We start from the raw sequence: 48,155 nt of genomic DNA on the forward strand, positions 1-48,155 counted from the left end.
ACAAGCTCGACCGCACACTGCAGAATCAACCCGCGCTGGTCCGGCTGGACGGCGACACCTTGCGCATCGAGGCACTGAAGGCGTAAGCCAACACCCCTGGGTGCGCACGCCTTGAGAGCAGGCGGCGCGGCGGAGCCGTGCACAAATCTCAACACATCCTGTAAGAAGCCTTACACGGGCTTTTTGCTTTACGATAACGCGATTTATTCGAACATAAGGGTTTGATCGTCATGACACGCATTGTTGTGGTGACTTCCGGCAAAGGCGGCGTGGGTAAAACCACGACGAGCGCCAGTTTTTCCGCGGGCCTCGCGATGCGGGGCCACAAAACCGCTGTCATCGACTTCGACGTCGGCCTGCGCAATCTCGACCTCATCATGGGCTGCGAGCGTCGCGTGGTGTACGACTTCGTCAATGTGATCCAGGGCGAAGCCACCCTCAACCAGGCGCTGATCAAGGACAAGCAGCTTGAAAACCTGTTCATCCTGCCCGCCTCGCAAACGCGCGACAAAGACGCGCTGACGCAGGATGGCGTGGAAAAGGTCATCAATGACCTGAAGGACATGGGTTTCGACTACATCGTCTGCGACTCGCCCGCCGGCATCGAGACGGGCGCGTTGATGGCCGCGTACTTCGCGGACGACGCGCTGGTGGTGACCAACCCCGAAGTCTCGTCGGTGCGCGACTCCGACCGCATCCTGGGCATTCTGGCCGCGAAATCCAAGCGCGCGGTCGACGGCGGCGAGCCGGTCAAGGAATTCCTGCTCCTGACCCGCTACAACCCCAAGCGCGTTTCCGACGGCGAAATGCTGTCGCTGGGCGACATCGAAGACATCCTGCGCATCAAGCTGATCGGCGTCATCCCCGAATCGGAAGCCGTGCTGCAAGCGTCGAACCAGGGTCTGCCCGCCATCCACCTGAAAGAGACCGACGTCTCCGAAGCCTACAAGGACGTCGTCAGCCGCTACCTTGGCGAAGACAAGGCCCTGCGCTTTACCGACTACGAAAAGCCCAATTTCCTGAAACGCCTGTTCGGAGGCAAGTAAGCAATGTCCTTCCTGTCGTTTCTGCTCGGTCAAAAGAAATCTTCCGCTTCCGTCGCCAAAGAACGGTTGCAGATCATCCTGGCCCACGAGCGGGGCCGCGGCGACTCGCCCGACTACCTGCCGCAGTTGCAGCAGGAACTTATCGCGGTCATCTCCAAGTACGTGAAGATCAACCCAGAAGACATCAAGGTGCACCTGGAACGCCAGGACACGCTGGAGGTGTTGGAGGTGAAGATCGAGATGCCGCAGAACGAGCCCTGACGCCTCTTGCACGCCGGCCCGCCGGCGTGCCTGCGCATAAAAAAACGCCCGGCATATGCCGGGCGTTCCGCATTGGGACAGACGTTCAGCGCTTGCCGACCTGATCGCCGATCACGCCGCCGATTGCCGCTCCCCCCACTGTGCCAAGTACGCCGCCGTTGGTGATCACGGCGCCTGCCACGCCGCCCAGCGCGGCGCCACCGACGGTGCTCTTTTGACGATGGCTCATGCCATCCCAGGAAGAGCAGCCAGCCATGGTGGCGGTGATGGCCAGTGCGGCACAGATTTTGGAAAGCGATGCGATTTTCATGATGAAGCTCCTATTCTTGTACCCAGGGGCCGCACCGATGAACCTGACGCGAGCGCGCGGTCCCTTTTTGGGTTTAGAGCTTTCAGGATCGCAAAATATCGGAAGCCGGGGTGTTAGGTTTGCCGAGGAATTGTGTCAAAGGGCGAGAAGATCTTTGCGCTCCCCGGGCGCATTGTTGCAGGCGCCGACGGCTATTTGACCAGACGTAACGCGTCACGGAAGCGCGGGTGTTCGCAGGTCTCCAGCCATTCGAAAATCGCCATCTCCGAGGTGACGATTTCCGCGCCGTGCGCACGCGCGCGGCGCAACGCGGCGTGGTGGTCGGAGGACTTGCGCGATCCCGCGGCATCGGCCACGAGCACGGCCTTGTAGCCCAGGTCGACCAAGCCGATCACGGTCTGCAAGACGCAGATATGCGCCTCGCAACCCGCGACCAGCACCGTCCTGCGCGAAGCCGGCAGCCAGCCATCGAAGCCGGGTTCGCGCGCGGCCGAGAAATGCATCTTCTGGAACGTGCCTTGCACCAGCTCGCGCAGCGGATCAACCGTGACACCCAGCATCTTGCTGTGATGCTCGGTGGCGACCACCGGCACATCCAGCAGGCGCGCGGCCTGCGCGAGCTTGTGCGCGGCGTTGAGCACCGCGTCGCCGTCATGGATGACGGGCATCAGGCGGCCCTGCATGTCGACGATCAGCAGGGTGGAATCGGAGGCGGACAGCAGCATGGCGGAATCTCCGGAAATCTTGTGGATAGGACCCATGAGCGGCTGATGGCACCCAACGCCCAAACGAGTCCGTGCAGGCTCAATGATATAGCGGCGGTTCCGCAGACAGATTCAGCGCAGCGGCGATCGCCCGAAGCCGTTTGTCCTTGGTCCACAGCGCTGCCCCAGGGGTTAAACGCGTAGACGCCAGGAGATGCAAATCGACGTACCCAATACCTCTGCCAAACAATTTTTCAGCATGAAGGAAATGCAGGGCTTCGTCGTGGGTCGCGCTTACGGCCCGAGGCAATAAGGTCAAGGCTCCAAGCACCATTTCACGACGCCCGAGAGACCCGAGGGCGAGCTCTCCAACAATGAACGGGTGCGTCAATACATATTCCTTGTTCAGCAACTGGATAAGCCGAGGCTCCCCGGCCGCTCCCAGATGGTCTATCCAGATGGAAGTATCAACCAGGATCATCGGACGTCCGCGTCTGGCGCCGAGGAACCGGTGTGAGCTTCGGTGCGCTTCCGCCGAGTTTGGCGAGGCGCTTCGCCGCCTCTTTCTGCACAAGATTGACCAATGCTTGCTGCATCAGCGCCGATGTTTCCTGAATGCCCGTGTACAAACGAGCCTGCTCGAGCAATTCGTCATCGAGCGTCACGGTCGTGCGCATGCCCGCCCCCTTATGAAGTGGATGAATCACCAAACGCATCATTTGATGCGATTTTTTATTCTATCACCGCAAAAAAAACCCCGGCGCTTTGACCGGGGATTTCAGACTGCTTTACTGTTTGGCCTTACTTCAAGGCCTTGTAGCGCAGGCGCTTGGGCTTGGCGCCCTCTTCGCCCAGGCGGCGCTTCTTGTCGGCTTCGTACTCTTGGTAGTTGCCGTCAAAGAACACCACTTGCGAATCGCCTTCGAAGGCCATGATGTGCGTGGCGATACGGTCCAGGAACCAGCGGTCATGGCTGATCACCATGACGCTGCCGGGGAACTCCAGCAGCCCGTCTTCCAGGGCGCGCAAGGTTTCCACGTCGAGATCGTTGGACGGTTCGTCAAGCAGCAGCACGTTGCCGCCGGCAATCAGCGTCTTGGCCATGTGCAGGCGGCCGCGTTCGCCGCCCGACAGCTGACCCACGACCTTGTTCTGGTCGCCGCCCTTGAAGTTGAAGCGGCCCAGATAGGCGCGCGACGACATTTCGAACTTGCCCACCGTCAGGATGTCGGCGCCGTCGGCCACCGCATCGAACACCGTCTTCTTGTCTTCCAGCGCATCGCGCGACTGGTCGACGTAGGCCAGCTTCACGGTCTGGCCGATGGTCACTTCGCCCGAGTCCGGCTGCTCGCGGCCCGCGATCATGCGAAACAGCGTCGACTTACCGGCCCCGTTGGCGCCGATGATGCCCACGATGGCGCCCGGCGGCACCTTGAAGCTGAGGTTGTCGATCAGCAGGCGGTCACCATAGGCCTTGCTGACATTGTTGAATTCGATGACCTCGTTGCCCAGGCGCTCGCCCACGGGAATGAAGATTTCCTGGGTTTCGTTGCGCTTCTGGTATTCGTAGGACGACAGTTCCTCGAAACGGGCCAGGCGCGCCTTGGCCTTGGCCTGGCGTCCCTTCGGGTTCTGGCGCACCCATTCCAGTTCCTTCTTGATGGTCTTCTGGCGGGCGGATTCCGAGGACTCTTCCTGCTTGAGGCGATCTTCCTTCTGTTCCAGCCACGAGCTGTAGTTGCCCTTCCAGGGAATCCCGTAGCCCCGGTCCAGCTCAAGAATCCACTCGGCCGCGTTGTCCAGGAAGTAGCGATCGTGGGTCACGCCCACGACGGTGCCCGGAAACTTGTGCAGGAACTGCTCAAGCCACTCCACGCTTTCGGCGTCCAAGTGGTTGGTGGGCTCGTCCAGCAATAGCATGTCGGGCTTGGACAGCAGCAGGCGGCACAAAGCCACGCGGCGCTTTTCCCCGCCGGACAGGTTGCCGACGATGGCATCCCAGGGCGGCAGGCGCAGCGCGTCGGCGGCGATTTCCATCTGGTGTTCGATGTCGTCCGAGCCGCTGGAGGCGGCCGCGGCGATGATGGCTTCCAGGTCAGCCTGCTCGGCGGCCAGCGCGTCGAAATCGGCATCCGGCTCGGCGTAAGCGGCGTAGACCTCGTCCAGGCGCTTCTTGGCGGTCACCACCGCGCCCAGGCCTTCTTCAACCGACTGGCGCACCGTGTGCTCGGGGTTGAGCTGCGGTTCCTGCGGCAGATAGCCGATGTTCAGGCCCGGCATGGGAATGGCTTCGCCTTCGATCTCGCGGTCGACGCCCGCCATGATCTTCAGCAGCGTCGACTTGCCCGAGCCGTTCAGGCCCAGCACGCCGATCTTGGCGCCAGGAAAAAACGAAAGCGAGATATCGCGCAGGATCTGCCGCTTGGGCGGCACGATCTTGCCGACGCGGTTCATGGTGTAGACGTATTGGGCCATGGGCTCGTATAGGAGATATAGCTGAGAAACCGTTGATTGTAGGCCGGAACCCTGACCGGCGTGCGGCCGCCGCGATCCAGCCCCGATTCCCGCTCAGGGGGCCTTGCCCCCGCGCGCGCCAAGACGCGGCGTGCGCAGCTGCGCCAGCATCACGCCGGCCAGCGCCAGCGCCCCGCCCACGATGTGGAACATGTGCGGCTTTTCGTCCAGGAACACCGCGGCGATCGCCACCGTGCCCACCGGCATCAGGTTCAGGAACACACTGGCTCGATTGGGCCCCAGATGCTTCACGCCCTGCATCCACAGGAACGGCGCGAACAGCGACGGAAAGATCGCCGCATACAGCACCAGCGGCACATTGGCGGCATTGAGCGGCGACGGCGCCGCCAGCAGGAAGGCCGGCAACTGGAACAGCACGCCGAACCCGACCTGCACGTACAGCGACTGCCACGGCCCCACCGGCAGCCCCCAGCGGCGCAGCAGCACGCCGTACAGCGCGTAGGCCAGCGCCGCCAGCCCCATCAGCAGGTCTCCCGGGTTCGCACCCACCGACAGCAGCCGCGCCGGATCGCCCTCGCCGATCAGCAGCGCCAGGCCCGCCAGCGAGATCAGGCCTCCCAGCATCGCCATCAGGGTGGGACTCTGGCGCAGCACCACCGTCCCCACCGCGATGGTCAACAGCGGAATCATCGCCGTGATGATGCCCATATTGGTCGCCGTGGTGCTCGATGCCGCCACATAGGCCAGCCCCTGGTACAGCGCCATCCCCAGCCCGCCCAGCACCGCGAACTTGGGCAGGTACGGCACGATGAGCCGGCGCTGCGCCCACACGCCCGGCAGCGCGAAAGGCGTCAGCAAGACGCCGGCCAGCGCCCAGCGGTAAAAACCAATGACCGCCGGCGCGATCACGCCGGCGGCCATCTTGGTCACGATCATGTTGACCGACCAGATCAGGGCCGCCAGCAGCGGAAACAGCAGATAGCGGAGGGGAATGGTCGAAGAATCAGCGCGCGTCATAAAACAGGTAATACCGGACGAAGACAGGCGGCAAGTGTAAGGGCGCGTCCGCCGTCATGGAAACCGGCGTCCCTGAAGGGGCCCGCCCATCGCGCCGCAGTACGCCATCCGGATACCTCCGCCCGGGGACCACCGCCGCCCGCGCCATCCGCGCCGCTCCGTCCCCCTCGTCATCCAAGCGTCCGATGCACTGCAACGCGGATCGCGCGACAATAGCGCCTGACTTTACGTATCCGCCGTGCCGTCGCGGCTTCATCGCGCCCTGGAACCCCTCATGTCCGCCTCTGCTACTCCCCCTGCGTCCTTGACCCATTTCAGTGCCCCCGAACTGGACATGCTGGCCAAGACCGCGGACGCCCTCAGCGCCTACCTGGGCAAACCCGTGCTGGCCGAAGTGGTGCTGGGCGACGAGGGCACCGAATGGGTGACCTATGGTGTCCCCATGGACGAAAACGCCAAGGTCGACGAAGAACAGATCCACGTCCAGCTCGGCGGCCCCGGCGCTCGCATCCTCGGCAACCGCGGCGGCCTGCCCCAGTCCGACGACGACACCTATGACTGCCTCTACCTCTGGGCCGTCCAGATCTCGCTGAACGACGGCGAACGCTTCATCAAGCTGGACCAGGACGGCGAAGAATCCGCCTGGTCCGACAACCTGGAAGACGTGCTGCCCTTCGCCCTGTCGGAAGAACCGCAAGCGAATCCGGACGAGGAAGAGGAAGAAGAGGATGACGGCGACGACGAAGACGACGACACGCCGTACGACGACGTCCACGATCACCGTCATTGAACCCGGGCACTACCCGCTCCCACCGAGATGACCGGCACCCCAGCGCCGCCCCGGTGACGGGTGACGGGTGATTGGCGACGCATGCCACATAGCGCATAGCGCATAGCGCACAACAAACCGCACACAGCAACCCGCAACCACCGCTCCGACGTCCCACCATCCCGACGCCAAACAAGGCCGCCCCCGCGGCCGTTTTGGCAGCCCCGCAACCCCTTCCCCCGCGCTCCATCCTCGGCCAAAACGCCAAGCACCCCGCCCTCCCCCGCGGCCGGGGCGATGCGTGCATCGGAGCCTGGGGCGGTGGCGGGCCGGGGTGCGCGGGGAGTCGATGCGCCCGACGGAATCCGAAGGCAGCCGCCGCAGGCGGCAACGAGGATGAGGCAGGGGCAGTCCGGAGCGAAGGCTCCGGACCGCAATCGTTGACCCGCGCACCCCGGCCCGCCGCCGCCCCAGGCGCCTCAAGAACCAGCACCCTGCGCAAGAATCAGCACCCTGCGCAAGAACCAGCACCCTGCGCAAGAACCAGGATCACGCCGAGATCCGCCCCTCCTGCACCGCATGGCAAGCCACCACCGAAACGCCCGCCAGCATCGCCACCGGCGCCTCGGCCCGGCAGCGGTCATTGGCATGCGGGCAACGCGGATGAAACGTACACCCCGGCGGCGGATTCAGCGGATTGGGCACCTCCCCCGCCACCGCCGTGCGCGGCTTGCCCGCGCCATTGAGATCCGGGATCGCCTCCAGCAGCATCCGCGTATACGGATGCCGCGGCCGCGCGAACAGCTCGTCGCGCGGCGCCACTTCCACCATGCGCCCCAGATACATCACGCCCACCCGGTCGGCCACGTGATGCACCACCGCAAGATTGTGGGAAATGAACAGATAGGTCAGCCCCAGCTTGCGCTGCAGATCCTTCATCAGGTTCAGCACCTGCGCCTGCACCGACACATCCAGCGCCGAGGTCGGCTCATCGCAGACCAGGAACTCGGGATTCACCGCCAACGCCCGCGCAATCGAAATGCGCTGCCGCTGCCCGCCCGAAAACTGATGCGGATAGCGCCCCTGATCCGCCGGATCCAGCCCCACCTGCCGGAGCAGATCCCCGACCCGCGCCACGCGCTCCTCGGCGGTCATCCGCGTATGCGTCAGCATCGGCTCAGCAATGATCCGGCCCACCCGCCAACGCGGATTCAGACTGGCATAAGGATCCTGAAAAATCATCTGCAGACGCTTGCGCAAGGCGCGCCCGCCCGGTTCCGACATGCGCGCCAGCGGCTGCCCGTCGAAGCGGATATCCCCGCGGGTCAGGCCATACAGCCCCACCAGCATCCGCGCCACCGTGGATTTTCCGCAGCCCGATTCGCCCACCAGCGCCAGCGTCTCGCCGCGCGCGATCTCGAACGACACCCCGTCCACCGCCCGCAGCATCACCTTCGGCTTGCCCGCCAGCTTGCGTTCCAGCCATGGCGGCGACACATCGAACCAACGCGCCGCATCCTTTACTTCCACCAATGGCGTGCTCATGCGGCCACCTTGTTATTGTCGTCATGCAACCAACAGGCCGCCCGCGACGTACCCGCGGGCAGCAACTCCGGACGATCGTGCGCGCAACGCGGCAAACGCTGGCCGCAGCGCGGATTGAACGCACAGCCCGGCGGAATCGCATTCAACCGCGGCATGCTGCCATCGATCTGCACCAGCCGCTCCGAGTGGCCCTCCAGCGTCGGGATCGATCCCATCAGCCCCGCCGTATAAGGATGGCACGGCTTGTGGATCACATCCGCCACCGGACCGATCTCGGCCACGCGGCCCGCATACATCACCGCCACCCGGTCGGCGGTCTCCGCGATCACGCCCATATCGTGCGTGATCAGCATCACCGCCGTGCCGTTCTCGCGGCACAGGCGCTTGAGCAGCTCGATGATCTGCGCCTGAATGGACACATCCAGCGCGGTCGTGGGCTCGTCGGCCACCACCAGCTTCGGCTCGGCGGCCAGCGCCAGCGCGATCACCACGCGCTGCCGCATGCCGCCCGAGAACTGGTGCGGGAAATGATCAATGCGTTCCCGCGCGGCCGGAATGCCAGTCGACGCCAGCAGCTCCACCGCGCGGTTGCGCGCCTGCGACCACGTCATGTCCAGGTGGGTCACGATGGTCTCCGCCAACTGCCGGCCCACCGTGTACAGCGGATTCAGCGACGTCAGCGGATCCTGGAACACCGCCCCGATCTCGCGGCCGCGCACGCGGCGCATCTGCTCGTCGGGAAGATTGTCGATACGGCGGCCCGCCAGCAGGATTTCGCCAGCGGCAATGCGGCCGGGAGGCTCGAGCAGGCCGATGATGGACGCGCCGGTCAGCGATTTGCCGGCGCCGGATTCGCCCACCACGCCCAGGACTTCGCCCGCCTGGATGGAAAACGACACGTCGTCCAGGGCGCGCAGCGTGCCGCGGCGCGTCGGAAACTCCACGCGCAGATTGCGGACCTCTAGTAATGCGCTCATGTGCGATACCTCAATTCAAATACCTGTTGCACAGGCGCTTCGGGGATGGACCACATCACATCAGCCGCGGGTTGAGCGCATCGCGCAGCCAGTCGCCCAGCAGGTTGACCGACAACACCAGCAGCACCAGCGCCGCGCCCGGGAAAATCGTGATCCACCACTCTCCGGAGAACAGGAAATCGTTGCCGATGCGGATCAGCGTGCCCAGCGACGGCGCCGTCGGCGGCACCCCCACCCCCAGGAACGACAGCGTCGCCTCGGTGATGATGGCCGTCGCCAGATGCACCGTGGCCAGCACCAGCACCGGACCCAGCACATTCGGCAGCACATGGCGGAACATGATGACGGGCGAGGACACGCCGATCACGCGCGCCGCCTGCACATATTCGCGGTTCTTCTCCACCAGCGTGGAGCCGCGCACCGTACGGGCGTACTGCGGCCAGCCGGCAAGCGCGATCGCGCCGATCAGGACCGGGAACGCGATCAGCTCGTGCATCTCGCGCGGCACCGCCGCCCGGGCCACGCCGTCGATCAGCAGCGCGATCAGGATCGCCGGAAACGAGAGCTGCACATCCGCGACGCGCATGATGAAGGCATCGATGCGGCCGCCGGCATAGCCTGAAATCAGGCCCAGCACGATGCCGATCAGCATCGACAGCACCACGGACGCAAGCCCGATCAGCAGCGACACGCGTGTCCCGTACAGGATCGCCGAATACAGGTCGCGGCCCTGGCTGTCCGTGCCCAGCAGATAGGTCTGCTGGCCATTGGCCTCCCAGGCGGGCGGCAGCAGCGCGTCCAACAGTTCGACCTTGGTCAGGTCGAACGGATTGTGCGGCGCCACCCAGCCCGCCCCGAAGGAGCCGATCAACAGGGTCGCCAGCAACAGGGTCGCCACGATGGCCACGGGCGCCCGGCGCCAGGCCCAGGCGATGTCGCTGTCCCACCAGCGTTTGAGTACGGCGCGCATCAGTGAGCCCCCCCGCCGCGAGTCAGCCCGGAACGCAGCCGCGGATCCACGACGAAATACAGAAGATCGACGATCAGGTTGATCACCACGAACACCAGCGCGATCAGGCACAGGTACGCGGCCATGACCGGCACGTCGGCGAATTGAACGGCCTGGATGAACAGCAGCCCCATGCCCGGCCACTGGAACACCGTTTCCGTGACGATGGCGAAGGCGATGATGCCGCCCAGTTGCAGCCCGGTGATGGTGATGACAGGCACCATCGTGTTCTTCAGGGCATGCCCGAAGTGGATGGCGCGGCGCTTCAGGCCGCGGGCGCGCGCGAACTTGATGTAGTCGGAACGCAGGACTTCCAGCATTTCCGAACGCACCAGCCGCAGCACCAGCGTCATCTGGAACAGCGACAAGGTGATGGCCGGCAGGATCAGGTGCTTCCAGCCCGTGGCGGTGAACAGGCCCGACGTCCACCAGCCCACGCTGACCGTGTCGCCCCGTCCGTAGCTGGGCAGCCATCCCAGTTGCACCGAGAACACCAGGATCAGCAGGATGCCGATCAGGAACGTGGGCAGCGAAACCCCAAGCAGGGAACCCGCCAGCAGCATCTGGGACACCAGGCTGTTGCGCTTGAGCGCCGTATACACGCCCAGCGGCACGCCCACGACCAGCGCCAGCAGCGCCGCCACCATGGACAGCTCCAAGGTGGCCGGCAGACGGGACTTCAGCAGCGTGGAGACCGGTTCGCTCTGGCGCAGGGAAATGCCGAAATTGCCTTGTACGGCATTGGCCACGAAATGGCCGAATTGAACGACCGCGGGCTCGTTCAGCCCCAGGCGTTCACGCAACTCGATGCGCTCGGCATCGGTGGCGTCCTGCCCCAGCATGATGGTGACAGGGTCGCCGACGTATTGGAAAAGCACAAAGGCCAGTAGCGCGACGGTGAGCATCACCGCTACGGCCTGCAACAGGCGACGCAGTATGAAAGCGAACATAGGCGAGAAAATGCAAGACGGCGGGAGTCGGATAGACCCCGCCGTCTGGTTAGCCTGGATCAGTCAATCTTGACCCAATCGGCAACGAGGCGATTGTCGGCACGGTGGATGACCGTGACGTTCTTGCGCATGGCCCAGGGGATGACCTGGTCATGCAGCGGAATGTGCCCGAAGTCCTTGGCGTGCCCTTGCAGCACGGTGATGATGTCGGCGTCACGCTTGGCCGGATCGGTTTCCGTCTTGATCCGGTCGATGATGACGTCCAGTTCCTTGTTGCTGTAATTGCCCAGGTTGTACATGCCGTCCGCGCCCTCGCCTTTGGTGCGGATCAGGTTCTGCAGCGTGTACATGGCGTCGAACGTGGGCACGCCCCAGCCGAACAGGTAGGCGCTGGTGTCGAACGACTGCACCTTGGGGAAGTACGTGGAACGCGGCATGGCGTTCATGGTGGCCTTGACGCCCACCTTGGCCCACATGCCCACCACGGCCTGGCAGATGGCTTCGTCGTTGATGTAGCGGTTGTTGGGACAGTCCAGCGTGAAGTTCAGCGTGCCGTCGTAGCCGGCTTCCTTCAGCAGGGCGCGGGCCTTTTCGGGATCGTAGGGCACGCGCTTGTGCACGGATTCCGCCCAGCCATGCACCTGCGGCGCGATCATCGTGCCGGTGGGCGCGGACAGGCCGCGCATCACGGCGCGCTTGATCGCGTCCACGTCGATGGCGCGGTACAGCGCTTCACGCACGCGGATGTCCTGGAACGGATTCTTGCCCTTGATGTTCGAGTACTGCAGCTCGGGGCGCTTCTGGTCCAGGCCCAGGTAGATGGTGCGGTATTCGTTGCCTTCCACGACCTTCTGCGACTGGCGCAGGCGCTCCAGATCCTGCGCGGCGGGGTCCAGCACGAAGTCGATCTCGCCCGACAGCAGCGCCGCGGTGCGCGTGGCGTTCTGCTTGATCGGCGTGAACACGACTTCGGTCACGTTGCCGATCTTGCCTGCCTTGTTCCACCAGTCCTTGTTTTCTTCGAAGACGGTGCGCACGTCCACTTCGCGGCTCTTCAGCTTGTAGGGGCCGGTGCCGTTGGTGTTGCGCGCGCCGTAGGTTTCTTCCTTGTTGACGAAATCCTGCGGCTTGGGGATGTTGTTCTTTTCCGACCAGGCCTTGTTCATGATGAACACGTTGGTCAGCTGGCGCAGCAACACGGGATTGGGCGCCGTGGTCTCGATCTCGACCGTCAGGTCGTCGATCTTGCGCGCTTCCTTGATGCCGGTCGTGTACGCCTTGTAGTTCGACGTCGGCGCCATGGCGCGATGGATCGAAAACACGACGTCTTCCGCGGTGAAGGCGGCGCCGTCATGGAACTTCACGCCGGGACGCAGCTTGAAGCGGTACAGCGTGGGCGACACCTGCTCCCATTCGGTGGCCAGGCGCGGCGAGACCTTGAAGGACTTGTCGTAGTCGACCAGCGGTTCGTAGATGTAGCTGTTGGCGGCGATCGTCATGCCCTCGTTCTGCGAGTGCGGATCGAAGGTGAGGATGTCGCCCTGGGCGGCCCAGCGGAAGGACTTGGCTTGCCCGATCGAGGGCACGGCCACGGCGGCGGCGATCGCGATAGCAATCAAAGTGCGGCGCATAAGTGTCAACTCCTGACAGTAGTCTGAATACCGGCGCGAGTGTGCCTACCCGCAAGACCCGCGTCAATCCAGGGTTTATGCGTACCGGAGACGCTTTTCACAGAGGAACAACAATCGGGGACGCATAAGCTTGTAACAAAATAATCGAAGCGAACAATGTTCGAGTGCGTCGGCGCAACGCCGCTACGCGTCGGACTCAAATGGCAGCTCCAGCGGAACGTGCTCGGTCATCAGGACGCCCAGCATCTCGATCAGGATCGCGGCCTTCTCTTCACCGAACGGGGCCAGAACCGCCTTCTGGTGCTGCAGGGCTTGCTCGCATAACGCCGCGATCAGATTCGTGCCCTTGGCTGTGATGCAGACCCGCGTCTGCCGCCGGTCCGCGCGCACGCCGGTGCGGGCCACCAGGCCGTCGGCCTCCATCCGCTGGACCACCTTGCTCAGCGTGGGCTGCTTGGTGATGGCCAGCACTGCCAGGCTGCCGATGGTTTCGCCGGCGCTGCCTTCAAGACTGGCCAGCACCCGCCATTCGGTCACCGACAGGCCGGCGGCCTTTACCTCGAGGTGGAACTCCGCCGATATGCGCTGGCTGGCTTGCGCCAGCAGATAGGCCAGATAGCCGTCTACAAACCGGGGGCCGCGCGCGCCTGCGCGTCCGCTGCGCTGCTTATCCAACCGCATGTTGCTTTGCTCCCACGCACCGGTATCCAAGATCGCGGCCTCCGCCGAAAAACGCATTGCACCACGGCGGCGCAACCATGCGCCATGAGGTATCGCAATGCTGTTGCGCAGCAAAGGGTATACCCCGAATCTGAAGCGGTTATGCACCACCACGGCGCCGAAAAATAGGACTCCAACCTACAGGACAACCAGTATATACGCCCTTGTTTTAGCGTGATATTTTTCGATTTCCATGAAATTTCATCTTTTTTGTTGACAGCTAAAACATTGACTCCTAAAGTATTTTTCAGGCGATGATTTCGTGACATGACGATGCTGCGCGGCAGCAAGGCTTGAGGACCGGCGTGCCGGTCCGCGAAAGGGATCCAGATGGCGGAAAGGTCTTTCAAGAAAGAAGTCCAGCAATTGCGCATCGGCGCGGGCGAAGAGTTCCGCGGTGAAGGGATTCTGGCCGTCACAAAGGCCCTGCTGCAATCCGGCGTGGGCTATGTCGCCGGCTACCAGGGATCGCCGATCTCGCATCTGATGGACGTGCTGGCCGACGCCAACGACATCCTGCAGGAACTGGGCGTGCATTTCGAGGCCAGCGCCTCGGAAGCCACCGCCGCCGCCACGCTGGCGGCCTCCGTCATGTACCCCATCCGCGGCGCCGTCACCTGGAAGTCCACGGTCGGCACCAACGTCGCATCGGACGCGCTGGCGAACCTTGCTTCGGGCGGCGTGACGGGCGGCGCGCTGGTCATCGTGGGCGAGGACTACGGCGAAGGCTCCTCCATCATGCAGGAACGCTCGCACGCGTTCGCCATGAAGTCCCAGATCTGGCTGCTGGACCCGCGCCCCAACCTTGAAAGCATGGTCAAGGCGGTGGAAGACGGTTTCGAACTGTCCGAAGCCAGCAAGACGCCCGTGATGCTGCAACTGCGCATCCGCGGCTGCCACGTGCACGGCCGCTTCACCGCCAAGGAGAACAAGCGTCCCGCGTTCTCGCTGGCCCAGGCGCTGGAAAGCCCGGCGCGCGACACCAGCCGCATCGTGCTGCCGCCCGCGTCCTTCCTGCATGAACAGGAAAAGATCAAGGAGCGCTGGCCCGCCGCCATCCGCTACATCAAGGAACACCAGCTCAACGAGCACTTCGCCGGTGACCACGACGACATCGGCCTGATCCTGCAGGGCGGCCTGTACAACGGGGTCATCCGTTCGCTGCAACTGCTGGGCCTGGCGGACAACTTTGGCAACAGCCGCATCCCGCTGTACGTCATGAATGTGACCTATCCGGTCATCGAAGACGAGGTCATCGGTTTCTGCCGCGGCAAGCGCGCGGTGCTGCTGCTTGAAGAAGGCCAGCCTGACTACATCGAACAGAACCTGCACGCCGTGCTGCGCAAGGCGGGCATCGACACCCACCTGTCGGGCAAGGACGTCCTGCCCATGGCAGGCGAATACACCACGCAGGTCATGCGCGACGGCCTGCGGGAATTCCTGAAGCGCCACCGGCCCGAATCGCTGCTGACCCACCCCGCCGTCATGGCGGACTCGGCGGCTGAAACACGCCTGCTGCAAAGCACCGAGGTATCGCGGCCCAAGCCGGCGCGCCCGGCGGAACAGCCCATCACCTTCCACAAGCAGGTCGAAGGCCTGGCCGCCGTGGTGCCGCCCCGTCCGGCCGGATTCTGTACGGGCTGCCCCGAGCGCCCCATCTTCTCGGCGCTGACGCTGGCACAGGAAACGCTGGGCCAGCACCACATTTCCTGCGACATCGGCTGCCACCTGTTCTCTATCCTGCCGCCCTTCAACCTGGGCGCCACGACCATGGGCTACGGCCTGGGCGCATCCAGCGCGGCGGCCTTCAACGTGCCCGCCGCCAAGCGCCCCATCTCCATCATGGGCGACGGCGGCTTCTGGCATAACGGGCTGTCGTCCGGCATCGGCAACGCGGTGTTCAACAAGTACGACGGCGTCATCGTCATCGTCGACAACTTCTACGCATCGGCCACCGGCGGGCAGGACATCCTGTCGTCGCGCGCCGACAACCCCGATCGTTCCACCAACAACCCGATCGATCAGGCCGTGCGCGGCGTCGGCGTGAAGTGGGTGCGCACGCTGGACCGCACCTATGACGTCGCCCGCGTCCGCGCCACCCTCGAAGAAGCGCTGACCACCGACGTCCAGGGCCCCAAGGTCATCATCGCGCAGTCCGAATGCATGCTGAACAAGCAGCGGCGCATCAAGCCGCTGTTCAACAAGGCAGTCAAGGAAGGCCGCCGCGTCGTGAAGGAACGCTTTGGCGTGGATCCCGACGTCTGTACGGGCGATCACGCCTGTATCCGCTTGTCGGGCTGTCCATCGCTCACCGTCAAGGACAGCGGCGACCCCCTCAAGGAAGATCCCGTGGCGCACGTGGACAGCAGTTGCGTGGGCTGCGGCAACTGCGGCGAAGTCGCCCATGCCGCCGTGCTGTGCCCGTCCTTCTACCGCGCCGACGTCGTCCACAACCCGACCGGCGGCGACCGCATCCTGGCGCGCGTGCGCGGCGCGGTCATCGGCTTCCTGCAGCGCCGCCGCGCGGCGCGCCTGTCCCAACACGCCCTTTAAGGACACCTGCCTCATGAACCCGGCGGCTATGCAGCAAGGCAACCCGATCAAGATCGCCATCCTGGCCATGGGCGGACAGGGCGGCGGCGTGCTGGCGGACTGGATCGTCGACATGGCCGAGCACGCCGGCTGGTGGGCGCAGACCACGTCGGTGCCGGGCGTCGCCCAGCGCACCGGCGCCACGATCTACTACCTGGAACTGCTGCCCGAAGCCGACGTCAAGCGCGCCGGCTGCCAGCCCGCGCTGGCGCTGATGCCCACGCCCGGCGACGTCGACCTGGTGGTGGCGGCCGAACTGATGGAAGGCGGCCGCGCCATTCAGCGTGGCCTGGTCACGCCGGAACGCACGGTGCTGATCGCGTCCTCGCACCGCGCCTATGCGGTCAGCGAAAAGTCGACGCCCGGCAACGGCATCGCCGATCCCAACAAGGTGCTGGAAGCCGGCCGCGCCGCGGCCAGGCGCTTCCTGTGCTTTGACCTGCAGGACCTGGCGGACCGCGCCGGCAGCGTCATCAGCGCCAGCCTGTTCGGCGCGGTGGCCGGCAGCGGCGCCCTGCCCTTCGCGCGCGCAGACTACGAGGCCACCGTGCGCCGCGCCGGCCTTGGCGTGGACGCCAGCCTGCGCGCCTTTGCGCTGGGCTTCGAAGCGGCCGACCAGGCGCCCGCGCAACCCGCCGCCATCGACCTGTCGCGGCCGGTGCCGGCCTTGCCCGAACGGGCCGCGCATCCGCGTACCCAATCCCTGCTGGACCAGATCAAGCGCGACTTCCCCGCCTGTGCGCAGCCCATGCTGGCCGCAGGCGTGCGCCGCCAGATCGAGTTCCAGGACCTGGCCTACGCCCAGGACTACCTGCGCCGCATGAAGGCGATCCGCGACCTCGACGCGCAACATGGCGGCGACGCCCGGCAATGGGCGCTGACCTGCGCCGCCGCGCGCTACGTGGCCACGGCCATGGCCTATGACGACGTCATCCGCGTGGCGGACCTGAAAACGCGCGGCACGCGCTTTGACCGCGTCCGCCAGGAAGTCGGCGCCCTGCCGGACCAGTTGGTCTACCTGACCGAATTCATGCATCCCCGTCTGGAAGAGATCTGCGGCACCCTGCCCTCGCGGCTGGGCCGCTGGCTGGAAGCATCCAAGGCGTTCGGCGGCTTTGTCGAACGCCGCCTGGGCAAGGGGCGGCGCATGCAGAGCGGCACCCTGGGCGGATTCCTCATGCTGTACACGCTGGCCGGCATGCGGCGTTTCCGCCGCCGCACGCTGCGCCACCAGATCGAAACCGAGAGCCTGGAACAGTGGCTGGCCTTGATCGCCACCCTGGCGCCCCAGGACTATTCCCTGGCCATCGAAACCGTCAACTGCCGCCGCCTGGTCAAGGGCTACAGCGACACGCACGTGCGCGGCGGCGGCAAGTACCGCCAGCTGATCGCCGCGGCGGCCCAACTGGCGGGCCGGCCCGGCGCCGCCGACTCGCTGCGCGCGCTGCGCGACACCGCGCTCGCCCATGAAAAGTGCGGCCCCATGGAACGCCAGATCGCGGAAGAACTGGCCGTTCGCGCCAACGCCTGAAAGAGACAGACATCGTGCAGACACTCAAACTGATCGTCCAGGAAGTCCGGCAGGAATCGCCGCTGATCCGTTCGTTTCGCCTGGCGCGCGCGGACGCCGGTCCGCTGCCCGCCTTCGGACCGGGCGCGCACCTGAAGGTCTCGATACCCGGCCTGCGCGATCCGCGCTGCTATTCGCTGATCCAGCTTGCGCCCGAGGCCCGGCGGTTCGCCGAGCCCTCCGAATACCGGCTGGGCGTGCGGCTCGAGGAAACCAGCCAGGGCGGATCCCGTCACATGCATGCGTTGGCCGAAGGCGACACCCTGACGGTCGAAGGCCCCAAGAACGACTTTCCGCTGCACGAATCGCCCGCCGGTGACGAGCCCGTCGTGCTGATCGCGGGCGGCATCGGCATCACGCCCATCGCGTCCATGGCCGCCGCGCTGAAGGCCGCCGGCCGCGCCTTCCACCTGCATTACTGCAGCCGCAGCAAGGACCAGCTTGCCTTCCTGCCCGAGCTGCAGGCCCTGGCGGACGGCGCCCTGACGCTGCACGCCGACGACGACCCGCCCAGCCGCTTCGACCTCCAGGCGCTGCTGGCCTCCGCGACGCCGCGCCAGCACCTGTATGTATGCGGCCCCAAGGGCCTGATCGACGCCGTCATCCAGGGCGCCCGCGCGCGCCATTGGCCCGATGCCCACATCCATTTCGAACTCTTCGTCGCCGCCGCCGCGCAGGCTGGCGACCAGCCCTTCGAAGTCGAACTGCGCCAGTCCGGGCGCGTGCTGGCCATTCCGGCGGACAAGACCATCGTCGACGTGATGGAAGAAGAAGGCTGCGACCCGATGTACGACTGCAAGCGCGGCGAATGCGGCGTCTGCCAGGCCACGGTGCTGGAAGGCGAGCCCGACCATCGCGACTACTACCTGTCCGACACCGAGAAGGCCAGCGGAAAAATCATCCAGATCTGCATCTCGCGCGCCAAGTCCGCGCGGCTGGTGCTGGACCTGTAGCGCCTAGACAAGGAAGCGGCCATGGCCAACTATCGCGACAATCCTGACGCCATCCGCGCCCTGCTGCGCGACACCGAGGTGCACAAGGACCTGTTCATCGACCAGGAACTGTTCGACCTGGAAATGGAGCGGCTGTACGCCAACACCTGGGTCTATGTCGGCCACGACAGCCAGGTGCCCAATCCCGGCGATTACGTCACCACCACGGTCGGCAACCAGCCCGTGGTGATGGTGCGCCACAGCGACAAGACCGTGCGCGTTTTGCACAACCGCTGCCCGCACAAGGGCACCATGGTGGCCGGTGACGCCTGCGGCAACACGGGCAAATTCTTCCGCTGCCCCTATCACGCCTGGACGTTCAAGACGGACGGCAGCCTGCTGTCGATACCCCTGAAGAAGGGCTACGAGAACACCGGCCTGGAAAACTGCGAAGCCAGCCAGGGCATGGCGGCCGTGAAAGACGTGAAGAACCATCGCGGCTTCGTCTTCTGCCGCCTGAATCCCGACGGCCAGTCCTTCGAGGATTTCTTCGGCGAATCGCTGTCCACGCTGGACAACATGGTGGACCGTTCTCCGGAAGGCCGCCTCGAAGTCGCGGGCGGCGTGTTGCGCTACATGCACCGCTGCAACTGGAAAATGCTGGTCGACAACCAGACCGACACCTGCCACCCGATGGTGGCCCACGAATCGTCCGCCGGCACGGCCGTCAAGGTCTGGGAACAAGCCCCGGAAGGCACGCCCAAGCCCATGGCGGTGGAGCTGTTCGCGCCGTTCATCTCGCCCTACGAGTTCTTCGAGAACATGGGCATCCGTGTCTGGGAAAACGGCCACGGGCACACCGGGGTGTCGGATTCCATCCACGCATCCTATTCCGGCGTGCCGGGATACTGGGAGTCGATGGTTGAGTCCTATGGCGAGGAACGCGCCAAACAGATCCTGGGCGACGTGCGCCACAACACGGTGTACTTCCCCAACATCATGGTCAAGGGCCCCATCCAGACGCTGCGGATCTTCAAGCCCATCGCCGCCGACCGCACGCTGGTGGAGTCCTGGACCTTCCGCCTGGTGGGCGCGCCCGATCTGCTGCTGGAACGCACCCTCATGTACAACCGCCTGATCAACGCGCCGACGTCCGTCGTGGGCCACGACGACCTCGAAATGTACGAGCGCGCGCAGGACGGCCTGCATTCCCGCGCCCGCGACTGGGTCAATGTGGGGCGGCTGTACTCGCCGGAAGAAGCGGGCCAGAAGAACGTCAACACCAATGGCACCAACGAATGGCAGATGCGCAACCAGTACCGCGCATGGGGCCGCTACATGACGGGACCGGAATCCGTATGAGCACAAGCGACCGCGACTTGATCGATTTCGTCTACGCCGAGGCGCGCATGCTGGACGAGCTGCGCTTCGAGGACTGGCTCGGCCTGTACACCGACGATGGCCATTACTGGATGCCGCTGGCGCACGGCCAGACGGATGCGAAGCTGCACGCGTCGCTCATGTACGAAGACAAGCTGCTGCTGCGCGTGCGCGTGGAGCGGCTGGCGGGCCAACGCACCTTTTCGCAGCAGCCCAAGAGCCGCTGCCATCATCTGCTGCAGGCGCCCACCGTGGAACACGGCCATCCGGACGCCGCGCCCGCGGAAGGCCGTCACGTCGTGCGCACCGCCTTCCACTACGTCGAGACCCGGCAGGACGCGCAAACCCTGTACGCGGGCTGGACCACGCACCACCTCGTGGAGCAGGATGGCGCCCTGCGCATCCGCCTGAAGCGCGTTGACCTCGTCAACTGCGACGCCGCCTTCGGCAATATCCAATTGTTCATGTAGGAGCGGCTTGTGAGCACCACCGTCCACCAGGCTTTCCTCGACACCGCGTCCTGCCATGACGCCCGGCCATTCCTGTGCATCCTGCCCGAGACGGCCCGCGCCTACGGCATCGAAGCCGGCGAGCTTTCCTACGCACAGGCCGCCGACGCCATCGAAACCCTGCGCGCCGCCTATGCCCGGGCCGGCTACGGCCACGGCCACCGCGCCGGCCTGCTGCTGGAGAACCGCCCCGCCTTCTTCCTGCACTGGTTCGCGCTGAACGCGCTAGGGGTCTCGGTCGTGCCGATCAACCCCGACCTGCGCGCCGCCGAACTTGAATACCTGACGGGACACTCCGAGATCGCGCTGGCCGTGGCCCTGCCCGAACGACACGCCGGCCTGCTGGCCGCCGCCGAACGCGCCGGCCGAACGCTGCGCGCCATGGGGCCGGACGACGCACCGCCGGCCGCGCCGTTTCCCCCGCCGCTGCACGGCACGCCCCCCGGCGAAACGAGCGAATGTGCGCTGCTCTACACGTCTGGCACCACCGGCCGTCCGAAGGGCTGCATCCTGCCCAACCGGTATTTTCTGCATGCGGGCGGCTGGTACGCGCGCATCGGCGGCCTGGCTGCCCTGCGAGCAGGCCAGGAACGCATGCTGACGCCGCTGCCGCTGGTGCACATGAACGCCATGGCGTATTCCGCCATGGCCATGGTGCTGACCGGCGGCTGCCTGATTCCGCTGGACCGCTTCCACCCCCGGAGCTGGTGGGACAGCGTGCGCGAGTCCCGCGCCACCGTGCTGCACTACCTGGGCGTCATGCCCGCCATCCTGATGAAGGCCGAGCCGTCCGAACACGACCGCCAGCCCGCCATCCGCTTCGGTTTCGGCGCCGGCGTGGACCGCAAGCTGCACGCCCCCTTCGAGGCGCGCTTCGGCTTCCCGCTGCTCGAAGCCTGGGCCATGACCGAAACCGGCGCGGGCGCCGTCATCATCGCCAATCAAGAGCCGCGCCACGTCGGCACCAGCAGCTTCGGCCGCGAAGAGGACGATGTGCAGGTCCGCATCGTCACGGACGCCGGCGGGCCCGCCGCTGTCGGCGAACACGGCGAACTGCTCGTGCGCCATGCCGGAGACGATCCGCGCTACGGCTTCTTTGCCGGCTACCTGAAGGACCAGGCCGCCACCGATGAAGCCTGGCAGGACGGCTGGTTCCATACCGGCGACATCGTGCGCCGCGAGGCCGACGGCGCGCTGCGCTTCGTCGACCGCAAGAAGAACGTCATCCGCCGCAGCGGCGAAAACATCTCGGCCGTGGAAGTGGAAAGCGTGCTGATGCAGCACCCGCTGGTGAAGGCCGTGGCGGTGGCCGCCGTGCCCGACCCGGTGCGCGGCGACGAGGTCCTGGCCTGCGTGGTGCCGGAAACGCCGCCCGCCGATGCGGCCGCCCTGGCAGAGGCCGCGCGCAGCATCGTGCAATGGAGCCTGGAGCAATTGGCCTATTACAAGGCGCCGGGCTATGTCGCATTCGTGGACAGCCTGCCGCTCACCACCACCAACAAGATCCAGCGCGGCGAAATGAAGGCGCTGGCGCCGGCCCTGCCCGGCACGGCGCGCTGCGTCGACACGACCGCAATGAAGAAACGCCCCCACGCCGCGCCCGCTGACGCGGGCTTTCTGCCCCCCGCCGCGCCCTCCCAGGAGCCCGCCCAATGAGCCGCCTGGGCTATGACGGCGTCGTGGCGGCCCTGCCGGTCACGATTCCGTACGAGCGCTATTCGACGCATGCCGCGCACTGGTGGTTGGGACGCGCGCTGGGCGCGCTGATCCGGCAGTCCGGCGTGGCCAAGACCGATGTCGATGGCCTCTGCGTGTCCAGCTTCACGCTGGCGCCCGACACGGCGGTCGGTCTGGTCCAGCATCTGGGCATGACCCCGCGCTGGCTGGACCACATCCCCATGGGCGGCGCCAGCGGCGTGGCCGCGCTGCGCCGCGCCGCGCGGGCCGTGCAGGCGGGCGACGCCAGCATCGTGGCCTGCCTCGCGGGTGACACCAACCATGTGGACTCGTTCCGCAACACGGTCAGCCAGTTCTCGCGCTTTGCGCAGGACGCCGTCTACCCCTATGGCGCGGGCGGCCCGAACGCCAGCTTCGCGCTCCTGACCGCCAACTACATGCGCGCCACGGGCGCCACCCGCGCAGACTTTGGCAAGCTCTGCGTGGCGCAGCGCGACAACGCCCTGCGCTATCCCCACGCCCTGATGAAAAAGCCGCTGACGCTGGCGCAGTACCTGGACGCCCGCGTCATCACGGATCCGATCCACCTGTTCGACTGCGTCATGCCTTGCGCGGGGGCCGACGCCTTCCTGGTCATGAGCGAAGACCGGGCGCGGGCGCTGAAGCTGCCCTACGCGCGCATCCTGTCCACCATAGAACGCCACAACGCCTGGATCGAAGACCCCATCCAGACGCGCGGCGGCTGGACCATGGACGTGGACGAACTCTACGGCCAGGCCAACGCCTCCCCCGGCGACATGGACTTCCTGCAGGCCTACGACGACTATCCCGTCATCAACCTGATGCAGATGGAAGACCTGGGCTTCTGCGGAAAAGGCGCGGCGCCGGCGTTCGTGCGCGGCAACACCTTCACCGTGGACGGCAGCTTTCCCTTCAACACCAACGGCGGCCAGTTGTCCGTGGGCCAGGCCGGCGCCGCCGGCGGCTATCTCGGCATGGTCGAAGCGCTGCGCCAGTTGACGGGCGCGGCCGGCGGCACCCAGGTGGCCAATGCCCGCATGGGGCTGGTCAGCGGCTTCGGCATGATCAATTACGACCGCGGACTGTGCACCGCCGCGGCCATCCTGGCAAGGAGCGACGCATGACCGAGCCGCTGGCCAAGCCTCCCCGCAAGAATCCGGTTGCGCGCACCCGGCAGCCCACGCTGCCGCCCGGCTCGCGCAGCCGAGCGGCCCTGGGGCTGACGGCCGCCGCCGCCGAAGGACGTTTCGACCTGCAGACCTGCGCCGACTGCGGCGCGGTGCAATACCCCCCGCGCGAAGTCTGCGGCCACTGCCTGTCCGAGCATCTGCCCTGGCGCTCCGCCGATCCCAACGGCGTGCTGCTGGTCAGCACCATCCTGCACCACAGCAACGACCTGTACTTCCGCGAACGCCTGCCCTGGCGCGTGGGCACGGTGCGGATGGACGCCGGTCCATCCGTTGTCGCGCATGTCCACCAGGACTGCACCGATGGCGGCCGCGTGCGCCTGGCGCTCAAGCTGGACCGCAGCGGCCAGGCCGTGATGATCGCTCTGCCTGAAAGGAATACCCCGAACATGGAAGACGACAAGACCCTGCGCGAAACCTCGTGCGACCCAAAGTTCCGCCGCGCACTCGTGACGGACGGCAAGTCCGCCGTCGGCCAGGCGGTGGCGCGCGCCCTGTTGGACGCGGGCTGCCCCACGGTGTTCCTGGGCGATCCCCAGGCCTGGAAGCGCGATGCCGCCTTCGAGGCGTTGGCGTCGGACCCGCGCGTGCAGACCGTGACGCTGGACGTGACCGACACCGATTCCGTCGAACGCGTGGCCGCGTCCATTGGCGGCAAGGTCGAGATCCTGGTGAACACCGCCGACCTCGAACGCGAAGGCGGCCTGCTGAACCGCAAGGACGTCAACACGGCGCGCGACGCCATGGACGTGAACGTGCTGGGCCTGATGCGGCTGGCGCAGTGCTTTGGCCCCGCCCTGTGCGGACGCGCCGCCGACGGCGTGAACAGCGCCGCGGCCTGGGTCAACGTGCTGTCCATCTACGCGCACATGAACCTGCCGTCGCGCGGCATGTGGTCGGCGTCCAAGGCCGCCGCGTTGTCGCTGGCGCAATGTCTGCGCGCGGAAATGCGCGGCGCGGGCGTGCGCGTGGTGAACGTATTTCCCGGCCCGGTCGACCACGAATGGGAACAACGCACCCCGCCGCCGCGGGTGGCGCCCGCGGCGATTGCCGCCGCCATCGTGCGCGCGCTGAAGGACGGTTTGGAAGACGTGTACGTCGGCGACGTGGCGCAGGAATTCCGCGCCCGGCTGGCCGAGAACCCCAAGGGACTGGAACGGGAGCTGGGCGCGTAGCCGCGCGCCCCCCTAACAAACCAACAGGAGACAGCACCGTGAGTCAAAACATTCTTGCCCAATTCATGGCCGAACTGCTGGCCGGACGCATCCGCCTGGTGGACCTGACCGAAACCCTGACGCCGGAATTTCCCACCATCGTGCTGCCGCCGGAGTTCGGCCAGGCATGGCCGTTCCGCATCGAGGAAATCTCGCGCTACGACGAGCGCGGCCCGGCCTGGTACTGGAACAACTTCTCGTGCTCCGAGCACACCGGCACGCACTTCGATGCGCCGGCGCATTGGGTCACGGGCAAGGATCAGCCCGACAACACCGTGGACACCATTCCCGTCGACGCCTTCATCGCCAGCGCCTGCGTGATCGACTGTTCCGCCGAATCGCTCGGCAACCCGGACTTTCTCCTGACCATCGACTTCGTGAAGAAGTGGGAGGAGCGGCACGGCCGCATTCCCGCGCGGTCGTGGGTGCTGATGCGCACCGACTGGTCCAAGCGCGCCAAGCCCGCCGAATACCTGAACATGCAGGAAGACGGCGCGCATTCGCCCGGCCCCGACGCCGAGGTCGTGCCCTGGCTGATCAAGGAACGCGACGTGCACGGCTTCGGCACCGAGTCGGTGGGCACCGACGCCGGCCAGGCCCAGCACCTGGACCCGCCCTACCCCTGCCACTACTACATGCACGGCAACAACCGCTACGGCCTGCAATGCCTGACCAACCTGGACCAGCTTCCGGCCACGGGCACCGTGATCTTCTCGGCGCCGCTAAAAATCCGCAGCGGCTCAGGCAGCCCCTTGCGCGTGCTGGCGCTGGCGCCCAGGAACTGATCCGGCACTGCCGATACCAACAACACTGGGGAAACCATGACGCAAAAAAATGTTGCCATCGTCACGGGCGGCAGCGCCGGCATCGGCGCCGAGATCTGCCGCAGCATGCTGGACGCGGGCTATGAAGTGATCTCGATGGCGCGCCGCGCCGCCGACTTCTCCCACCCGCGCCTGCACAACGTGCAGGTCGATCTGCTGGACGCCGACGCCACGGCGCAGGCCGGCGCCGAGGCCGCGGCGCAATTTCCGGTCAGCCACGTTATCCACAATGCCGGCGTGATCTGGCCGAACCTCCTGCCGCAGGTCACGCAGGAAGAGTTGCACGGCCTGACGCAGATCCACCTGGGCGCGGCCATCAGCCTGGTGCAGGCGGCGCTGCCCGGCATGCAGGAACGCAAGTTCGGACGCATCGTCATGATGTCCTCGCGCGGCGCGCTGGGCCTGCCCACCCGCACCGCGTATTCGGCGACCAAGGCGGGCATGGTCGGCATGGCGCGTACCTGGTCGCTGGAACTGGCGCCCTACGGCATCACGGTCAACGTGGTGGCGCCTGGCCCGATCCAGACCGACATGTTCTACGAAGTGATCCCGCCCGGCAGCGAACGCGAACGGCAGTTGGCCGACGGCATTCCGGTCAAGCGCCTGGGCCGTTCGGACGACGTGGCGCGCGCCGTGATGTTCTTTGCGGACCCGGCCAACAGCTTCGTCACCGGGCAGACCTTGTTCGTCTGCGGCGGCGCCAGCGTCAGTTCCATCACCATCTGATCGCCTTTTCCAATCGCCCGCTTCGGGTTTTGACGGATAGGTAAGCACGGGGACCGGGTCTACAGTGCTGATCCTTGCCTCTTGGAAATTTTAAGCAACAAGTAATTCCCGCTGTTCCTGTTCTCTCCGTTTTCCAGCCGCACTCCCACTCTGCTCCCTATCCGGAGGATTTGCCATGCTGTCGAAGAAACTCCCCCTGGCCGCTGCCGCCGCCGTCGCCGCCCTGTTCGCCCTGCCCGCCCTGGCGCAGGTCAAGGTCGGTGTCGTCACCTCATCCACCGGCCCTACCGCGCTGGTCGGGATCCCGCAGAAGAATACGGTGCCGCTGCTTCCCAAGAAGATCGGCGACCTGACGGTGGAATACATCGCGCTGGATGACGCCAGCGACTCCACCAACTCTGTCACGGCCTTCAAGAAGCTGATCTCGGAACAGAATGTGGACGCGCTCATCGGGCCGTCGGGCTCGCCCAACGCCATGGGCGTGATCCAGTTCGCGGCCGAGGCCGGCGTGCCGATGCTGGCGCCGGTGGGCACCGCCGCGGTGGTGCTGCCGATGAACGACCAGAAGAAGTGGGTCTTCAAGACCACGCAAAACGACGACATCATCGCGCGCGCGCTGGTGGATCACATGGCCAAGACCGGCATCAAGACGGTCGGCTTCATCGGCCTGAACGATCCCTATGGCGAGAACTGGTACAAGGTCTTCTCCGGCCTGGCTACGGAAAAAGGCATCAAGGTCGCCGCCAACGAACGCTATCTGCGCTTTGACAGCTCGGTGACGGGACAGGCCCTGAAGATCCTGGCCGCCAAGCCGGACGCCGTCCTGGTGGCCGCTCCCGGCGCCGCCAGCGTGCTGCCGCAAACCACGCTGTTCGATCAAGGCTACAAGGGCAAGTTCTACCAGACCCACGGCGCCGCGCTGCCCGACTTCCTGAAGCTCGGCGGCAAGAAGGTCGAAGGCACCATCCTGGCCGCCAGCCTGATGCTGGTGCTGCCCGAAATGCCGGACAGCAACCCGTCCAAGAAGGTGGCGACCGACTACATCGCCGCCTACGAGAAGCTCAACGGGTCCAAGCCCGCCACCTTCGGCGCCAATGTGTACGACGCCGGACTGCTGCTGGAAAAGGCCGTGCCGCTGGCCGAGAAGGCCGGCAAGCCCGGCACCAAGGAGTTCCGCAACGCCTTGCGCGACGCGTTGGAGCAGACCAAGGATCTGGTGGGCACACAGGGCGTCTACAACATGAGCGCCGCCGACCACAGCGGCTTTGACGACCGCGGCCGCGAGCTCATCACCGTGAAGGACGGCAACTGGACCCTGGTCAAGTAAAAGGTTGGGTCCCCCCCGAAGCGCTGCGCGCTTCCCCCCAGGGGGCATGCCTGCGGACCGGCTGAGCCCGGATCCGCGGCATCCCGATGGGGTGCGCAGAGCCTGCTTCTTGGCGACGCCCGCGGCGCATGTGAGAGTGGCGTGCCTGTCGTGCTTGTCTGTCTAGCCGGAAATTCGCATGAATGCTCAGATTGCCTTGATACTCGGGCAGGACGGCATCACCAATGGCGCCATCTACGCGCTCTTGGCGTTGTCCATCCTGCTGGTCTTTACCGTTACCCGCGTGCTGTTCATCCCGCAGGGCGAGTTCGTCGCCTTCGGCGCGCTGACGATGGCGGCCATCCAGGCCGGCAAGCCGGTGCTGCTGGTGTGGCTGCTGCTTGCCTTCGCGGTGGCCGAAGCCGCCGCCGACCTGCTGGCCAGGCGCAAGCGGCCGGGCCGCAACCCTGCCGTGTGGCGCTTGGCCGCCAAGGTGATCTATCCGCTGGTGCTGGCCGGGCTGTTCTACCGCCTGCCGCTGGCCCAGTTGCCCATGGCCGCGCAGGCGCTGCTGACGCTGCTGCTGGTCGTGCCGATGGGGCCGCAGCTGTACCGCCTGTTCTACCAGCCCATCGCCTCGGCCTCGACGCTGGTGCTCCTGATCGTCTCCATCGCGGTCCACCTGGCGCTGGTCGGCCTGGGCCTGCTGGCCTTTGGCGCGGAGGGCGCGCGCACCGCGCCGTTCAGCGACGCCAGCCTCGCGCTGGGCCCCATCAACGTCAACAGCCAGGCGCTGTGGGTGGTGGCCGTGTCGGCGCTGCTCATCATCGTGCTCTACCAGTTCTTCGAACGCTCGATGTACGGCAAGGCCTTGCGCGCCGCCGCCTTCAACCGGCTGGGCGCGCGGCTGATGGGCATTTCCCCCATCTTCGCGGGCAAGGCGACTTTCTTCCTGGCCGCGCTGATCGGCACGGTGTCCGGCATTCTGGTCGCGCCCATCACCACCATGTATTTCGATTCCGGTTTCATGGTCAGCCTGAAGGGCTTCGTAGGCGCCATCATCGGCGGCCTGGTGAGCTATCCATTGGCTGCGGCAGGCGCCGTGCTGGTCGGCCTGATCGAGGCCTTCTCCTCATTCTGGGCCAGCGCCTACAAAGAAATCATCGTGTTCACGCTGATCATCCCCGTGCTGCTCTGGCGTTCCCTGAAAAGCCATCACGTCGAGGAAGAAGACGAATGACCCCGCGCCACATCCTCCTCGCGTTCCTGGCCCTGCTGGCGCTGGGGCCCCTGGTCTTGCCGCCGTTCTATGTGACGCTGCTGAACTACATCGGCTTGTACGCCCTGGTGGCCCTGGGCCTGGTGCTGCTGACCGGGGTCGGCGGCCTCACCAGCTTCGGACAGGCCGCCTTCGTGGGCGTGGGCGCCTACACCACGGCGCTGCTCACCACCCGCGCCGATGTCCTGCCGTCCTGGCTGGCCTGGCTGGGCGCATCGCCCTGGCTTGCCTTGCTGGCCGGCCTGGCGCTGACGCTGGCGCTTGCCTACCTGCTGGGCGCCATCACACTGAAGCTGTCCGGCCACTTCCTGCCGCTGGGCACCATCGCGTGGGGCCTGTCGCTGTACTTCGCCTTCGGCTCCGTCGAAGGCCTGGGCGGCCACACCGGCATACCCGACATCCCGGCCATCAATCTGTTCGGCTGGTCGCTCAACCAGGGCGGCAACATCTATTACCTGATCTGGGCATTCCTGCTGATCGCCGTCTGGTCCACCCAGAACCTCCTGGACTCGCGCGAAGGCCGCGCCATCCGCGCGCTCAAGGGCGGCCGCGTGATGGCCGAATCCATGGGCGTGGACACGGCCCGTTCGCGCATGGTGATCTTCGTCATCGCCGCCTTGCAGGCCTGCGCGTCCGGCTGGCTGTACGCGCACATGCAGCGCTTCGTGAATCCGCACCCCTTCGGCCTGCAGATGGGCATCGAGTACCTGTTCATGACCGTGATCGGCGGCGCCGGGCAGGTCTGGGGCGCGCTGGTGGGCGCGGGGGTCTTCACGGTGCTCAAGCAGTGGCTGCAGGACCTCTTGCCCAGGGTGCTGGGGCAGACCGGCAACTTCGAGGTCATTGTGTTCGGCTTCGGCATGGTGCTGCTGCTGCACCGCGCGCGCAGCGGCCTGTGGCCGGTGCTGACGCGCTGGATTCCCGTACGCAAGCCGCCGCGCAAGCTGGACCTGTCGGCCGAACCGCTACCCAGAAAGCCCATGCCGCCGCGCGGCGAGGTGGTGTTGAAGGCCGTGGACGTAACCCGCAAGTTCGGCGGGCTGGTCGCCAACAACGCCATGAACCTGGAAATCCGCGCCGGCGAGATCCTGGCGCTGATCGGTCCCAATGGCGCCGGCAAGAGCACGATGTTCAACCAGATATCCGGCGTCGATTCGCCCACTTCGGGGCACGTGACGCTGCTGGGCCAGCCCGTGGCCGGCGCCGGCGCGCGCAGGATCGCCCGGCTGGGGCTGTCGCGCACCTTCCAGCACGTGCGCCTGCTGGGCCGCATGAGCGTGCTTGAGAACGTGGCCATCGGCGCGCACCTGCGCGGGCACCGGGGCGTGCTGCCGGCCGCCTGGCGGCTGGATCGCGCCGAAGAAGCGCGCCTGCTGGCCGAGGCCGCGCGCCAGGTCGAGCGCGTGGGCCTGGGCAAGCACCTGCACGACGAGGCCGGATCGCTGGCGCTGGGCCAGCAGCGCATCCTGGAAATCGCGCGCGCGCTGGCGTCCGACCCCTGCATCCTGCTGCTGGACGAACCGGCCGCCGGGCTGCGCTACCAGGAAAAATGCGAACTGGCCGAACTGCTCAAAAAGCTGCGCGCCGAAGGCATGGCCATCCTGCTGGTCGAACACGACATGGACTTCGTGATGGGCCTGGTGGACCGCGTCGTGGTCATGGACTTCGGCGAGAAGATCGCGGAAGGCCTGCCGTCCGAGATTCAACAGAATCCGGCCGTGCTCGAAGCCTATCTGGGCGGAGTGGAATAAATGAACGCAAAACTGCTGGAAGTGCGCGACCTGCGCGTGGCCTACGACAAGGTCGAGGCGATATCGGGCGTCAGCCTGGCGGTGGGCGAAGGCCAGATCGTTACCGTGATCGGGCCTAACGGCGCTGGCAAAACCACGTTGCTGTCCGCCATCATGGGCGTGCTGCCCTCACGCGGCCAGATCGTCTTCGGCGGCAAGGAACAGGAACATGCCGAGATCGAGGAAATGGTGGCGGCCGGCATGAACCTTGTGCCCGAAAAACGCGAACTCTTCGCCGAAATGACGGTGGAGGACAACCTGCTGCTCGGCGCCTTCGACCGCTTTCGCCGGGGTGTGCGGGACCAGGACAAGACCCTGGCCGAGGTCTACGAGCTGTTTCCGAGGTTGCGGGAGCGCCACGCCCAACTTGCCGGCACGTTGTCGGGCGGAGAACGGCAGATGCTGGCCCTGGGCCGCGCGCTGATGGCCAAGCCTCGCCTGCTGATGCTGGACGAACCCAGCCTGGGCCTGGCGCCGCGCATCGTGCGCGAGGTGTTCCGCATCGTGGCGCGGCTGCGGGAAATGGGCGTGTCCATCCTGCTGATCGAACAGAACGCACGCGCGGCGCTGCAGGTCGCCGACTATGCCTACGTGCTGGAAACCGGCGCGGTCACGCTCGAGGGTCCGGCCGCGCAGGTGGCGCAAGACCCGCGCGTGGTCGAGGTGTATCTGGGACTGGGGCACGCCGCCGCCGCGGCCACGCCCGGCGCCTGAAACGCGGGCCGCCGCCGGGGCCGGCGCGGCCTAGACCACGCCGCGGCGCCTGTCGCGGCGGTACAGCGCGTAGCCCAGCGGCCACATGGCGGCCACGAGGAAGGTCGCCAGGGGATTGGTCAACCGGTAGGCCTGCACGGCCGTCGGCACGCCGGAGTGCTTCAGGTGCAGCCGAAAGCGCGTGTAGCGCGCGGCCGCCATGATGAACTCGCGGGGCCGGTAGCGGAAGAACTCCAGGTGATGCTGCAGCATGTCCCAGGCCAGCAGATACAGGCCCTGGGCATTGCTGGACACGGACACCGCGCCCTGGCTCAAGCCGCCCGGCGTGTCGTGATACGTGCGCACGACGCGGTTGATGAATCGGCTGAGATAGCCGGCGCGGGCCACCGCCCACCAGACCAGACTCTCCGGCACGAAGCCCGCGACATCCTCGGGAAATGGATATTTCCTGAGAATGTCGGTGCGCATACAGCCGAATTTCTCGCCCTTGATGCGATAGCGGAAGTAGACGTCCACCGCCGTGCTGTCGAACACGTCCTGCGGATAGCGGTCGCCCACGATGGTGCCGTCGGGCCGGGCGCACAGGCCGGTCACGGCGACATACGAATCGCGCCGCGCCGGCGGAATGGCGTCCCAGGCATTCTTGAAGATGGCCAGGGCGTCCGGCGGCATCTCGTCGTCGCTGTCCAGGCCCACGATCATCTGGCCGCGCGCCTCGCGCACGCCGCGGTTGAACGCCGTCTTCTTGTGTTGATTGTTCTGCCAGACGTAGCGGATGGGAAAGTCGGCGCGCGCCTGCCAGGCCAGCACGGACTCGTGCGTGTTGTCGGTGGATCCGTCGTCCACCACGACCCATTCGAAATTCCTGAAGGTCTGCCGGGAGAGCGATTCATAGACCCGGTGCAGCGTACCTGCCCGGTTGTAGGAGGGCGTCAGAACGGTGAAAAAAATCGGTGTATCGGTCATGCCTGCTGTGCCCCTTTGCGATTTCCGTGGAACCGCTGCGGTCTTGGCTCTTATGTTTTCGCCTGCAGTGTAGGGGATATGCCCCCATGAACCGATGCCATGGCATTTGCATTTGCAATCAAATCTGACAATCGGTGCGCTTTTCGCACGAAACCGGCGCAAGCACGCATTGGGCGGCACATCGTAGTGGCGTAAACTCGGGCGGCCCAATTCGGAACGCCTATGGAAGCCTCGCCCGTCCAGCTCAATGACATTGCCTTGTTCGTGGAGGTCGCCAAGCGCAAGAGCTTCAGCCAGGCGGCGCGCGCGCTGGACATGCCGACGTCGACGCTGTCGCGCCGGATCAACGAACTGGAGCGCGCCATCGGGCTGCGGCTGATCAACCGCAACACGCGCCGGCTCGACCTGACCGAGGCGGGCGCGGCCTATATGCGGCGCTGCCAGGGCCTCATCGACGAGGCCCGCCTGGCGCACGAACAGCTTTTGTCGCTGTCGGGCGGCCCGTCCGGCAATCTGCGGGTTTCCATGCCGTTCAGCCTGGCGATCTGGCTGCTGCCCGAGACCATCAACGACTTCACCGAGCGCTACCCCGAGGTGGAGTGCGAGTTCGACCTGAGCATGATGACGGCGTCCGATGCGCAAGGCACGCCGTTCGACGTGGTGCTGCGCTTCGGCCGCGAAACCGACTATCCCCTGGCCTCGACGGACAACGGCAACGGTTCCCCCATCCCGGCCATCAGCGGCGCGGTGGTGCAGGAACTGGTCTCGCTGGACAACTACCTGTATGCGTCCGACCGCTATCTGGAACGCTACGGCGAACCCCAGACGCCCGGCGACCTCACGCAGCACCAGTGCCTGCGCACGACCATCGACGAGGCCCATTCGCACTGGACGCTGCACAACGGCACGGTCTCCGAACGCATTCCCGTCCGGGGGCACCTGGCGGCCAACAACATGAGCATCGCGGGCACGCTGGCCGGCCTGGATCTGGCCATCACGCGCATGCCGCATTGCCAGGCCCTGGACCCGATCATCAAGCGCAACTCGCTCAGGCGCGTGCTGCCGGGCTGGACGGTGGACCCGATCTCGATCTACGTGGTGTATCCGTCGAGCATCCAGCCCGCAAAAACGCGGGCCTTCATGGATTTCATCCGGCCCAAGCTCGGGCCCGCGCTGACGTAAATCCCGAACCCGTAAAAAAACCCGCAAGGCGCGAGCCAGCGGGTTTTTTCAGATCGGGGCGGGTGGGTTGGATCGGGGGTTGGTCCGAGGTTGGACCTGATCAGACTCACCAGCCACACACGTCAATTAGACGCGCTTGATCTTTTCCAGCATCTTGAACACACCCTTGGGCGACTTGACGAACAAGCGCTTGAAGGCCTTGCCCAGGCAACGGCGTTCCAGGGTGTTACGACGCACGCGTTTGCGTTCAGCCATGTTGATTCTCCTGTTGAATTTGCGGTGAAGTGACGATATCAGCCCGCACAACCGGAAATAGGGCTGGCTGAAAATTCGGGTAACTTGGCATTTTAGCCTGAAATCCGTAAACCACGCCAACGGGCGGGATTTACGGGGCTGCCGTGTCCTTCAGCCGCTCCCAGACCTGTTCGGCCCGCGGCAGCGGGTCGACCGCGCCGTAGCCCAGGGTGGACAGCGCCGCCGCCGCGTTGGCGTAGCGCACCGCGTCTTCCCAGGAATCGCCCTGGCAGCGGCGCGCCAGCAGGGCGCCGGCGAAGCAGTCGCCCGCGCCGGTGGCGTCCACGGCGTCCACGCGCAAGGCGGCCACCGGCGTGCGGTTGCGGCCATCGTCGATGATCGAGCCGTCCTTGCCCAGCTTCAGCACCACCACGCCGCCCGCGCCGCCTTCGCGGATCCAGTCCAGCGTGCGTTCGGGGTCGTCATTGCCGGTCAGGTGCTGCATATCGTCCATGCTGGGCAGGAACAGATCGGCCGCGCGCATCGTTTCGCGCAGGATGGCGCGGGCGCGATCGACCGGCCACAGGCGCAGCCGCAGGTTCGAATCCAGGCTGACCTGCGCGCCCGCCGCATGCGCGCGTTCGATGGCCGCGAAGACCGTGTCGCAGGCGCTGGTGCTGATGGCCATGCTGATGCCCGACACATGCAGGAAGCGGGCGCGTTCGATCACCCCGCCCGGCAGGCTGGCCGGCGTCATCAGGCTGGCCGCCGAGCCGCGGCGCAGATAGCTGAAGGCGTGGCCGTCCGGACCGTGCTGCACGAAGTACAGGCCGGTATGGGCGTCGTCGTCGACCTGCACGCCGGACGTATCCACGCCCTCGGCGTTCCACAGGTCCAGGAACTGCTGGCCGAAGGCGTCGTTGCCCACCCGGGTCAGGTAAGCGCAACGGGCGCCCTGGCGCGCCGCGGCGATGACCGCGTTGGACGTGTCGCCGCCGAAGCCCTGCAGGTATTGAAGCTGGCCCTGGTGGGTCTGGTTCAGTTCAACCAGCGGCTCGCCCAGCGCGACGATATCGAAGTCAGCCATGGGCGGCCTCGCGGGTGCGGGTGATCTGCGCCACCAGCGCGGCGGTGTCGCGCGCGGCGAAGGCGGCCTTGTCGTACAGGTTGCTGCCGATGCCCACCAGGCCGGCGCCCGCGGCGAAGTACGTGCCCATGTTGTCCTGGGTGATGCCGCCCGTGGGGCAGAAGATCGTATCCGGGTAGACGGATTTCAGCGCCGCCAGGTGCTTGGGACCGCCCGTGTCCGCGGGGAACACCTTCACCACATCCACGCCCGCGCGGCGGGCCGCCAGCACCTCGGTGGGCGTGAACGCGCCCAGCAGGCACAGGGCGTCGGCGGCGTGCGCCATGTCGACGATGTCGGTGGCCAGCGCCGGCGACACCAGGAAGTCCGCGCCCGCCACCAGCGCTTCGCGCGCCTGGGCCTCGTCCAGCACGGTGCCCACGCCCAGCAGCAGGCCGGCGCCGTGCTTGTCGCGCAGCGCGCGCACCAGGTCGGTCACGCCGGGAATGGTCCAGGTGAGTTCCAGCGTGGTGCAGCCGGCCGCGACCGCGACTTCGGCGGCATAGGCCGCGGTGGCGGCATCGGTGTACCGCAGCACGGGGACGACCCGCGCGGCCAGCAGGGCGGCAAGCTTGGAGGCGATGGGAGCAGCGGATGCGGTCATGGAGTTCCTCTGGGAATGACGGTCACGCGCCGCCGGACGATACCGGCAGGACGGCGAGTTTGGCCGCGGCGGCGTCGCGCAGCCGCAGCAAGGGTTCGATGTAGGCGGCTTGCGGGTCGTCGCGCCGCCGGAACAGCAGCGTGCTGACGCTGACCCCGGCGACGGGCCGGCCGGCCGCGTCGCACAGCGCCACGCCGTAGCAGACGATGCCGGGTTCGTTTTCCTCGTTGTCCATGGCGTAGCCGCGCGTGACGGCCTCGCCCAGCACCGCGCGCAGCGCGGGCAGGCTGGTCACCGTGGAAGGCATGCGCGCCTCCAGCGGAAGATCGCGCAGCAGGCGTTCACGCGCGGCCTCGTCCAGCGCCGCCAGGTAGGCCTTGCCGACCGCGCTGGAATGCAGCGCCACGGACGATCCCACGCGCGACACCATGCGCACCGGGCCGGGGCTTTCGAGCTTGTCGATGTAGATCATTTCGTGGCCGGCGGGCACCGCCAGATGCACGGTTTCGCCGGTTTCGTCGCGCAAGGCCTGCAGTTCGGGCGCCAGCGCGGCGCGCAGGTCGAACTGCGACCAGGCCCGGCTGGCCAGGGACATCAGGCGCGTCCCCAGGCGGTAGACGCCGCCGGTTTCCCCGACCATGCCCTGTTCGGCCAGGGCGGCGATGATCCGGTAGACGGTGGGTCGCGGATAACCGCAGGTACGCGCCAGCGCGGCCGCCGTGGGCGGCTGCGGCGCATCGGCCACCGCCTGCAGCACCGTCATGAACTTCGCGAATGCCGCGGCGCCCGCGACCTTGGTTTCCAGCAAGAACGTCCCCAAATAATGATGTCGGCACCCAACTAACGATAGCCAAGCAGAGGCGCAACGCAAACAGCGCGAATTTCAGACGAATCTGCGATACTGTTTATTTGTACAGCTACCGAGGCCGGATTGTCCATATTATGGACCCCTGCCTCACAATATAGTCAATTATTCCATATCGACGCGCTCGGAACCAGCGATGGATCGCCGCGCCGGCATGCTTCCTCCCTCAGGCTACGATACCGTCCATGAGCTCCCAAATCCGCATCGTTGGCGCCCGCCAGAACAATCTCAAGAACCTGGACCTGACCATCGCCACCGGCGAACTGGTCGTCGTCACCGGGGTGTCCGGGTCCGGCAAAAGTTCGCTGGCCTTCGACACCCTGTACGCCGAGGGGCAGCGGCGCTATGTGGAAACCTTCTCGCCCTATGCGCGCCAGTTCCTGGACCGCATGGACAAGCCGCAGGTGGACCGCATCGAAGGCATCCTGCCGGCCATCGCCATCGACCAGACCAACCCGGTGCGCAGCTCGCGCAGCACGGTTGGCACGATGACCGAGCTGAACGACCACCTGAAACTGCTGTTCGCGCGCGGCGCGCGCCTGTATTGCCGCGGCTGCGGCAAGGTGGTGCGCCGCGACACGCCCGATTCCGTCTACCACTCGCTGGCCGAACGCGCCGCCGTGGCCGGCGATCCGCGCCTGGTGGTGACCTTCCCCATCGCCGTGCCCGCCAATTTCACCGAAGAGGAAGTGCGCGGCTTTCTGGAGCAGCAGGGCTACACCCGAGTGCATGCCGAGGAAACGGCCGCGCCCCGCGCCGCCGCCCCGGCAAGGGCCGCCCCGGCCAAGGGCCCCAAGAAGGGCAAGGCAGCGAAGGCCGCCACTGAAGCGCGCCGCATCCTGCACGTGATCCAGGACCGCTTCCGCTTCGCCGGCACCGAACGCGAACGCGTCATGGAAGCGCTGGACACGGCGCTGCGCATGGGCGCCGGCCACATCGCGGTCTACGTGATGGACGCCGAAGGCGGCAACGCGCACATCTGGAAATACAGCGACCGCCTGCACTGCGCCGACTGCGACATCGAATACACCGACCCGCTGCCCAGCAGCTTCTCGTTCAATTCGCCGCTGGGCGCGTGCGAGGCCTGCCGCGGTTTCGGCCGCGTGATCGGCATCGATTTCGGGCTGGTCATCCCCGACGAAAAAAAGACCCTGCTGGAAGGCGCCATCAAGCCGTGGACCACGCCGTCCTACAAGGAATGCCAGGACGAACTGCAAAAGTACGCGCCGCGCGCGGGCGTGCCGCTGGGCGTACCCTGGAAGGACATGAGCGATGCGCACAAGCACTGGGTGCTTTATGGCACGCCCGACTGGAAGGGCGGCAACGACGCCTGGAAGCACCAGTGGTACGGCGTGCAGCGCTTTTTCGACTGGCTGGAAACCAAGGCCTACAAGATGCACGTGCGCGTGCTGCTGTCCAAGTACCGCAGCTACACGCCCTGCCCCACCTGCAACGGCGCGCGCCTGAAGCCCGATGCGCTGCTCTGGCGCCTGGGCACAAAAGACGAGGCGGACACCGTGCTGCCGCCTGAAGACGGCCGCTACAAGCGCTTCATGCCCGCCAGCGCCACCTGGAGCCGTGAACAGCTCAATGGACTGGACGGCCTGTCGATCCACGACGTGATGCTGCTGCCCATCGAACGGGTGCGGCGGTTCTTCGACACGCTGTCGTTCTCCGGCGCGCTGGACGCCGCGACCGATCTGCTGATGACCGAGGTCCGGGCGCGGCTCAAGTTCCTGTGCGACGTGGGCCTGGGCTACCTGACGCTCGACCGCCAGAGCCGCACCCTGTCGGGCGGCGAAGTGCAGCGGATCAACCTGACCACCGCGCTGGGCACCTCGCTGGTGAACACGCTGTTCGTCCTGGACGAGCCGTCCATCGGCCTGCACCCGCGCGACATGCACCGCGTCGTGGAAGTCATGCACCGCTTGCGCAACGCCGGCAACACGCTGGTGGTGGTGGAGCACGATCCGCAGGTCATGGTGGCCGCCGACCGCATCATCGACATCGGCCCCGGCCCCGGCGAACGCGGCGGCCACATCGTCTTCGACGGTACGCCCGCGCAACTGCGCGCGGCCGACACGCTGACGGGCAACTACCTGGGCGCCCGCCTGCGCGTGGAAGCGCCGCGTCCGATGCCGGTGGCGGCCAACACGCCGCGCCTGCTGCTGGAAGGCGTCAACGCGCACAACCTGAAGAATGTGTCGATCGAGCTGCCGCTGGGCCGCCTGGTCTGCGTGACCGGCGTGTCCGGCTCGGGCAAGTCCACGCTGGTGCAGGACGTGCTGTTCCCCGCTCTGCTGAAGCAGAAGGGCAAGCCGTCGGAAACGCCGGGCGCCTTCGACCGCCTGCTGGGCGCCGAACAGATCGCCGACGTGGTCATGGTGGATCAGACGCCCATCGGCAAGACCGCCCGTTCCAACCCGGCCAGCTATGTGGGCGCGTTCGACGCCATCCGCAAGCTGTTCGCGCAGGCGCCGCTGGCGCGCGAACGCGCCTACACGGCGGGCACGTTCAGCTTCAACGGTGGCGACGGGCGCTGCCCGACCTGCGGTGGCACGGGTTTCGAACACGTGGAAATGCAGTTCCTGTCCGACGTCTACCTGCGCTGCCCGGATTGCGACGGCAAGCGTTTCCGCCCTGAAGTGCTGGAAGTGCGCGTCGAACACCTGGGCAAGAGCGCCTCCATCGACGAAGTCCTGGCCATGACGGTCAGCGAAGCCCTGGACTTCTTCAAGGGCCTGCGCGACGTGCAGACCGGCCTTGCGCCGCTGGCCGACGTGGGCCTGGAATACGTGCGGCTGGGCCAGCCCGTGCCGACGCTGTCGGGCGGCGAGGCGCAGCGGCTCAAGCTTGCCGGCCACCTGGCCGAAGCTGCGCGCAGCGGCATTTCCACCGCCAAGGTCGCCAAGAAGGGCAGCCTGTTCCTGTTCGACGAGCCCACCACCGGCCTGCACTTCGACGACGTCGCGCGGCTGATGCGGGCGTTCCGCAAGCTGCTGGCCGCGGGCCACACGCTGCTGGTCATCGAACACAATCTGGACGTGATCCGCGCGGCGGACTGGCTGATCGACCTGGGCCCGGAAGGCGGCGACGCCGGCGGTCTGGTGATCGGCGTGGGCACGCCGCAGGACCTCATGGACAATCCCAAATCGCACACGGGCGCGGCCCTGCGCGACTACGAAGTCAGCATCCTGCCCGCCGACGTGGTGACGGACGACGCCGACGTGGTGGTGACAAGCGACGCCGACGCGCAGGAGGTCGAGCAGGCCGGCCTGACCGCGCGCATCGCGGAACCCGGCGCCGCCTATGGCGCCGGCGTGGGCACGCCCCTGCAGTCCGTCGTGCGCGAGCGCCGCCACGGCAACATGGCCATCGAGATCCGCAACGCGCGCGAACACAATCTGAAGAACATCAGCGTGGAGATTCCCCACGACAAGTTCACCGTCATCACCGGCGTGTCGGGGTCGGGCAAGTCCACGCTGGCCTTCGACATCCTGTTCAACGAAGGCCAGCGCCGCTACCTGGAATCGCTGAACGCCTACGCGCGCGCCATCGTGCAGCCGGCCGGCAAGCCGGACGTGGACGCCATCTTCGGCATTCCGCCCACGGTGGCGATCGAACAGCGCACCAGCCGCGGCGGCCGCAAGTCCACCGTGGCCACGATGACGGAAATCCACCATTTCCTGCGCCTGCTCTACGTGAAGCTGGGCACGCAGTACTGCCCCGACTGCAACGTGGCGGTCGAACCCCAGAACACGGACCAGATCGTGGCGCGCCTGCTGCGCGACCACAAGGGTGAGCACATCGGCCTGCTGGCCCCGCTGGTCACCGCGCGCAAGGGCTACTACACGGACCTGGCCAAGTGGGCCGGTTCCAAGGGCCATACGCATCTGCGCGTGGACGGCGAGTTCATTCCCGTGGCCCCCTGGCCGCGCCTGGACCGCTACAAGGAACACACCATCGAACTGCCGGTCGCGGACGTGGTGGTGGATCCGGCCAACGAAGCCGACCTGCGCGCGGCGGTCAAGAGTGCGCTGGAAAACGGCCAGGGCGTGATGTCGGTGGTCTGGCCCGTGAACAAGCTGCACGAAGCGCTGAACAGCGAACTGCAGCAGCAGCATTTCTCGGTCAAGCGGGCCTGCCCGTCTTGCGGCACCAGCTTCCCCGAACCCGATCCGCGCCTGTTCTCGTACAACTCCAAGCATGGCTGGTGCACGGGCTGCTTCGGCACGGGCCTGCAGTTGCAGGGCTTCGACGAAGAGCAGACCGGCGAGGAAACCGCCTGGAACGCCTGGTACGAAGGCGAGGCCCGCGCCTGCACGCAATGCGACGGCCAGCGCCTGAACCGCGTCGCCCGCGCGGTGCGCTGGCGCGACAAGTCGATTGCCGAACTGGCGTCGCTGCCCGTATCCGACGCGCACACCTTCTTCACCGGACTGGTCGCGCGCGGCCGCGAAGGCGAGATCGCCCGCGACATCCTCGCGGAAATCCGCGGACGCCTCAACTTCATGCAGGAAGTCGGCCTGAACTACCTGGCGCTGGACCGCGCCGCGCCGACCCTGTCCGGCGGCGAAGCGCAGCGCATCCGGCTGGCCGCCCAGCTTGGCTCCAACCTGCAGGGCGTCTGCTATGTGCTGGACGAGCCCACCATCGGCCTGCATCCGCGCGACAACCGCATCCTGCTGGATGCGCTGGCGCGCCTTGAGAAGAACGGCAACACGCTGGTGGTGGTGGAACACGACGACGACACGATCCGCCGGGCCTCGCACGTCATCGACATCGGACCGGGCGCGGGCATCCGCGGCGGCCGCGTCGTGGCGCAGGGCACGGTCGAGGACCTGATGGAATCGCCGGAATCCGTCACCGGCCGCTACCTGAAGACCCCGCTCGCGCATCCGCTGCAAGGACGCCGCCCGGTTCAGGCCGACACGCCCATGATCGAAATCCGCGGGGCCCGCCTGCACAATCTGCGCAGCGTGGATGCCAAGATTCCCGTGGGCCGCCTGAGCGTCGTGACCGGCGTGTCCGGTTCCGGCAAATCCACCCTGGCGCGCGAAGTGCTGCTGGACAACCTGACCCAGGCCGTCTCGCAGGGCAAGGCGCCAGGCTGGGCGGGCTGCGAAAGCATCAAGGGCTGGGAAGCCATCGACCGCGTGCTGGAAGTGGACCAGACGCCCATCGGCAAGACGCCGCGTTCGTGCCCCGCCACCTATGTGGGCTTCTGGGACGACGTGCGCAAGCAGTTCGCCGACACCCGCGAAGCCCGCATGCGCGGCTGGACGGCGGCGCGCTTCTCGTTCAATACCGGCGACGGCCGCTGCCCCATCTGCGAAGGCCAGGGCATGCGCACCATCGAAATGAACTTCCTGCCCGACGTGAAGGTGCCCTGCGACGCCTGCAACGGCGCGCGCTTCAACAACGACACCCTGAGCGTGCAGATGCGCGGCAAGAACGCCGGCGAACTGCTGTCCATGGAAGTGGACGACGCCATCGGCTACTTCGCCGCCCATCCCAAGATCCATCGTCCGCTGCAACTGATGCAGGACGTGGGCCTGGGCTACCTGACCCTGGGCCAGCCTTCCCCCACCCTGTCGGGCGGCGAGGCGCAGCGCATCAAGCTGGTGACCGAGCTGTCCAAGGCCCGCCTGACCGACGGCCTGATCAAGACCGGCCGCGCCTCGCGCATCCCGCACACGCTGTACGTGCTGGATGAGCCGACGGTGGGCCTGTCGATGGCCGACGTCGAAAAGCTGATCCACGTGCTGCACCGCCTGGTCGAAGCGGGCAACACGGTCGTGGTGATCGAACACAACCTCGACGTCATCGCCGAAGCCGACTGGCTGCTGGATCTGGGCCCCGAAGGCGGCACGGGCGGCGGACAGCTCGTGGGCGAAGGCTCGCCGGAACACGTGATGACGCTGGCCGACCATTCCCACACGGGCCGGGTCCTGACGGAATTCCTGGCGCATCAACATCAGTAGCAAGCATGGATTGCCGTTTTGAAGACCGGTTGGCCGGACGCGCGCTGCGGATGGAAGGGTTTTGCGCCAGGATCGAGGCGCGCGCCGCCGCCGAGGTCGCCCCGGCCCTGGCCGCTATCGAAGCCGCACGGCGCCAGGGGCGGTGGGTCGCCCTGCTGCTGGACTACGAGCTGGGCGAATGGCTGCTGCCCGAGGCCGCCCGGCCCCCGCCCGCCGGCCCCTGCCCGCCCCCGCGCGAGGACGGCCGCGCCCGTCTCACCGCGCTGGTGTTCGAACGCAAGGTGGATGAAGCGCCCTGGGAAGCGCCGGACGCAGACGCGCCGCCCGCGGCCATCAGCCTGCCCGCGCCGCGCATGACCGAGGCCGCCTACGCGCGCCAGATCGACGCCATCCGCGCCATGATCCGCGACGGCGAGCTCTATCAGATCAATTTCACGCAGCCGCTGGACCTGCAATTCCAGGGCGATCCTGCCACGCTCTACCGGCGCATCGCCGCGCGCAACCCGGTCGCGCACGGCGCCTTCATCCAGGACGGCGAGCGCACGGTGCTGTCGTTTTCGCCCGAGCTCTTTGTCCGGCGCGACGGCAGCCGGCTGACGACCCGCCCCATGAAGGGCACCGCGCCGCGCGGCACGGATCCGGCCGAAGACGAACGCCTGGGCCGGGAACTGCTGGCCAGCGAGAAGAACCGTGCCGAAAACCTGATGATCGTGGACCTGCTGCGCAACGACCTGGGCCGCCTGGCCGAACCGGGCTCGGTCAAGGTGGACGCGCTGTTCTCGCTGGAGCGCTACCCCACCGTCTGGACCATGACGTCCACCGTGTCGGCCACGGCGCCGGCCGCCACGCTGGAGGACGTGCTGAGGGCGCTGTTCCCCTGCGGGTCCATCACGGGCGCCCCGAAAGTGGCCGCGATGCGCCGCATCCGCCAGATGGAGCCCGCCCCGCGCGGCCTGTACTGCGGCAGCGTGGGCTGGCTTGCGCCGGACGGGGACTTTTCGCTGAATGTCGCGATCCGCACGCTGGTGCTGGACCGGGCCGGTCACGGCGTCTACAGCGTCGGCGGCGGCATCGTGCATGACTCGGATCCCGCCGGGGAATGGCAGGAATGCCACTGGAAAGCCCGGATACTGCGCGCCTGACGGCGCAAACCCGGCTGGCGGTAGTAGCATAGATCGCGCCCCGCCCGCCATCCACCAGGAGAGTCCCATGCAGCCCGAATTGATCGAGACCATCCTGGTGGAAGCGTCGGGCAACGTGCCCTTGCTGGCCCGCCATCTCTATCGCCTGGAATCCTCTTGCAAGGCGCTGGGCTACGTCTGGGGCGGGCGCGCCGTTGAAGGCGACATCCTGGTCGCCGTCATGGCGCTGGGCACCCCGGGACCGCACCGCCTGCGCCTGCTGGTCGCGCGCGACGGCAGCCGCCAGATCCAGACCGCCGTCCTGCCGCCGCTGCCCGCGCACCAGGAAGTCATGCTGGCGCCCGAGGCGCTGCGCTCCTCGGAGCCGCTGCTGCGCTACAAGACCACGCACCGCCCCTGGTACACCAAGACGATCGAATGGCTGCCCGCGCATCCGCATATCTTCGATCTGATCTATCTGAACGAGCGCGGCGAACTCTGCGAAGGCAGCCGCAGCAACGTCTACCTGCGCATGGACGACATCTGGTACACCCCGCCGGTGGACAGCGGCTGCCTGCCCGGCGTGCAGCGCGCCCACCTGCTCGATGCCGGCAAGGCGAAGGAGCGCGTGCTGACCCTGGCCGACCTGCACGCCGCCGACGAAATCCGCTTGTCGAACGCCCTGCGGGGGTGGTTCACGGTGGTGTTCCGGGAAGCCTGAACCCGCCCTAGTCCGCGAACTGCTCGACCACCACCTGCCGCAGCCACTGGTTGGCGGGTTCACGGTGGTTGCGGGCGTGCCAGAACACATTGATGACCGATTCCGGAATCTTCACCGGACAAGGCGCGGTCGCCAGGCCGAAAGGCTTGCTGGCGCAATCGGCAAAGCGCCTTGGCACCACCGCGATCATGTCGGTGGCCTGCAGGACCGGTCCCACCGCCATGAAGTGCGGCACCGTCAGCCGCAGCCGGCGGCGGATGCCGGCGCGCTCGATCACCTCGTCCACCACCCCGTGGCCCGTGCCTTCCGACACGATGGCCACGTGCTCGGCCGCGCGGAACTGCCGCGCCGACACGCCGGACCGCGCCAGCGGATGGTCCTGGCGGAAGATGCACACATAGGGCTGGCGGAACAGCAGGCGCTGGAAGAATCCGCTTTTCAGTCCGGGCAGGAAACCCATGGCCAGATCCATGCGCCCGCGCTCCATTTCGTCCCTGACATCGATCGAGGTGGTGCGCACGGTGCGGATGGTCACGCCCGGCGCTGCCGCGTCCAGCGCCCGCATCAGCCTGGGCAAAAAATAGGTTTCGCCCACGTCGTTCACGCCAATCACGAAGGCGCGCTCGCTGTGGGCCGGGTCGAACGACACCCGCGCGTTCAAGGTGCCGTGCAGCGCGCCCAGCGCATCGGCAATGGGCTGGGCCAGCCCCTGGGCGTAGGGCGTCGGCACCATGCCGCGCGACGTGCGCAGGAACAGCTCGTCGCCCAGCAGCGTGCGCAGGCGGCCCAGCGCATTGCTCACGCCCGGTTGCGAGATGCCGAGGCTTTCGGCCGCCGCCGACACGCGCCCATGCTTGTGCAATTCATTGAAGACGACCAGCAGATTCAGGTCCACGTCTTTCAGGTCCATGCGCTTGTCTCCACCAATATTGATTCTGGTGATTCATGTCATCAAGCAGATTCTATTTATTTATTTTGCTGCGTGCCGGATGATCCGGCAAACGCCTGCGCCCATGTCGCGCAAGGCTCTGCCCGCCCGCCGCGCGGCCAGATGGAAAATGGAGACAAACCATGCGCACCTGTACGCATCGCCTCGGCACGCCCTGTAGGGACGGACGCCCATGAACGCGCCCGAACAGCCCATTCATATCGTCCCGCCCTGGCAGGGCGACGGCTCCCACCGCATTCCCTTTGGCGTCTATACCGATGCCGCGCTGCACCGGCGCGAACTGGAGCGTTTTTTCTATCAGGCGCATTGGAGCTATGTGGGCCTTGAAGCCGAGATCCCCAATCCGGGCGACTTCAAGCGCACCGCCGTGGGCGAACGCTCCGTCATCCTGCTGCGCGATCATGACGGCCAGGTGCGCGTGGTGGAAAACGTGTGCGCCCACCGCGGCGTGCAGTTCTGCCGCGAACGCGCCGGCAACCGCAGCGAATTCGTCTGCCCCTACCACCAGTGGAACTACGACCTGCAGGGCAACCTGATCGGCGTGCCCTTCCGCCGCGGCGTCAAACAGGACGGCAAGGTCAACGGCGGCATGCCGCCAGACTTCAAGCCGGAAGAGCACGGGCTGACCAAATTGGCGGTGGCCTGCCGCAACGGCGTGGTGTTCGCGTCTTTCGACCATGCCGTCGAACCGCTGGAAGACTACCTGGGCCCGGACATCCTGCATTACTTCGATCGCGTGTTCGACGGCCGCGAACTGGTGATCCATGGCTACAGCCGGCAGCGCATCCCCGGCAACTGGAAGCTGATGCAGGAGAACATCAAGGACCCCTACCACCCCGGCCTGTTGCATACCTGGTTCGTGACCTTCGGCCTGTGGCGCGCGGACAACCGGTCCGAACTGAAGATGGACCGCCATTTCCGCCACGCCGCCATGATCTCCACGCGCGGCCAGGGCGGCAAGAGCAACGTCACCAGCGGCGTATCCAGCTTCAAGGAGCAGATGTCGCTGAATGACGACCGCTTCCTGGACATCGTGCAGGAGCCCTGGTGGAACGGGCCCACCGCGGTGCTGATGACGCTGTTTCCCAGCGTCATCATCCAGCAGCAGGTGAACTCGCTGTCCACCCGCCACATCCAGCCGGTAGGGCATGACGCCTTCGACTTCGTCTGGACCCATTTCGGTTTTTCCGACGACAGTCCCGAGATGACGCGCCGCCGGCTGCGCCAGGCCAATCTGTTCGGCCCGGCGGGATTCGTGTCCGCCGACGACGGCGAGGTCATCGAGTTCTCGCAATCGGGATTCGAGCAGAAGCCGTGGCACCGCAGCGTGGCGGAACTGGGCGGCAAGACCGCCGAGAACACCGAACACATGGTCACGGAAACGCTGATACGCGGCATGTACGCCTACTGGCGCCGGGTGATGGAGGCCTGACGATGGACTTTGCCCTGTACTACCAACTGACCCGCCTGTACAGCGATTATGCCGCGGCGCTGGACGCCGAGGAGTGGGAGAAATGGCCCGGCTTCTTCCTGGAGGACTGCGTGTACAAGGTGCTGCCGCGCGAGAACCATGAGCGCGGCTACCCCTTGGCCACCATGGCCTTCGAAAGCCGCGGCATGCTGAAGGACCGCATCTACGGCGCCACCGACACGATCTTCCACGACCCCTACTACCAGCGCCACGTGGTGGGCGCGCCGCGCGTGCTGTCGGCGGAGGGCGGCCGCATCGAATCCGAAGCGAACTACGCCGTGTTCCGCACCAAGCCCAACCAGTTCACCACCGTCTACAACGTGGGCCGCTACCTGGATGTCATACGCCAGACGCCCGACGGCTTGAAATTCGAATCCCGGCTGTGCATCTTCGACAGCGAGCTGATCCCGAATTCGCTGATCTATCCCATCTGACAAGGAAGCGACGCAATGAGTGTGCAATGGATCAAGGCCATCGCGCGGACCGAGGTGCCGGAAGAAGACGTGATCGCGGTGCAGGCGGGCGGCCGCGAGATCGCGCTGTACGGGGTGGAGGGCGAGGTCTACGCCACCGACAATCTCTGTACGCACGGAAATGCCAGGCTGTGCGACGGTTTCCTGACGGGCCATGAGATCGAATGCCCGCTGCACCAGGGCCGCTTCGACGTGCGCGACGGCCGCGCCCTGTGCTCTCCCTTGCGGGAGAACGTGGCCACCTACCCCGTCCGCATCGAAGACGGCATGGTGTTCGTGGCGCTGTGATCCGCCCGCGCGGCCATCAGACCGCCAGGCGCAGCGCTTCGTTGGCGGCCGCCATCCCCATGGCGGCGGTCACCGTCACGACCGACCCGTAGCCGGCGCAGGACAGGCCCTGCGGCGCCAGATTCAAGCCCGACGCGCCCATGTCGTCTTCGCCTTCTTCGGGCCGGGTCCAGGCGTCTGGAAGGATGGCCGGCTGGTCGAACCACAGGGCGTGGATCCCCATCTTGGGCACGCGCTTGAGCGCCTTGCCGTTCTTGTCGGACGCCCGCGGAAAGCCGTGCTCGCGCCGCAGCTTGTTGCGCAGCTTGGATAGCAGCGCGTCGTTGACCGCGGCGGACAGATCGCCCGCGCGCAAAGCCAACGGATCCGTCTTGCCGCCCGCGCCGCCGCACAGCAGCATCGGAATGCCCGATGCCCGCGCATGCAGGATCATGGCGATCTTGGCCGCCGCCTGGTCGGTGCAGTCGATGATGACGGTGTAAGGGCCGGGCAGCACGTCGGCAACGTTCTCCGGCGACACGAAATCGTCGACCCGGGTCAGGCTGCATTCCGGATTGATGGCGAGGACCCGCTCGGCCATCGCATCCACCTTCGATTGCCCCAGCGTGGCCGTCAGCGCGTGGATCTGCCGGTTGACGTTGGATTCGGCGATGTGGTCCAGGTCGATGAGCGTCAACGCCCCGACTCCGCAGCGTGCCAGCGCTTCAACGGTCCAGGAGCCGACACCGCCCAGTCCGGCGACGGCCACGTGGGCATTGCGGATGCGGGCGGGGGCTTCGGGGCCGTACAGGCGTGACAGGGCGCCGAAGCGGCGGTCCAGGTCGGCGGGTTCAGGGAGATGTTCTGGGGAGTTCATGGGTGGGATTTTATTGCAGACGGCGGTTGGGTTCTTGAGGCGCCTGGCGCGGCGGCGGCGCGGGGGCGCGGGGCTACGATTGTGTGGTGGTCAAGTTTTAGTGGACACCTGCATAGGTAGTTTTGGCGCTTGGCTGCGTTCATACGCAGCCGGTGCCCGATAGCCCAGCTTGGAGTGCAG

The 48,155-nt window shown here is 66.5% G+C and carries 44 protein-coding genes (1 of these 44 cut by a window edge); 25 read left to right on the forward strand and 19 right to left on the reverse strand.

From position 1 onward, the window contains the following. The 3 genes from minC to minE all read left to right on the forward strand — a co-directional run. Positions 1-86 carry the final stretch of a septum site-determining protein MinC gene (minC, locus tag ASE30_RS27165; RefSeq protein ID WP_057287382.1) on the forward strand. It extends 898 nt beyond the left edge of the window, so only the last 86 of its 984 coding nucleotides appear in the window; its start codon lies off the left edge, out of view; the stop codon is at positions 84-86. Positions 87-230: 144 nt separating this feature from the next. Continuing rightward, positions 231-1,046 carry a septum site-determining protein MinD gene (gene minD, locus ASE30_RS27170; protein ID WP_057287383.1) on the forward strand — a complete coding sequence of 272 codons (816 nt, stop codon included), beginning with the start codon at positions 231-233 and terminating at the stop codon, positions 1,044-1,046. A 3-nt stretch (positions 1,047-1,049) separates the two neighbouring features. Then, positions 1,050-1,307, forward strand: a complete 258-nt coding sequence (gene minE / locus ASE30_RS27175; protein WP_057287384.1) for a cell division topological specificity factor MinE — start codon at positions 1,050-1,052, stop codon at positions 1,305-1,307. 85 nt (positions 1,308-1,392) lie between these two features. On the opposite strand, the gene ASE30_RS27180 is transcribed toward minE, so the two are convergent. From ASE30_RS27180 to ASE30_RS27205, 6 genes are all read right to left on the reverse strand, one after another. Then, positions 1,393-1,617 carry a glycine zipper 2TM domain-containing protein gene (locus ASE30_RS27180; protein WP_057287385.1) on the reverse strand — a complete coding sequence of 75 codons (225 nt, stop codon included), beginning with the start codon at positions 1,615-1,617 and terminating at the stop codon, positions 1,393-1,395. A 191-nt stretch (positions 1,618-1,808) separates the two neighbouring features. Then, positions 1,809-2,342: an isochorismatase family protein gene (locus ASE30_RS27185; RefSeq protein ID WP_057287386.1), complete on the reverse strand. Its 534-nt coding sequence runs from the start codon at positions 2,340-2,342 to the stop codon at positions 1,809-1,811. A gap of 79 nt (positions 2,343-2,421) precedes the next feature. Then, the gene (locus tag ASE30_RS27190) at positions 2,422-2,802 is read right to left on the reverse strand and encodes a type II toxin-antitoxin system VapC family toxin (protein WP_057287387.1); all 381 of its coding nucleotides are present in this window, start codon (positions 2,800-2,802) and stop codon (positions 2,422-2,424) included. After that, complete coding sequence (locus ASE30_RS27195) at positions 2,789-2,998, reverse strand: type II toxin-antitoxin system VapB family antitoxin (protein ID WP_057287431.1); 210 nt, start codon at positions 2,996-2,998, stop codon at positions 2,789-2,791. Before ASE30_RS27195 ends, ASE30_RS27190 begins: the two co-directional genes overlap by 14 nt. A gap of 124 nt (positions 2,999-3,122) precedes the next feature. Further along, positions 3,123-4,796: an energy-dependent translational throttle protein EttA gene (ettA, locus tag ASE30_RS27200; RefSeq protein WP_057287388.1), complete on the reverse strand. Its 1,674-nt coding sequence runs from the start codon at positions 4,794-4,796 to the stop codon at positions 3,123-3,125. Between the two features lie 93 nt (positions 4,797-4,889). Beyond that, complete coding sequence (locus ASE30_RS27205; RefSeq protein ID WP_156407798.1) at positions 4,890-5,813, reverse strand: DMT family transporter; 924 nt, start codon at positions 5,811-5,813, stop codon at positions 4,890-4,892. 274 nt (positions 5,814-6,087) lie between these two features. Between ASE30_RS27205 and ASE30_RS27210 the strand changes: the two genes are divergently transcribed. Next, entirely contained in the window at positions 6,088-6,603 is a 516-nt protein-coding gene (locus ASE30_RS27210; RefSeq protein WP_057287389.1) for a hypothetical protein, read from the forward strand. A gap of 528 nt (positions 6,604-7,131) precedes the next feature. Here ASE30_RS27210 and ASE30_RS27215 read toward each other — a convergent pair. The 6 genes from ASE30_RS27215 to ASE30_RS27240 form a co-directional block, all read right to left on the reverse strand. After that, positions 7,132-8,127 carry an ABC transporter ATP-binding protein gene (locus ASE30_RS27215; RefSeq protein WP_057287390.1) on the reverse strand — a complete coding sequence of 332 codons (996 nt, stop codon included), beginning with the start codon at positions 8,125-8,127 and terminating at the stop codon, positions 7,132-7,134. Further along, on the reverse strand, positions 8,124-9,104 hold the full coding sequence (locus tag ASE30_RS27220; RefSeq protein ID WP_057287391.1) for an ABC transporter ATP-binding protein: 981 nt from the start codon (positions 9,102-9,104) through the stop codon (positions 8,124-8,126). Before ASE30_RS27220 ends, ASE30_RS27215 begins: the two co-directional genes overlap by 4 nt. A 55-nt stretch (positions 9,105-9,159) precedes the next feature. Next, a complete protein-coding gene (locus ASE30_RS27225; RefSeq protein WP_057287392.1) occupies positions 9,160-10,074 on the reverse strand; it encodes an ABC transporter permease in 915 nt (304 codons plus the stop codon). Then, a complete protein-coding gene (locus ASE30_RS27230; RefSeq protein ID WP_057287393.1) occupies positions 10,074-11,063 on the reverse strand; it encodes an ABC transporter permease in 990 nt (329 codons plus the stop codon). The genes ASE30_RS27225 and ASE30_RS27230 overlap by 1 nt, the downstream gene beginning before the upstream one ends. 59 nt (positions 11,064-11,122) lie before the next feature. Then, positions 11,123-12,694, reverse strand: a complete 1,572-nt coding sequence (locus tag ASE30_RS27235; RefSeq protein ID WP_057287394.1) for an ABC transporter substrate-binding protein — start codon at positions 12,692-12,694, stop codon at positions 11,123-11,125. 183 nt (positions 12,695-12,877) lie between these two features. Continuing rightward, positions 12,878-13,375 carry a MarR family winged helix-turn-helix transcriptional regulator gene (locus tag ASE30_RS27240; protein ID WP_057287433.1) on the reverse strand — a complete coding sequence of 166 codons (498 nt, stop codon included), beginning with the start codon at positions 13,373-13,375 and terminating at the stop codon, positions 12,878-12,880. A 369-nt stretch (positions 13,376-13,744) separates the two neighbouring features. Here ASE30_RS27240 and ASE30_RS27245 point away from each other — a divergent pair, with 369 nt between their 5' ends. The 14 genes from ASE30_RS27245 (at position 13,745) to ASE30_RS27310 (ending at position 31,135) form a co-directional block, all read left to right on the forward strand. Further along, positions 13,745-15,967 (forward strand): indolepyruvate ferredoxin oxidoreductase subunit alpha, encoded by a 2,223-nt coding sequence (locus tag ASE30_RS27245; protein ID WP_057287395.1) that lies wholly within the window; start codon positions 13,745-13,747, stop codon positions 15,965-15,967. A 13-nt stretch (positions 15,968-15,980) separates the two neighbouring features. Then, positions 15,981-17,537, forward strand: a complete 1,557-nt coding sequence (locus ASE30_RS27250) for an indolepyruvate oxidoreductase subunit beta family protein (protein ID WP_057287396.1) — start codon at positions 15,981-15,983, stop codon at positions 17,535-17,537. Between the two features lie 14 nt (positions 17,538-17,551). Next, the gene (locus ASE30_RS27255; RefSeq protein ID WP_057287397.1) at positions 17,552-18,529 is read left to right on the forward strand and encodes a PDR/VanB family oxidoreductase; all 978 of its coding nucleotides are present in this window, start codon (positions 17,552-17,554) and stop codon (positions 18,527-18,529) included. A 21-nt stretch (positions 18,530-18,550) separates the two neighbouring features. Next, a complete protein-coding gene (locus ASE30_RS27260) occupies positions 18,551-19,870 on the forward strand; it encodes an aromatic ring-hydroxylating dioxygenase subunit alpha (RefSeq protein ID WP_057287398.1) in 1,320 nt (439 codons plus the stop codon). Continuing rightward, the gene (locus tag ASE30_RS27265; RefSeq protein WP_057287399.1) at positions 19,867-20,358 is read left to right on the forward strand and encodes an aromatic-ring-hydroxylating dioxygenase subunit beta; all 492 of its coding nucleotides are present in this window, start codon (positions 19,867-19,869) and stop codon (positions 20,356-20,358) included. Before ASE30_RS27260 ends, ASE30_RS27265 begins: the two co-directional genes overlap by 4 nt. A gap of 9 nt (positions 20,359-20,367) precedes the next feature. Further along, a complete protein-coding gene (locus ASE30_RS27270) occupies positions 20,368-22,053 on the forward strand; it encodes an AMP-binding protein (RefSeq protein ID WP_057287400.1) in 1,686 nt (561 codons plus the stop codon). Then, a complete protein-coding gene (locus ASE30_RS27275; RefSeq protein WP_057287401.1) occupies positions 22,050-23,219 on the forward strand; it encodes a thiolase family protein in 1,170 nt (389 codons plus the stop codon). Before ASE30_RS27270 ends, ASE30_RS27275 begins: the two co-directional genes overlap by 4 nt. Then, entirely contained in the window at positions 23,216-24,457 is a 1,242-nt protein-coding gene (locus ASE30_RS27280) for an SDR family NAD(P)-dependent oxidoreductase (RefSeq protein WP_057287402.1), read from the forward strand. Before ASE30_RS27275 ends, ASE30_RS27280 begins: the two co-directional genes overlap by 4 nt. A 38-nt stretch (positions 24,458-24,495) precedes the next feature. Next, positions 24,496-25,281 carry a cyclase family protein gene (locus ASE30_RS27285; protein WP_057287403.1) on the forward strand — a complete coding sequence of 262 codons (786 nt, stop codon included), beginning with the start codon at positions 24,496-24,498 and terminating at the stop codon, positions 25,279-25,281. A gap of 36 nt (positions 25,282-25,317) precedes the next feature. Beyond that, positions 25,318-26,046 carry an SDR family NAD(P)-dependent oxidoreductase gene (locus tag ASE30_RS27290; protein WP_057287404.1) on the forward strand — a complete coding sequence of 243 codons (729 nt, stop codon included), beginning with the start codon at positions 25,318-25,320 and terminating at the stop codon, positions 26,044-26,046. A gap of 175 nt (positions 26,047-26,221) precedes the next feature. Further along, positions 26,222-27,373, forward strand: coding sequence for an ABC transporter substrate-binding protein (locus tag ASE30_RS27295; protein ID WP_057287405.1), 1,152 nt, complete (start codon positions 26,222-26,224; stop codon positions 27,371-27,373). Positions 27,374-27,551: 178 nt separating this feature from the next. Further along, positions 27,552-28,592: a branched-chain amino acid ABC transporter permease gene (locus ASE30_RS27300; RefSeq protein ID WP_057287406.1), complete on the forward strand. Its 1,041-nt coding sequence runs from the start codon at positions 27,552-27,554 to the stop codon at positions 28,590-28,592. Further along, positions 28,589-30,382: an ATP-binding cassette domain-containing protein gene (locus tag ASE30_RS27305; RefSeq protein WP_057287407.1), complete on the forward strand. Its 1,794-nt coding sequence runs from the start codon at positions 28,589-28,591 to the stop codon at positions 30,380-30,382. The genes ASE30_RS27300 and ASE30_RS27305 overlap by 4 nt, the downstream gene beginning before the upstream one ends. Further along, complete coding sequence (locus ASE30_RS27310; protein ID WP_057287408.1) at positions 30,383-31,135, forward strand: ABC transporter ATP-binding protein; 753 nt, start codon at positions 30,383-30,385, stop codon at positions 31,133-31,135. 30 nt (positions 31,136-31,165) lie between these two features. On the opposite strand, the gene ASE30_RS27315 is transcribed toward ASE30_RS27310, so the two are convergent. Continuing rightward, complete coding sequence (locus ASE30_RS27315; RefSeq protein ID WP_057287409.1) at positions 31,166-32,101, reverse strand: glycosyltransferase family A protein; 936 nt, start codon at positions 32,099-32,101, stop codon at positions 31,166-31,168. Positions 32,102-32,323: 222 nt separating this feature from the next. Here ASE30_RS27315 and ASE30_RS27320 point away from each other — a divergent pair, with 222 nt between their 5' ends. Continuing rightward, positions 32,324-33,283: a LysR family transcriptional regulator gene (locus ASE30_RS27320; RefSeq protein WP_057287410.1), complete on the forward strand. Its 960-nt coding sequence runs from the start codon at positions 32,324-32,326 to the stop codon at positions 33,281-33,283. 126 nt (positions 33,284-33,409) lie between these two features. Here the strand turns inward: ASE30_RS27320 and ASE30_RS29790 are convergent, their stop codons facing one another. The 4 genes from ASE30_RS29790 to ASE30_RS27335 all read right to left on the reverse strand — a co-directional run bounded on the left by ASE30_RS29790 (position 33,410) and on the right by ASE30_RS27335 (position 36,055). Beyond that, positions 33,410-33,538 carry a hypothetical protein gene (locus ASE30_RS29790; RefSeq protein WP_006226408.1) on the reverse strand — a complete coding sequence of 43 codons (129 nt, stop codon included), beginning with the start codon at positions 33,536-33,538 and terminating at the stop codon, positions 33,410-33,412. A gap of 130 nt (positions 33,539-33,668) precedes the next feature. Then, positions 33,669-34,604 (reverse strand): sugar kinase, encoded by a 936-nt coding sequence (locus ASE30_RS27325; protein ID WP_057287411.1) that lies wholly within the window; start codon positions 34,602-34,604, stop codon positions 33,669-33,671. Further along, the gene (locus ASE30_RS27330; RefSeq protein ID WP_057287412.1) at positions 34,597-35,247 is read right to left on the reverse strand and encodes a bifunctional 4-hydroxy-2-oxoglutarate aldolase/2-dehydro-3-deoxy-phosphogluconate aldolase; all 651 of its coding nucleotides are present in this window, start codon (positions 35,245-35,247) and stop codon (positions 34,597-34,599) included. The genes ASE30_RS27325 and ASE30_RS27330 overlap by 8 nt, the downstream gene beginning before the upstream one ends. A gap of 22 nt (positions 35,248-35,269) precedes the next feature. Beyond that, a complete protein-coding gene (locus ASE30_RS27335) occupies positions 35,270-36,055 on the reverse strand; it encodes an IclR family transcriptional regulator (RefSeq protein WP_057287434.1) in 786 nt (261 codons plus the stop codon). 242 nt (positions 36,056-36,297) lie between these two features. Between ASE30_RS27335 and uvrA the strand changes: the two genes are divergently transcribed. The 3 genes from uvrA (at position 36,298) to ASE30_RS27350 (ending at position 43,938) form a co-directional block, all read left to right on the forward strand. After that, positions 36,298-42,096 carry an excinuclease ABC subunit UvrA gene (uvrA, locus tag ASE30_RS27340; RefSeq protein WP_057287413.1) on the forward strand — a complete coding sequence of 1,933 codons (5,799 nt, stop codon included), beginning with the start codon at positions 36,298-36,300 and terminating at the stop codon, positions 42,094-42,096. A 5-nt stretch (positions 42,097-42,101) separates the two neighbouring features. Beyond that, a complete protein-coding gene (locus tag ASE30_RS27345) occupies positions 42,102-43,238 on the forward strand; it encodes an aminodeoxychorismate synthase component I (protein WP_057287414.1) in 1,137 nt (378 codons plus the stop codon). 67 nt (positions 43,239-43,305) lie between these two features. Then, positions 43,306-43,938 carry an aminotransferase class IV family protein gene (locus ASE30_RS27350; RefSeq protein ID WP_057287415.1) on the forward strand — a complete coding sequence of 211 codons (633 nt, stop codon included), beginning with the start codon at positions 43,306-43,308 and terminating at the stop codon, positions 43,936-43,938. A 7-nt stretch (positions 43,939-43,945) separates the two neighbouring features. Here the strand turns inward: ASE30_RS27350 and ASE30_RS27355 are convergent, their stop codons facing one another. Further along, positions 43,946-44,848, reverse strand: coding sequence for a LysR family transcriptional regulator (locus tag ASE30_RS27355; protein WP_057287416.1), 903 nt, complete (start codon positions 44,846-44,848; stop codon positions 43,946-43,948). Positions 44,849-45,059: 211 nt separating this feature from the next. On the opposite strand from ASE30_RS27355, the gene ASE30_RS27360 reads away from it, so the two are divergent. The 3 genes from ASE30_RS27360 to ASE30_RS27370 are packed head-to-tail and all read left to right on the forward strand — an operon-like array spanning position 45,060 to position 47,119. Then, positions 45,060-46,319 carry an aromatic ring-hydroxylating dioxygenase subunit alpha gene (locus ASE30_RS27360; RefSeq protein WP_057287417.1) on the forward strand — a complete coding sequence of 420 codons (1,260 nt, stop codon included), beginning with the start codon at positions 45,060-45,062 and terminating at the stop codon, positions 46,317-46,319. Between the two features lie 2 nt (positions 46,320-46,321). Then, positions 46,322-46,792 carry an aromatic-ring-hydroxylating dioxygenase subunit beta gene (locus ASE30_RS27365; RefSeq protein ID WP_057287418.1) on the forward strand — a complete coding sequence of 157 codons (471 nt, stop codon included), beginning with the start codon at positions 46,322-46,324 and terminating at the stop codon, positions 46,790-46,792. A gap of 15 nt (positions 46,793-46,807) precedes the next feature. After that, the gene (locus tag ASE30_RS27370) at positions 46,808-47,119 is read left to right on the forward strand and encodes a non-heme iron oxygenase ferredoxin subunit (protein ID WP_057287419.1); all 312 of its coding nucleotides are present in this window, start codon (positions 46,808-46,810) and stop codon (positions 47,117-47,119) included. Positions 47,120-47,135: 16 nt separating this feature from the next. Here the strand turns inward: ASE30_RS27370 and ASE30_RS27375 are convergent, their stop codons facing one another. Beyond that, positions 47,136-47,975, reverse strand: a complete 840-nt coding sequence (locus ASE30_RS27375) for a ThiF family adenylyltransferase (RefSeq protein WP_057287420.1) — start codon at positions 47,973-47,975, stop codon at positions 47,136-47,138. Positions 47,976-48,155: the final 180 nt, after the last annotated feature.

It is taken from the genome of Achromobacter sp. Root83, assembly GCF_001428845.1.
Classification (GTDB): Bacteria; Pseudomonadota; Gammaproteobacteria; order Burkholderiales; family Burkholderiaceae_B; genus Achromobacter.

What these genes read in the sequence shown, in the direction of transcription:
- ASE30_RS27185 (WP_057287386.1), bottom strand. Translation starts at nt 2,342, where the DNA reads ATGCTGCTGTCCGCCTCCGATTCCACCCTGCTGATCGTCGACATGCAG.
- ASE30_RS27345 (WP_057287414.1), top strand. Translation starts at nt 42,102, where the DNA reads ATGGATTGCCGTTTTGAAGACCGGTTGGCCGGACGCGCGCTGCGGATG.
- ASE30_RS27375 (WP_057287420.1), bottom strand. Translation starts at nt 47,975, where the DNA reads ATGAACTCCCCAGAACATCTCCCTGAACCCGCCGACCTGGACCGCCGC.
- ettA (WP_057287388.1), bottom strand. Translation starts at nt 4,796, where the DNA reads ATGGCCCAATACGTCTACACCATGAACCGCGTCGGCAAGATCGTGCCG.
- ASE30_RS27205 (WP_156407798.1), bottom strand. Translation starts at nt 5,813, where the DNA reads ATGACGCGCGCTGATTCTTCGACCATTCCCCTCCGCTATCTGCTGTTT.
- ASE30_RS27280 (WP_057287402.1), top strand. Translation starts at nt 23,216, where the DNA reads ATGACCGAGCCGCTGGCCAAGCCTCCCCGCAAGAATCCGGTTGCGCGC.
- ASE30_RS27300 (WP_057287406.1), top strand. Translation starts at nt 27,552, where the DNA reads ATGAATGCTCAGATTGCCTTGATACTCGGGCAGGACGGCATCACCAAT.
- ASE30_RS27230 (WP_057287393.1), bottom strand. Translation starts at nt 11,063, where the DNA reads ATGTTCGCTTTCATACTGCGTCGCCTGTTGCAGGCCGTAGCGGTGATG.
- ASE30_RS27250 (WP_057287396.1), top strand. Translation starts at nt 15,981, where the DNA reads ATGAACCCGGCGGCTATGCAGCAAGGCAACCCGATCAAGATCGCCATC.
- ASE30_RS27235 (WP_057287394.1), bottom strand. Translation starts at nt 12,694, where the DNA reads ATGCGCCGCACTTTGATTGCTATCGCGATCGCCGCCGCCGTGGCCGTG.
- ASE30_RS27215 (WP_057287390.1), bottom strand. Translation starts at nt 8,127, where the DNA reads ATGAGCACGCCATTGGTGGAAGTAAAGGATGCGGCGCGTTGGTTCGAT.
- ASE30_RS27180 (WP_057287385.1), bottom strand. Translation starts at nt 1,617, where the DNA reads ATGAAAATCGCATCGCTTTCCAAAATCTGTGCCGCACTGGCCATCACC.
- ASE30_RS27225 (WP_057287392.1), bottom strand. Translation starts at nt 10,074, where the DNA reads ATGCGCGCCGTACTCAAACGCTGGTGGGACAGCGACATCGCCTGGGCC.
- ASE30_RS27195 (WP_057287431.1), bottom strand. Translation starts at nt 2,998, where the DNA reads ATGCGCACGACCGTGACGCTCGATGACGAATTGCTCGAGCAGGCTCGT.
- ASE30_RS27245 (WP_057287395.1), top strand. Translation starts at nt 13,745, where the DNA reads ATGGCGGAAAGGTCTTTCAAGAAAGAAGTCCAGCAATTGCGCATCGGC.
- ASE30_RS27265 (WP_057287399.1), top strand. Translation starts at nt 19,867, where the DNA reads ATGAGCACAAGCGACCGCGACTTGATCGATTTCGTCTACGCCGAGGCG.
- ASE30_RS27220 (WP_057287391.1), bottom strand. Translation starts at nt 9,104, where the DNA reads ATGAGCGCATTACTAGAGGTCCGCAATCTGCGCGTGGAGTTTCCGACG.
- ASE30_RS27275 (WP_057287401.1), top strand. Translation starts at nt 22,050, where the DNA reads ATGAGCCGCCTGGGCTATGACGGCGTCGTGGCGGCCCTGCCGGTCACG.
- ASE30_RS27350 (WP_057287415.1), top strand. Translation starts at nt 43,306, where the DNA reads ATGCAGCCCGAATTGATCGAGACCATCCTGGTGGAAGCGTCGGGCAAC.
- minD (WP_057287383.1), top strand. Translation starts at nt 231, where the DNA reads ATGACACGCATTGTTGTGGTGACTTCCGGCAAAGGCGGCGTGGGTAAA.
- ASE30_RS27295 (WP_057287405.1), top strand. Translation starts at nt 26,222, where the DNA reads ATGCTGTCGAAGAAACTCCCCCTGGCCGCTGCCGCCGCCGTCGCCGCC.
- ASE30_RS27315 (WP_057287409.1), bottom strand. Translation starts at nt 32,101, where the DNA reads ATGACCGATACACCGATTTTTTTCACCGTTCTGACGCCCTCCTACAAC.
- ASE30_RS27210 (WP_057287389.1), top strand. Translation starts at nt 6,088, where the DNA reads ATGTCCGCCTCTGCTACTCCCCCTGCGTCCTTGACCCATTTCAGTGCC.
- ASE30_RS27365 (WP_057287418.1), top strand. Translation starts at nt 46,322, where the DNA reads ATGGACTTTGCCCTGTACTACCAACTGACCCGCCTGTACAGCGATTAT.
- ASE30_RS27190 (WP_057287387.1), bottom strand. Translation starts at nt 2,802, where the DNA reads ATGATCCTGGTTGATACTTCCATCTGGATAGACCATCTGGGAGCGGCC.
- ASE30_RS27290 (WP_057287404.1), top strand. Translation starts at nt 25,318, where the DNA reads ATGACGCAAAAAAATGTTGCCATCGTCACGGGCGGCAGCGCCGGCATC.
- ASE30_RS27360 (WP_057287417.1), top strand. Translation starts at nt 45,060, where the DNA reads ATGAACGCGCCCGAACAGCCCATTCATATCGTCCCGCCCTGGCAGGGC.
- ASE30_RS27355 (WP_057287416.1), bottom strand. Translation starts at nt 44,848, where the DNA reads ATGGACCTGAAAGACGTGGACCTGAATCTGCTGGTCGTCTTCAATGAA.
- ASE30_RS27325 (WP_057287411.1), bottom strand. Translation starts at nt 34,604, where the DNA reads ATGGCTGACTTCGATATCGTCGCGCTGGGCGAGCCGCTGGTTGAACTG.
- ASE30_RS27330 (WP_057287412.1), bottom strand. Translation starts at nt 35,247, where the DNA reads ATGACCGCATCCGCTGCTCCCATCGCCTCCAAGCTTGCCGCCCTGCTG.
- ASE30_RS27370 (WP_057287419.1), top strand. Translation starts at nt 46,808, where the DNA reads ATGAGTGTGCAATGGATCAAGGCCATCGCGCGGACCGAGGTGCCGGAA.
- uvrA (WP_057287413.1), top strand. Translation starts at nt 36,298, where the DNA reads ATGAGCTCCCAAATCCGCATCGTTGGCGCCCGCCAGAACAATCTCAAG.
- ASE30_RS27320 (WP_057287410.1), top strand. Translation starts at nt 32,324, where the DNA reads ATGGAAGCCTCGCCCGTCCAGCTCAATGACATTGCCTTGTTCGTGGAG.
- ASE30_RS27240 (WP_057287433.1), bottom strand. Translation starts at nt 13,375, where the DNA reads ATGCGGTTGGATAAGCAGCGCAGCGGACGCGCAGGCGCGCGCGGCCCC.
- ASE30_RS27260 (WP_057287398.1), top strand. Translation starts at nt 18,551, where the DNA reads ATGGCCAACTATCGCGACAATCCTGACGCCATCCGCGCCCTGCTGCGC.
- ASE30_RS27305 (WP_057287407.1), top strand. Translation starts at nt 28,589, where the DNA reads ATGACCCCGCGCCACATCCTCCTCGCGTTCCTGGCCCTGCTGGCGCTG.
- ASE30_RS27310 (WP_057287408.1), top strand. Translation starts at nt 30,383, where the DNA reads ATGAACGCAAAACTGCTGGAAGTGCGCGACCTGCGCGTGGCCTACGAC.
- minE (WP_057287384.1), top strand. Translation starts at nt 1,050, where the DNA reads ATGTCCTTCCTGTCGTTTCTGCTCGGTCAAAAGAAATCTTCCGCTTCC.
- ASE30_RS29790 (WP_006226408.1), bottom strand. Translation starts at nt 33,538, where the DNA reads ATGGCTGAACGCAAACGCGTGCGTCGTAACACCCTGGAACGCCGTTGC.